The sequence below is a fragment of the Mycoplasma collis ATCC 35278 genome (assembly GCF_000701825.1).
Classification (GTDB): Bacteria; Bacillota_I; Bacilli_A; order Mycoplasmatales; family Metamycoplasmataceae; genus Mesomycoplasma_A; species Mesomycoplasma_A collis.
Window position 1 is genome coordinate 1 of the sequence record NZ_JNJY01000007.1, and the last position, 51,351, is coordinate 51,351.

The 51,351-nt window shown below is 22.4% G+C and carries 56 protein-coding genes, 1 tRNA gene and 1 other RNA gene; 19 read left to right on the forward strand and 39 right to left on the reverse strand.

Going from position 1 to position 51,351, the window contains the following annotated elements:
• Window positions 1-182 precede the first annotated feature (182 nt).
• The 5 genes from T403_RS0102205 to T403_RS0102225 all read right to left on the reverse strand — a co-directional run bounded on the left by T403_RS0102205 (window position 183) and on the right by T403_RS0102225 (window position 4,855).
• Complete coding sequence (locus T403_RS0102205; RefSeq protein WP_033161196.1) at window positions 183-608, reverse strand: hypothetical protein; 426 nt, start codon at window positions 606-608, stop codon at window positions 183-185.
• A gap of 251 nt (window positions 609-859) precedes the next feature.
• Window positions 860-1,066, reverse strand: a complete 207-nt coding sequence (locus tag T403_RS0102210) for a hypothetical protein (protein ID WP_033161197.1) — start codon at window positions 1,064-1,066, stop codon at window positions 860-862.
• Window positions 1,066-1,866 (reverse strand): hypothetical protein, encoded by an 801-nt coding sequence (locus T403_RS0102215; RefSeq protein WP_033161198.1) that lies wholly within the window; start codon window positions 1,864-1,866, stop codon window positions 1,066-1,068. Before T403_RS0102215 ends, T403_RS0102210 begins: the two co-directional genes overlap by 1 nt.
• 13 nt (window positions 1,867-1,879) lie before the next feature.
• The gene (locus tag T403_RS0102220) at window positions 1,880-2,998 is read right to left on the reverse strand and encodes a hypothetical protein (RefSeq protein WP_156933544.1); all 1,119 of its coding nucleotides are present in this window, start codon (window positions 2,996-2,998) and stop codon (window positions 1,880-1,882) included.
• Between the two features lie 480 nt (window positions 2,999-3,478).
• Window positions 3,479-4,855, reverse strand: a complete 1,377-nt coding sequence (locus T403_RS0102225; RefSeq protein ID WP_033161200.1) for an FAD-dependent oxidoreductase — start codon at window positions 4,853-4,855, stop codon at window positions 3,479-3,481.
• A 214-nt stretch (window positions 4,856-5,069) separates the two neighbouring features.
• On the opposite strand from T403_RS0102225, the gene T403_RS0102230 reads away from it, so the two are divergent.
• Window positions 5,070-5,576 carry an NfeD family protein gene (locus T403_RS0102230; RefSeq protein ID WP_033161201.1) on the forward strand — a complete coding sequence of 169 codons (507 nt, stop codon included), beginning with the start codon at window positions 5,070-5,072 and terminating at the stop codon, window positions 5,574-5,576.
• Between the two features lie 12 nt (window positions 5,577-5,588).
• A complete protein-coding gene (locus T403_RS0102235) occupies window positions 5,589-6,485 on the forward strand; it encodes an SPFH domain-containing protein (RefSeq protein WP_033161202.1) in 897 nt (298 codons plus the stop codon).
• Between the two features lie 105 nt (window positions 6,486-6,590).
• On the opposite strand, the gene T403_RS0102240 is transcribed toward T403_RS0102235, so the two are convergent.
• Window positions 6,591-7,556, reverse strand: coding sequence for a bifunctional oligoribonuclease/PAP phosphatase NrnA (locus T403_RS0102240; RefSeq protein WP_033161203.1), 966 nt, complete (start codon window positions 7,554-7,556; stop codon window positions 6,591-6,593).
• Entirely contained in the window at window positions 7,543-8,520 is a 978-nt protein-coding gene (locus tag T403_RS0102245) for a bifunctional oligoribonuclease/PAP phosphatase NrnA (protein WP_033161204.1), read from the reverse strand. The genes T403_RS0102240 and T403_RS0102245 overlap by 14 nt, the downstream gene beginning before the upstream one ends.
• 139 nt (window positions 8,521-8,659) lie before the next feature.
• On the opposite strand from T403_RS0102245, the gene T403_RS0102250 reads away from it, so the two are divergent.
• The 3 genes from T403_RS0102250 to T403_RS0102260 all read left to right on the forward strand — a co-directional run bounded on the left by T403_RS0102250 (window position 8,660) and on the right by T403_RS0102260 (window position 10,845).
• The gene (locus T403_RS0102250) at window positions 8,660-8,980 is read left to right on the forward strand and encodes a hypothetical protein (protein WP_033161205.1); all 321 of its coding nucleotides are present in this window, start codon (window positions 8,660-8,662) and stop codon (window positions 8,978-8,980) included.
• Between the two features lie 64 nt (window positions 8,981-9,044).
• Window positions 9,045-10,022 carry a lipoate--protein ligase gene (locus T403_RS0102255; RefSeq protein WP_033161206.1) on the forward strand — a complete coding sequence of 326 codons (978 nt, stop codon included), beginning with the start codon at window positions 9,045-9,047 and terminating at the stop codon, window positions 10,020-10,022.
• A gap of 4 nt (window positions 10,023-10,026) precedes the next feature.
• The gene (locus tag T403_RS0102260; protein ID WP_033161246.1) at window positions 10,027-10,845 is read left to right on the forward strand and encodes an alpha/beta fold hydrolase; all 819 of its coding nucleotides are present in this window, start codon (window positions 10,027-10,029) and stop codon (window positions 10,843-10,845) included.
• Between the two features lie 58 nt (window positions 10,846-10,903).
• On the opposite strand, the gene leuS is transcribed toward T403_RS0102260, so the two are convergent.
• Genes leuS through T403_RS0102275 form a run of 3 tightly spaced genes read right to left on the reverse strand, consistent with a single transcriptional unit; the run spans window position 10,904 to window position 16,098 of the window.
• Window positions 10,904-13,315, reverse strand: a complete 2,412-nt coding sequence (gene leuS / locus T403_RS0102265; protein WP_033161207.1) for a leucine--tRNA ligase — start codon at window positions 13,313-13,315, stop codon at window positions 10,904-10,906.
• 15 nt (window positions 13,316-13,330) lie between these two features.
• Window positions 13,331-14,470 carry a tRNA uracil 4-sulfurtransferase ThiI gene (gene thiI, locus T403_RS0102270; protein ID WP_033161208.1) on the reverse strand — a complete coding sequence of 380 codons (1,140 nt, stop codon included), beginning with the start codon at window positions 14,468-14,470 and terminating at the stop codon, window positions 13,331-13,333.
• On the reverse strand, window positions 14,470-16,098 hold the full coding sequence (locus tag T403_RS0102275; protein WP_033161209.1) for a ligand-binding sensor domain-containing protein: 1,629 nt from the start codon (window positions 16,096-16,098) through the stop codon (window positions 14,470-14,472). The genes thiI and T403_RS0102275 overlap by 1 nt, the downstream gene beginning before the upstream one ends.
• 232 nt (window positions 16,099-16,330) lie before the next feature.
• Between T403_RS0102275 and rpsD the strand changes: the two genes are divergently transcribed.
• Window positions 16,331-16,918 carry a 30S ribosomal protein S4 gene (gene rpsD / locus T403_RS0102280; protein ID WP_033161210.1) on the forward strand — a complete coding sequence of 196 codons (588 nt, stop codon included), beginning with the start codon at window positions 16,331-16,333 and terminating at the stop codon, window positions 16,916-16,918.
• Window positions 16,919-16,982: 64 nt separating this feature from the next.
• Here rpsD and T403_RS0102285 read toward each other — a convergent pair whose 3' ends face one another.
• From T403_RS0102285 to T403_RS0102295, 3 genes are all read right to left on the reverse strand, one after another.
• Window positions 16,983-17,321, reverse strand: coding sequence for a thioredoxin family protein (locus tag T403_RS0102285; protein WP_033161211.1), 339 nt, complete (start codon window positions 17,319-17,321; stop codon window positions 16,983-16,985).
• 3 nt (window positions 17,322-17,324) lie between these two features.
• A complete protein-coding gene (locus tag T403_RS04425; RefSeq protein WP_156933545.1) occupies window positions 17,325-17,843 on the reverse strand; it encodes a hypothetical protein in 519 nt (172 codons plus the stop codon).
• A gap of 301 nt (window positions 17,844-18,144) precedes the next feature.
• A complete protein-coding gene (locus tag T403_RS0102295; RefSeq protein WP_033161213.1) occupies window positions 18,145-19,812 on the reverse strand; it encodes a ribonuclease J in 1,668 nt (555 codons plus the stop codon).
• A 174-nt stretch (window positions 19,813-19,986) separates the two neighbouring features.
• On the opposite strand from T403_RS0102295, the gene T403_RS0102300 reads away from it, so the two are divergent.
• The 8 genes from T403_RS0102300 to T403_RS0102330 all read left to right on the forward strand — a co-directional run bounded on the left by T403_RS0102300 (window position 19,987) and on the right by T403_RS0102330 (window position 25,462).
• Entirely contained in the window at window positions 19,987-21,264 is a 1,278-nt protein-coding gene (locus T403_RS0102300) for a hypothetical protein (protein ID WP_033161214.1), read from the forward strand.
• A 77-nt stretch (window positions 21,265-21,341) separates the two neighbouring features.
• Window positions 21,342-21,836: a redoxin domain-containing protein gene (locus tag T403_RS0102305; protein ID WP_033161215.1), complete on the forward strand. Its 495-nt coding sequence runs from the start codon at window positions 21,342-21,344 to the stop codon at window positions 21,834-21,836.
• Between the two features lie 174 nt (window positions 21,837-22,010).
• Window positions 22,011-22,436, forward strand: a complete 426-nt coding sequence (locus T403_RS0102310) for a 30S ribosomal protein S6 (RefSeq protein ID WP_033161216.1) — start codon at window positions 22,011-22,013, stop codon at window positions 22,434-22,436.
• A 5-nt stretch (window positions 22,437-22,441) separates the two neighbouring features.
• Window positions 22,442-22,960: a single-stranded DNA-binding protein gene (locus T403_RS0102315; RefSeq protein ID WP_051619084.1), complete on the forward strand. Its 519-nt coding sequence runs from the start codon at window positions 22,442-22,444 to the stop codon at window positions 22,958-22,960.
• 20 nt (window positions 22,961-22,980) lie between these two features.
• On the forward strand, window positions 22,981-23,229 hold the full coding sequence (gene rpsR, locus T403_RS0102320) for a 30S ribosomal protein S18 (RefSeq protein ID WP_033161217.1): 249 nt from the start codon (window positions 22,981-22,983) through the stop codon (window positions 23,227-23,229).
• A gap of 59 nt (window positions 23,230-23,288) precedes the next feature.
• On the forward strand, window positions 23,289-24,392 hold the full coding sequence (gene ychF, locus T403_RS0102325) for a redox-regulated ATPase YchF (RefSeq protein WP_033161218.1): 1,104 nt from the start codon (window positions 23,289-23,291) through the stop codon (window positions 24,390-24,392).
• Between the two features lie 272 nt (window positions 24,393-24,664).
• On the forward strand, window positions 24,665-24,787 hold the full coding sequence (locus tag T403_RS04640; RefSeq protein WP_276211251.1) for a hypothetical protein: 123 nt from the start codon (window positions 24,665-24,667) through the stop codon (window positions 24,785-24,787).
• Window positions 24,788-24,796: 9 nt separating this feature from the next.
• Complete coding sequence (locus T403_RS0102330) at window positions 24,797-25,462, forward strand: hypothetical protein (RefSeq protein WP_033161219.1); 666 nt, start codon at window positions 24,797-24,799, stop codon at window positions 25,460-25,462.
• Between the two features lie 61 nt (window positions 25,463-25,523).
• On the opposite strand, the gene T403_RS0102335 is transcribed toward T403_RS0102330, so the two are convergent.
• Both T403_RS0102335 and T403_RS0102340 read right to left on the reverse strand, forming a co-directional pair.
• A complete protein-coding gene (locus T403_RS0102335; protein WP_033161220.1) occupies window positions 25,524-26,807 on the reverse strand; it encodes a glucose-6-phosphate isomerase in 1,284 nt (427 codons plus the stop codon).
• The gene (locus T403_RS0102340) at window positions 26,789-27,130 is read right to left on the reverse strand and encodes a S1 RNA-binding domain-containing protein (RefSeq protein WP_033161221.1); all 342 of its coding nucleotides are present in this window, start codon (window positions 27,128-27,130) and stop codon (window positions 26,789-26,791) included. The genes T403_RS0102335 and T403_RS0102340 overlap by 19 nt, the downstream gene beginning before the upstream one ends.
• 184 nt (window positions 27,131-27,314) lie before the next feature.
• Here T403_RS0102340 and T403_RS0102345 point away from each other — a divergent pair, with 184 nt between their 5' ends.
• The gene (locus T403_RS0102345) at window positions 27,315-29,132 is read left to right on the forward strand and encodes a ribonuclease J (RefSeq protein WP_033161222.1); all 1,818 of its coding nucleotides are present in this window, start codon (window positions 27,315-27,317) and stop codon (window positions 29,130-29,132) included.
• A 35-nt stretch (window positions 29,133-29,167) separates the two neighbouring features.
• Here the strand turns inward: T403_RS0102345 and T403_RS0102350 are convergent, their stop codons facing one another.
• Genes T403_RS0102350 through T403_RS0102370 form a run of 5 tightly spaced genes read right to left on the reverse strand, consistent with a single transcriptional unit; the run spans window position 29,168 to window position 31,989 of the window.
• Window positions 29,168-29,662: an NINE protein gene (locus T403_RS0102350; protein ID WP_033161223.1), complete on the reverse strand. Its 495-nt coding sequence runs from the start codon at window positions 29,660-29,662 to the stop codon at window positions 29,168-29,170.
• A 1-nt stretch (window position 29,663) separates the two neighbouring features.
• On the reverse strand, window positions 29,664-30,068 hold the full coding sequence (locus T403_RS0102355; protein WP_051619086.1) for a hypothetical protein: 405 nt from the start codon (window positions 30,066-30,068) through the stop codon (window positions 29,664-29,666).
• Window positions 30,043-30,543, reverse strand: coding sequence for a DUF4231 domain-containing protein (locus tag T403_RS0102360; protein WP_033161224.1), 501 nt, complete (start codon window positions 30,541-30,543; stop codon window positions 30,043-30,045). The genes T403_RS0102355 and T403_RS0102360 overlap by 26 nt, the downstream gene beginning before the upstream one ends.
• On the reverse strand, window positions 30,543-31,031 hold the full coding sequence (locus T403_RS0102365; RefSeq protein ID WP_033161225.1) for a hypothetical protein: 489 nt from the start codon (window positions 31,029-31,031) through the stop codon (window positions 30,543-30,545). The genes T403_RS0102360 and T403_RS0102365 overlap by 1 nt, the downstream gene beginning before the upstream one ends.
• A complete protein-coding gene (locus T403_RS0102370; RefSeq protein WP_033161226.1) occupies window positions 31,024-31,989 on the reverse strand; it encodes a TMEM164 family acyltransferase in 966 nt (321 codons plus the stop codon). Before T403_RS0102370 ends, T403_RS0102365 begins: the two co-directional genes overlap by 8 nt.
• Before the next feature lie 40 nt (window positions 31,990-32,029).
• Between T403_RS0102370 and ffs the strand changes: the two genes are divergently transcribed.
• Window positions 32,030-32,126, forward strand: an RNA gene (gene ffs, locus T403_RS04375) — signal recognition particle sRNA small type.
• 4 nt (window positions 32,127-32,130) lie between these two features.
• Here ffs and T403_RS0102380 read toward each other — a convergent pair.
• The 5 genes from T403_RS0102380 to dnaA form a co-directional block, all read right to left on the reverse strand.
• Window positions 32,131-32,565, reverse strand: a complete 435-nt coding sequence (locus T403_RS0102380; protein WP_033161228.1) for a 23S rRNA (pseudouridine(1915)-N(3))-methyltransferase RlmH — start codon at window positions 32,563-32,565, stop codon at window positions 32,131-32,133.
• Complete coding sequence (gene mnmG / locus T403_RS0102385) at window positions 32,565-34,388, reverse strand: tRNA uridine-5-carboxymethylaminomethyl(34) synthesis enzyme MnmG (RefSeq protein WP_033161229.1); 1,824 nt, start codon at window positions 34,386-34,388, stop codon at window positions 32,565-32,567. The genes T403_RS0102380 and mnmG overlap by 1 nt, the downstream gene beginning before the upstream one ends.
• 76 nt (window positions 34,389-34,464) lie before the next feature.
• Window positions 34,465-34,680 carry an RNA-binding S4 domain-containing protein gene (locus T403_RS0102390; RefSeq protein ID WP_033161230.1) on the reverse strand — a complete coding sequence of 72 codons (216 nt, stop codon included), beginning with the start codon at window positions 34,678-34,680 and terminating at the stop codon, window positions 34,465-34,467.
• Between the two features lies 1 nt (window position 34,681).
• Window positions 34,682-35,794, reverse strand: a complete 1,113-nt coding sequence (locus T403_RS0102395) for a DNA polymerase III subunit beta family protein (RefSeq protein WP_033161231.1) — start codon at window positions 35,792-35,794, stop codon at window positions 34,682-34,684.
• A 114-nt stretch (window positions 35,795-35,908) separates the two neighbouring features.
• Entirely contained in the window at window positions 35,909-37,273 is a 1,365-nt protein-coding gene (dnaA, locus tag T403_RS0102400) for a chromosomal replication initiator protein DnaA (RefSeq protein ID WP_051619088.1), read from the reverse strand.
• 350 nt (window positions 37,274-37,623) lie between these two features.
• Between dnaA and rpmH the strand changes: the two genes are divergently transcribed.
• Genes rpmH through yidC form a run of 3 tightly spaced genes read left to right on the forward strand, consistent with a single transcriptional unit; the run spans window position 37,624 to window position 39,960 of the window.
• Window positions 37,624-37,767 (forward strand): 50S ribosomal protein L34, encoded by a 144-nt coding sequence (gene rpmH / locus T403_RS0102405; RefSeq protein ID WP_033161232.1) that lies wholly within the window; start codon window positions 37,624-37,626, stop codon window positions 37,765-37,767.
• A gap of 8 nt (window positions 37,768-37,775) precedes the next feature.
• Window positions 37,776-38,105 carry a ribonuclease P protein component gene (rnpA, locus tag T403_RS0102410; RefSeq protein WP_033161233.1) on the forward strand — a complete coding sequence of 110 codons (330 nt, stop codon included), beginning with the start codon at window positions 37,776-37,778 and terminating at the stop codon, window positions 38,103-38,105.
• Complete coding sequence (gene yidC, locus T403_RS0102415) at window positions 38,092-39,960, forward strand: membrane protein insertase YidC (protein WP_051619091.1); 1,869 nt, start codon at window positions 38,092-38,094, stop codon at window positions 39,958-39,960. Before rnpA ends, yidC begins: the two co-directional genes overlap by 14 nt.
• A gap of 31 nt (window positions 39,961-39,991) precedes the next feature.
• Here yidC and T403_RS0102420 read toward each other — a convergent pair whose 3' ends face one another.
• From T403_RS0102420 to T403_RS0102485, 14 genes are all read right to left on the reverse strand, one after another.
• Window positions 39,992-40,291, reverse strand: coding sequence for a Smr/MutS family protein (locus T403_RS0102420; protein WP_033161234.1), 300 nt, complete (start codon window positions 40,289-40,291; stop codon window positions 39,992-39,994).
• A gap of 7 nt (window positions 40,292-40,298) precedes the next feature.
• Window positions 40,299-41,126, reverse strand: a complete 828-nt coding sequence (mutM, locus tag T403_RS0102425) for a DNA-formamidopyrimidine glycosylase (RefSeq protein ID WP_033161235.1) — start codon at window positions 41,124-41,126, stop codon at window positions 40,299-40,301.
• On the reverse strand, window positions 41,127-41,567 hold the full coding sequence (rpiB, locus tag T403_RS0102430) for a ribose 5-phosphate isomerase B (protein WP_033161236.1): 441 nt from the start codon (window positions 41,565-41,567) through the stop codon (window positions 41,127-41,129). It lies immediately after the preceding gene.
• On the reverse strand, window positions 41,557-42,036 hold the full coding sequence (locus T403_RS0102435) for a Sua5/YciO/YrdC/YwlC family protein (protein ID WP_033161237.1): 480 nt from the start codon (window positions 42,034-42,036) through the stop codon (window positions 41,557-41,559). Before T403_RS0102435 ends, rpiB begins: the two co-directional genes overlap by 11 nt.
• A 64-nt stretch (window positions 42,037-42,100) precedes the next feature.
• Window positions 42,101-42,174, reverse strand: a tRNA-Gly gene (locus T403_RS0102440).
• 48 nt (window positions 42,175-42,222) lie between these two features.
• A complete protein-coding gene (locus T403_RS0102445) occupies window positions 42,223-42,939 on the reverse strand; it encodes a peptide chain release factor N(5)-glutamine methyltransferase (protein WP_033161238.1) in 717 nt (238 codons plus the stop codon).
• Complete coding sequence (gene prfA / locus T403_RS0102450; RefSeq protein WP_033161239.1) at window positions 42,926-44,002, reverse strand: peptide chain release factor 1; 1,077 nt, start codon at window positions 44,000-44,002, stop codon at window positions 42,926-42,928. The genes T403_RS0102445 and prfA overlap by 14 nt, the downstream gene beginning before the upstream one ends.
• A 59-nt stretch (window positions 44,003-44,061) precedes the next feature.
• Entirely contained in the window at window positions 44,062-44,331 is a 270-nt protein-coding gene (locus T403_RS04430; protein WP_169734600.1) for a hypothetical protein, read from the reverse strand.
• Between the two features lie 683 nt (window positions 44,332-45,014).
• A complete protein-coding gene (gene rpoE / locus T403_RS0102460) occupies window positions 45,015-45,278 on the reverse strand; it encodes a DNA-directed RNA polymerase subunit delta (protein WP_033161241.1) in 264 nt (87 codons plus the stop codon).
• A 4-nt stretch (window positions 45,279-45,282) separates the two neighbouring features.
• A complete protein-coding gene (gene argS, locus T403_RS0102465) occupies window positions 45,283-46,896 on the reverse strand; it encodes an arginine--tRNA ligase (protein WP_033161242.1) in 1,614 nt (537 codons plus the stop codon).
• Window positions 46,896-47,660: a nucleotide exchange factor GrpE gene (grpE, locus tag T403_RS04240; protein ID WP_051619093.1), complete on the reverse strand. Its 765-nt coding sequence runs from the start codon at window positions 47,658-47,660 to the stop codon at window positions 46,896-46,898. Before grpE ends, argS begins: the two co-directional genes overlap by 1 nt.
• 11 nt (window positions 47,661-47,671) lie before the next feature.
• The gene (gene hrcA, locus T403_RS0102475; RefSeq protein WP_033161243.1) at window positions 47,672-48,670 is read right to left on the reverse strand and encodes a heat-inducible transcriptional repressor HrcA; all 999 of its coding nucleotides are present in this window, start codon (window positions 48,668-48,670) and stop codon (window positions 47,672-47,674) included.
• Window positions 48,671-48,731: 61 nt separating this feature from the next.
• The gene (locus tag T403_RS0102480) at window positions 48,732-49,301 is read right to left on the reverse strand and encodes a signal peptidase II (protein ID WP_051619095.1); all 570 of its coding nucleotides are present in this window, start codon (window positions 49,299-49,301) and stop codon (window positions 48,732-48,734) included.
• 1 nt (window position 49,302) lies between these two features.
• Window positions 49,303-51,351: class I tRNA ligase family protein (locus T403_RS0102485; protein WP_033161245.1), on the reverse strand; the 2,049-nt coding region annotated here is incomplete at its 5' end.

Below are 51,351 nucleotides of genomic sequence, written 5' to 3' on the forward strand. Positions count from 1 at the left end.
TTGAATGAATTAATTAAAAAACTTATTATTAAAAATAATTTATTTATTTAATAAAAATGTAAAAAAGTGCAAATACAAACGTATTGCACTTAAATTTTTATTTTAGCTGATATAAATTTCATAATTTAATATATATCAAAATGCTGCAAAAAAATATTATTGAAATAAATTAAAAATTAATGTTATTCTCTTTTTTTAAAAAAGACAATGTCTTTAGAAATATAAAACTTGTAAACTTCGTCTTCTAAAACGTTTAAATTTTTACTTACTCATAATAATCTTTTCAATAATCTTTTGGATATAAATTTTTTTGAAATATCCTCTAATGAAATAATACCTTTTTCTTTAATTATGTTTGAAAAATAACTAGTGTAAATAAAAAAATCGAAAAATTTTATAATTGTTACTAAGTATAAAGCAAAACAAAAAATTAAAATAGCGATATTAGCTTCATATATTGTTGATTTTATATTTTTTATAGAAAATATAAAACTTAAAGTCATTAAAATAGGAATGCTTAAAGAAAAAAAAGTTAATGTTAAAAAATAAAAAAATAGCTTTTTAATGTTTTGTTTAAATGTATTATATTTATAATTTTTTTCTTCCATAAAATCTGCATTAAATATTATATTTATTTAAGTAATTTAAAAATTTACTCAATAATTTTAATTTGTTATTGTAATAGCTATAAATTTCTTTATCTAAAATATCTATATCTTTATTTATTCTTAACAGAGAAAATAATCATAATTTTCTTATTATGTTTTTTTTTACATCATTTAAAGATATAAATCCTTTTTTTTGAATTAGATCATAATAATATTTAATGTTAAAATAATGTAAAGTAGCATAAATAAGATTAGGGGAAAAATATTATCATTGAAATAGTAAGAAAAATAATTTGTAAGATAATATATTTTGATCTAAATGCTAAAGTTGTAGCTAAAATAAAAACAAAACCAAAAAAATTCAATATTCAATAAATAAGATAAAAATTTTTTTTAGATAAGTTTAAAAAATCAATTGACTTTCTAATGTTATTTACTTCTAAATTTTCTAAATTCATTAATATCCAGAATAAGAACTAAAATATTCAATTTCTTTAGTTTCTTTTTTATTTTCTAATTCATCCAAATATTTTGTTTTTAATAAATTGTTATTATATTTATTAACATCAATAGCTATTTCTCTTAATTTATTTACATAGTATGTTTCATTTGATTTTTCATTTGTAATTAATACTTCTTGATATATATTTCTAAGCTTTGTTAAAATTTCATCATAGTAGTAGAATTTTGAGTTTGTTAAACGTTGTTCTGTTATCATTTGAAATATTGAGCCTGTCGTTATAGCCACACCTAAAAAAGGATTGACTGCAAATAATGCAAGTCCAATACCAAAAGGAAAAGAACCATATGCAACTGCATCGATATTATTATAATCTTCTCTTTTCTGTTTTATTATATCTATTCAAATCTCGATAAGTTTATGATGATCACTAGTTAATATAGCTCTTTTATTTCTACTTTTAGGTAAATCATTTATTATTTCATCATAAAATTTTTGATAAATTTTATCATTTTTAATATATAGATCTAAAAAATGTTTTTTAGAAACTTCATTATCAAAAAATTCTTTTTTTATTTTGAATAATTCTTTAAAAAGAGTATTTAAATCTTCATAGTTAAAATTTTTTAATTCATTAATTGTTTTTACATATTGAATTTTTATTTTTTTTTGTTCTTCAAAGTTAATGTTTTTCAAAAAATTTTGAATTATTTTTTCTTGGAATGAATGTGGATCAACTATGTTATTTGAAATTGTAGGAATACCTACATTGATTATAACATTTAGTAAATTTTTCATATTAACTCCTTAATTATAAATTAGTGTTTATTTTACTTTTATTGAATAAAAGTAAAGAAAATAAAATTTTAATGTAATTTTCTATTATAAAAATTTTATTTTTAAATAAAGGAAAAAGAATTTCATTATCATTTAATGTGTTATCAATTTTATAACTTATATAAGTTTTATCTAAAACGTTTTTGAAAATAAATTTTTTAGAAATAATTAAATTATTTTCATTTCAATAAGAGCTGCTTTTAAAAAGAATTTTAATTTTTTTAAAAAATAATAGATTTTCATTTTCAAAAAACTTTGTTAAAGAAAAAGTTAATGAATCTAAAATTAATTTATCATCACTTGTTTTTATAACATTTCCAAAAAATTTAAATTTTTTAAACTTTGGAAAAAATAATTTTTTTTTATTTGTTGATCATATTTGAATGTCATTTTTTAGAGTTTCATTTTCTGATAATATGTCTAGAATTCTATATTTGTTAATTAAAAAAATATTTATTATTTTTGAAAAGATATAATTCGTTTCATTATCGAATAAATTATAAAAATTCATCATGTTTTCAAAAAAATTTTTATAATTTAATTTTGAGGTAATTAATTCAATTAAATAAAAATTACCTTCGAAAAAATTACATATATTAAAATCATGTAAATAAAATCAAATATTAACATTGTTAAAAAATGCTTCTAAAATTATTTTATTAGATTTAAACTGTGATATATTTAATTTGTTTCAATTTACAAAAACTTCATTAATATCATTAATATTTTGATTTAATTTAATATAAAATTCATCTTTTGTCAAAATATTTGTTTTATAAATTTTGTAAATTTGAAATATTTTTCCTAAAAATACATATTCAGGAACAACTTCATAAATTTCATTTTTATAAATAGGTAAATAAAAATCTGAGCTTATCGTTTTAATTAATGAACATTCTAAAATAAATTTTTTATCATCAAATTGAATTTGTACTTTTTTAAAAATAGGATTATCAATTATAATTTTTAAAATGTTTAATTTAGATTTTAAATTTTCTCAATGTTTATTTAATGTATATGAATCAATTTTATTGCTAACTATAATAATATCTAAATCATTTGGTGTTCTTGATATCAAATGATTTTTTTTCAATATGTAGCTGCTATGTACTATAATTTTAAAGTTGAATTTTTCTAAATTTAAATGAGCTAAAAAATTTTGAAATGTTTTTTCCATCATGAAAATATAATTTTTTCAATTTGTGTGTGGGAAATTTAAAAAATAAACTAAATAAGCAACACAAGTTAATTATAGTACTATTTAAAAAATTAATTATTAAAGTTTTTAAAAAGAAATAAAAATAGGCTTTTTTAACTAAAATTAAAATTAAAAAAATATTTTTTTATTAATTTAATACAAAATTTTAATTTAAATATATGATACGCTGTTTTTGGATCATTATCTTAAGTAAAAAACTTGTTTTATTTATTTAATTTTATTAATTTAATGCTTTTTAATAATAAAAAAGAAGATTTAAATAATAAATATTTTTTTATTTTTTTGAGAAATAAAAAAAACAAATAAAAGCATTTTTTAAATCTTTTATTTGTTTAATTTATTGTTTTAGAAAAATTATTTTTCGTGATAATTTAATTTTAATGCGTTTAAAATTGTTTGAATTACAAAATTAAATGGTTTATTAAAGTGAGGTAAGAAGTAGAAATCCATTAATGCGATTTGTGGCAATGTTAAATTTTCTTGTATAGCTAATGAAAGAGCATACATAACTTCAGTGTGATTTGCCGCTTTTCCTTTTGAACCAATTTGCGCACCTAATAATCTTAATGTTCTTTTATCATAAGTTATTTTAAATCAAACTGGATAGTGATGTTTCATAAATTCAGGTCTATCATTATCTTCAAAATATTCCACAGCAAAATTATCTTTTATATCTTCAACTCTAGCCGCAGAAACTTCTGTTAATCCTGTTGATGAATAATTATAATCAAATACATTTATTGCATTTGTACCTGAGTATCCTGGAAATGGAATTTCTTGTCCTGATAAATGGAATGCCGCAATAATCCCTGTCTTAACAGCATTAGTAGCTAATGCTATATGTGCATATTCTTTAGTTGAATTATGGATCATTGAAGCTGAATCTCCGATAACATATACATTTTCATCATTTAATGATCTTTGGAATTTATCAACTTTAATAGCTCCATTTGGTAATTTTTCAACATTTTGAATTAACTCAGTATTTGGTCTAAATCCAATAGCTAAAATTACTAAATCAGCTTTATATGCATCTTTATCAGTTACCACACCTGAAACTTTTATTCCATCATGTGTTAAGAATTTTTCTACTTTTTCACCTAATCTAATTCTAATCCCATGACTTGCCATTGAATTTTCAACTTTTGATGTAAATTCTGGATCAAAATAATTTGGAATAATTCTATCTTGCATATCTACAAGTGTTACTCTTTTTCCATATTTATGGAAAGCTTCTACTAATTCAATTCCAATATAACCAGCTCCAATAACAACAACATCTTTGATTGTTGGATCTATAGCTTTCGCTTTAATTTCTTTTGCATGTGCAAAAATTTTGGAAATTAAAATGTTTTCTAAGTTTACATTTTCAAATGGAGGTACAATTGGTCATGTTCCACCAGCATAAACTAATTTATCATAGTAGTCTTTAAATGTTTGTTCAGTTTCTAAATTTTTAACTACAACATATTTTTCTTCTCTATTAACTTCAATAACTTCATGAGATGTTTTGATATTAATGCCTAAACTTTTTAATTCTTCAACGTTTGAATAAAAAAGTCCATCAGGATTTTCAAATTCTCCACCAACTCATAATGCAATACCACATCCTAAAAAAGAAATATCTGTATTTCTATCATAAGCAACTAATTCATGTTCAGGTGCTACTTTTTTTAATGTTCTTAAAAAAGATGTTCCAGCATGGTTTGCCCCAATGGATATAATTTTCATATTTTCTCCTTAAATTTTAATTTTTTTAATATGTATTTTATTAACAAACTATTTAATAATAGTATATTTATGTTAAATATTATATACTTTTTTACTTTTTATTTATCAAATAAAATATATTTGTGTTATTAATTGATAATAAAATATTAAAAAAATTATCTATTTTAATAATTAATTTTGTTTTTTACTTTTAAAAAAATAATATAATTAAATTATGAATTTATTTCAAAGTAATTTAATTTTAAAATATGTATTTTTAGCTATATTTATACTTATTATAATTAGTTTATTTTTAGCTGAAATTTTAAATCCTGGCTTTTGAATAGGAGTTTCAACAATTGGTTTTTTTGTTGCTTTAATTATTGTTTCAGCTACTGAAGGAGAAATTATTTATATAGTAATTTCTTGAGCAATTGCTATTTTGATTGATGCTTTATCATATTTAATTTTTTGGTTTTTTTTCAGAAAATATTTTGTATTCAAAAAGAAAAAAAATAAAGAAATTTCAAAAGACAATATAGGCTTTTTTAAAGAAACTACTTTATTAGAAGATTCTTACGAAGTAAATAATCAAGAGAATAAATATGGAAAAGTAGTGTATGATGATAAAACTTTTTTAACACTTTCTATAAAGGGTGAAGGAAAAATATCTAAAGGAGAAGTTGTTCAAATCGAATATATAGATGGAAATATTTTATTTGTTAAAAAAAGTAAAAAATAAAGGAGTTTACAAATGACAAACATTACATTAATTGTTATAATCGCCGTTTTTACATTTATTGTTATATCATTTATAATAACTATATTAATAAAAGGGATTAAGAAAATATCTCAAGCTGAATTCGCTGTGGTGGAGAGGCTAGGAAAATATAACAAAACATTAGATAAGGGTGTTAATTTTATTTTTCCTTTTATTGATAAAATTATTTTAAGAAATAATTTTAAAGAAAAAGTTTTAGATTTTTCAGAGCAAAGCGCTATTACCAAAGATAATTCAACAATTTCAGTAGATACTGTTATTTATTTACAAATTACAGATCCGCAAAAATATGCTTATGGAGCGGAAAAACCATTTTCAGCAATTGAAAATTTATGTTATACAACACTTAGAAACTTAATTGGTGAATTAGAATTAGATCAAACTTTAACATCCCGTGATACAATAAACGGAAAATTAACTATTATTCTTGACACAGCTGCTAATTCATGAGGAATAAAAATTCATAGAGTTGAATTAAAAAATATAATCCCGCCATTAGAAGTACAAAAATCAATGGAAAAACAATTAAGAGCTGAAAGAGAAAAAAGAGCAAGCGTTTTAGAGGCTGAAGGATTTAAAATTGCTTCAGTTTTAAAAGCTGAAGGTGAAAAAGAGGCAGCTATTTTAAAAGCTGAAGCTGAAAAAGAATCTAAAATATTAAAAGCTGAAGCTGAAAAAAAATCGCTTGAATTATTAAATAGCGTAAAAATTAGCGAAAGTGTTTTAACACTTAAAGCAATTGAAAAATTAACAGATTTAGCCAATGGTAAAGCGACTAAAATAATAATTCCACCAAACTTACAATCTGTAGCTTCTTTAATGGGAACAGCAAATGGAATTATTGAAAAAAATAAAAAAGAAAACGAATAAAAATAATTCTTTTTTATTAAATAACTAAAACCCTATAACCAAAATAGTTTTTAATAAAATTTGGTTATAGGGTTTTAATGTAAACTTTTTATTAATAATTTAAATTTAATTATTTTTTCAAATTTCTATTTGCTTTTGACAATCTTCTAAAATATTATCTATTTTACTAATTGAATCAATCATAGCTCCTGATGCATTTAAATGACCACCACCACCTCATTTAACAGCTATTTCTCTTACATTTGGGCCATTTGATCTTAATTCCACTCTTCAACTATTTTCTTTTTCTTGTGTAAAAGATAATCAAATATTGAATCCTTCAATATTAGCAATTAAATTTGGTCTAGTGGCTTGATTTGGTGTTTTATTAAATCTTTTTTGTTCTTCTAAATTAATAAGATAATATGAAACATTTTTATAAACTTTAAAATTCGAATGGATATACGCATTAAATTGAATATCATTTAATGATGTTTTAGTTAAATTTTGGTGTATTTTATTTACTTCCATTTTACTTTTTCATAATTTCGAAGTTAATAATAATGTTCGTCAACTTGTGTTATTAAATAAAAATCTACCTGAATCAGTGTAAATACCTAAATAAATATATTCAGCTGCTTTTGCAGAGATTTTTCACTTATTTCTAATAGCAAGATGTGCAACTTGTTCACATGCTGCTACATATGAAGAATCCACTCATAAAGCTGTTGAATTTAAATCATCATCATTTGGATGATGATCAATCCTAATAATAGCTGCAAATTTATTTTCATCCAACAAATATCTACATTCAATTCTATCTTTAAAATTAGCATCCACTATAATTGCTAAAGAATTTTTTAAAAATTCATCACTTGGTATAGTATCATGTTCTAAATTCATAAAGCTGAAAGAATTTTGAGCATCTCCAATTGCATAAACTTTTTTATTTGGAAAATTATCTTCAATTAATTTTTTAAGACCGAATTGCGCTCCCAAACAATCTCCATCTGGTCTTATATGGTGAAATATAACAATTTGGTCATATTTTAAAATTTGTTCACTAACTTGTTTAATACTACCTTTTTTCATCTGTATATTCCTCAGCTAATTGCACAGCCTTATCAACTATTTCTTCGATTAAATCAGGATTATTAATCATTGCGCCGGAAGCCTGATCATGACCACCGCCTTTATACTGTCTTCCAATAGTATTAACTTTAGGACCATTTGATCTTAATCTTACTCTAATTCAATTTTCTGGTTGATCAATAAAGAAAATTCAAATTCTAGAATTATCTAAATTAGCAAGTAAATTTACTTGAGCTGCTTCTTCGTATTTTAAATTATATTTTTCTTGAATTTCTTTAGTTACATAGTAATAATTAACTTTACCTTTATTTTTAAAATTTAATAAAACTTCTCCATTAAATTTTGCTAAATTCAATGATTTTTGTGATAAGTGAAAATGAATATTATCAATATTTAAATTATTTTTTAACAAATGCGAAACAACTAAAAAAGTTCTTGAAGATGTATTAGTATATAAAAATCTTCCAGAATCTGTATAAATACCTAAATAAATATATTCAGCTGCTTTGGTAGTTATTTTTCATTTTGCTTTCATAGCTAAATAACCAACCATTTCTGCAGCTGCTACATATGATGAATCAACTCAATTAAAATCGTATTTAATATCAGTTTTATTAGGGTGGTGGTCAATCCTTGCTAATTTTGTTATTTTTTTTGAATTAATAAGCTCAATACTTTCTAAACGATCAGAACTTGAAGCATCCACTATTATTCCTAACGAATTATTAAAATTTTTTTCATTTATTTTATTTATATCATCATGCTTAAAATCTAAAAAATTTAAAATGTTTTTTGAATCTCCGACTAAAAAAACGTTTTTTTCAGGGAAATTTTCTTTTATTAAATTTCCTAATCCAAATTGAGAACCTAAACAATCACCATCTGGTCTTATGTGATGAAAAATAAAAATATTATCAAATTGTTTTATTGCGTCAGTTATTTTTTTTCAACTTCCTGTTTTCATTATTCCTCCTTATTATTTATCTTAAAATTTGTTCAATAAATTAATTATTTAGTAATTTATTATTATTAAAATTTTACTATATTTAAAAAGTCTTATTATTTTTTATTTCAATTATTTTTATTTCTTTATAATATTAAATATGAAAAAACAAATACAGTCTATTTCAAGCTCAAAACTAAATCTCTCATTTAATTTTGTTATTGAAAATTATTATAGCAGAACTTTAGAAATAAAAATTGATGGTTTATTGAGAGATATAAAATATAATTCAAGCTTTTTTGATTGATTAATTGAGGATTTAATTTATTTATTAGATCAAAATAAATATCAAAGAAGATGAGATTATGGAATTATATATTTAAGTGGTTTTGAAAGTTTGAATTTAAATAATGAACAATTAGAAGAATTATTTTTTCTTTGTAAAAGTGTTACAAATTTTGATTTAGTGCCTAAAAAATAAATTTCATTTATGTTTTTAAGTGAAATTTATTTTTTAATAATACATTAAATAATAAGGAGATAAGATGAAAATTTTTGTTAGTAAAAAATATTCACCATTTTATAATTTAGTAATCGAAGAATTAATTGCTAAAGACGAGGAATTGAATGAAGATATAATATATTTTTATCAACACGAAAATGCTGTTATTATTGGACAGAATCAAAATGTTCATAAAGAAGTAAAAATCGATGTTTTAAAAAATGAAAATATTGAACTTTATAGAAGGTTATCTGGTGGAGGAGCGGTTTATCATGATTTGGGGAATTTAAATTTCTCATTCATTACAGCTAAAGGCACCGGGGAATATGAAAAATTTTTAAATCCTATTTTAGAATTTTTAAAATCAATAAACTTAGATGCTAAATTTAAAGGTAGAAATGATTTAGTTGTTAATGATGCAAAATTTTCAGGTAATGCTCAGTTTTTAACAAAAAATAAAATAGTTCACCACGGAACTATTTTATTCAATGCTGATTTAACTAAATTATCAAAAGTTTTAAACCCTAGTAAATTAAAAATGCAATCAAAAGGAATAGAAAGCGCGAGACAAAGAGTTACAAATCTTTTAAATGAAATGGAAGATAAAATAACTTTTGAACATTTTTTTGATAAATTATTAACTTTTTTTAAAAATAAATATAATGCAACTGTTAGTGATATTCCACAAAAATATTTAGAAAAAATTTTAGAAACTCAAAAATTAAGATCATCAGATGAATGAGTTTATGGGAAAAATCCTGAGTTTAGTTTTTTTAATGAGGCTAAAACAAATGGCGGAATATTACAAATAAACGCTAATGTAGTTAAAAACAAAATTACTGCTTTAACATTTGAAGGCGATTTTTTAAGTAAAACATCTTTAGATGAAATAACTAGTAAATTTATTGGTTTAGATTATGAAAAAGATAAAATAAAAGAAATTTTAAATAAAATTAAAAATTTAGATGACTATTTTGGAAATATTACTATTGATGAAATAATCAATGTTTTTTTTGGATAAAAATATGAAAAAAGACTTTATTGAAATTTTAAATGAAAACATTTATTATATTTTAGAAGACACAGGAAAAGATAAAGTATTATTTTTACATGGCTTTGGCTCATCAGTTACATTTGCTAATCAAGTTTATAGTTTAGAAAATAGAGATTATGATGTTATTGCTTTTGATTTTCCTGGTTGCGGACAAAGTAGCGAAAATCAAGAAATTACTATCGAAAGATATCAAGAAATTGCTTTAGAATTTGTTAAAAAAATTAATTTTAAAATAAAATTAGTAGTAGGTCATTCTTTAGGTGGTGCTAGCGCTTTATATTTACTAAACCATAATGTAGTAGATTATGCTCTTTTAGCTGCGCCTATAAATTATAATTTATTAACTTTATCTCATTTAAAAGAAGGTATTTTAAATATATCTAATAGAATAAAAAGATGACTTTTACCGAATAATATCGATGATGCATATGAAAGTCAAGATAATTTGGTTTATACTAATGTGAATAAATATAAAGATAATTTAAAAAGAATTTCTACAATATTTTTAAATTTTATGACAAATAAAAAAAATATTTATTCAAAAATGGTTAAAGAACAAATTACTAATAATAAATATTTAAAGAAAGAAATATTTGATCTATATGATCAAAACCAAAATTATGAATTTATAATTGGTATGAATGATATGTTCGTTCCAAACTTAACCGTTTATGAAATAGCTGATAAAAGAAATAAAAATTTAACAATTTTAGAAAATTGTGGGCATGCACTATTTTTTGAAAAACCAAAAGAAGTGAACAATAAAATTAATTTTTTAATTTCAAAATAAAAAACAAAACCTTAACGAACAAAGTTTCAAAAAGGTTTTGTTTTTTAAATCTTTTTTATTATGTATTAATTATAATAATTTTATCTTTTATATATTGCTTTCTTTTTATTTTTTGAGCGCTTATATGTTTTACAATATTAGGTAAATTTATCGCTTTTTCTAGCAAACTATTTTCATTATCATTTTCTTCTTTTTCAAGAAATGCCCTTACTTTTCCATTTATTTGTACAGGAACTATTATTTTTTTTAAAATAATTAATTTTTCATTAAATATAGGTCATTTTTGTTCTCTTATTTGCACAAATTTAAATTTTTCTAATAGCTCTTCTGCAATATGCGGAGCAAAAGTTGATAACATAATTAAAAAATCTTTTAAAGGTTCTAATGATTGTAATTTTTCTACTTTATATAAATGGTTGATAAAGACCATAAATTTACTAATAACTATATTAAATTTTAATGTTTCAATAGATGTTGTTACTTCTTTTATTGTTTCATGTCATATTGAAATGAATTCATCATTTTTATAATTTGGATCAATTAAATTTGGATTATCGGCAAATTTATTAATAATCACTCAAACTCTATCTAATCATTTTCTAATACTTTGAATAGTGCTAACGCTTCATTCTTTTGTATCTACTAAGGGACCCATAAACATTTCATAAATTCTTAAAGTATCAGCACCTAATTCATTCACTATGTCATCAGGGTTTATAACATTTCCTTTACTTTTAGACATTTTTTGACCATCTGTACCTAAAATCATTCCTTGATTAACAATCTTAATAAAAGGTTCTTTATGAGGCACTATTTTTAAATCATATAAAAATTTTTGTCAAAATCTTGAATAAAGTAAATGACCAACAGCGTGTTCTTGACCTCCGATATATAAATCAACGGGCATTCACTTTTTAAATCTTTCATATGCTTCTTTAGAATTTAGATCTAAATATGTTCCATCATCATTTTTTAATATGTAAGCTAAAAAATATCAAGAACTTCCAGCTGATTGAGGCATTGTGTTAGTTTCTCTACGATATTTTTTACCATTTTTTTCAAACACGACTCATTCTTTTAAATTAACTAGCGGGGATTCTCCTGTTTTAGAAGGTTTTATATTTTTGCTATAAGGCAATTCAACCAATTTTTCTTCTAAATATATATTATTTTTTTCGTCAAAATAAATCGGGAATGGTTCTCCTCAATATCTTTGTCTTGAAAAAATTCAATCTCTTAGTTTAAATGATGTACTTTTTTTAGCTAATTTATTTTTAGCTAAAAATTCATAAACTTTTTCTGTTGCTTGTTTAAGTTCTAACCCATCCATCACATTAGTATTGAAAAGAATTTTTTTGTTATCAACTTCTTTATAAATTTCTAATATTTCTAAATTTAATGAAAGTGCAAATTCTTTATCTCTTTCATCTTCTGATGGAACCCCCATTATAGCACCTGCACCATAAGAGGATAAAACATAATCGCTAATATAAATTGGTATGAGGTTTTTATTTATTGGATTTATAACATATTTATTGGTAAAAAAGCCTTTTTTGGTTTTTTTAGTTATATTATATGGGTTATCCAGAACACTATTTTTTATATCTTCAACTGCATTTTGTATTTCTAAATTATTTTTTTTAAGTTCATTAATAAAAGGATGATCATAAGCTAAAGCTAAAAAAGTTACTCCAAAAATTGTATCTAATCTAGTTGTAAATACTTCTATATTTTCATTTGAATCAGATAATTTAAATTTAACTAAATGGCCCTCTGATTTTCCAATTCATTTTTTTTGTAAATTTTTAAGCGATTCTGGATAATCCACTTCATCCAAATCATTTATTAACCTTTCTGCAAAATCTGTTATTTTCAAAACTCATTGTGACATTGGTTTTTTAACAACAGAAAAATTACCTCTTTCACTTACTTTATTTCCTTTTTCATCTGTTATAACTTCTTCATTAGCTAAAACTGTTCCTAATTCTTCACATCAATTAACATCTACTTTTTTTATTTCAGCTAAATCATGTTTATATAATTCTTTAAAAATTCATTGAGTTCATTTATAAAATTTTGGATCAGTAGTATTTATTTCTTTTGATCAATCATAAGAAAATCCCAATGATTTAAGTTGTGTTTTAAAAAGTTCAATATTTTTATTAGTAAACTCTTTGGGGTGGTTCTTTGTTTTAAGAGCATATTGTTCAGCAGGAAGACCGAAAGCATCTCACCCCATTGGATGGAGAACATCAAAATTGTTTAACCTTTTATATCTAGCAATAATATCAGTAGCTGTATAACCTTCAGGGTGTCCTACATGAAGTCCTGAAGCTGATGGATAAGGAAACATATCTAAAACATAATATTTTTTTGTTTTATTATTTGTAGTTTTAAATGCATTGGTTTTTTCTCAAATGTCTTGTCATTTTTTTTCTATCAAATTATGATTAAATTGTTTTGTATACATAGAAAATCCTTTTTATTATTTAATTTCTTTCTTTTTTAATAAATTTTCAAAAATAATTTTGTTTTCTAATTCAAAAATTTGATCTAATTCATCTTCTAGTTTTTGAGCTTTTTCAATAGTGGGTTTGATAACTGGATTTTTAGGAGCGAATAATTCACAAGTTTCATTTGCTTTTTCAATTGAAATGTTGTACGTATTAATTTTTCTTGCTATTTCAATAATTTCATTTTTATCATAAGTTAATAAAGGTCTAAAAATAGGTATATCTACAACGGAAGAAATTACATTAATCGATTCTATAGTTTGTGAAGCCACTTGAGCTAAATTTTCTCCATTTGATAAACAATTATATTTAAATTTTTTAGCCAAAATATTAGCTATACGATAAAAACTTCTTCTCATAAGCGTTATTTTATACGATTGATCAGAAATTAAAGAAATATAGTTCATAACATCAGTAAAATTAATTTGATATAGTTTGGTTGAAAACTGATAATTATCTAAAATTTTTTGAATTTTTTGAATTTTTAAAACTGTTTTTTCATCTGTTGTAGGAGGGGTTATAAATGATAATAAATCAACTTTTACACCCCTTTTCATTAATTGAAATGCTGCAACCGGTGAATCTATCCCGCCTGAAATTAGATGTAATGTTTTTCCTGAAATTCCAACAGGTAAACCACCTAAACCTGGAATAGATTTAGTAAAAATATAACTATTTTTTTCTCTTATTTCTACATTTATATTTAAATCATATTTTTTTAATGAAACTTTTAAATGTGGGAATTTTTTAAAAATATTTTGAGCTAAAATATTTGTTATTTGTTCAGAATTGTATTCAAATTTTTTTCAGTTTCTTTTTACTGACAATCTAAATGTTTTAACATCGCTACCTATTTGAGTTAAAACTTTTTCTAAAATATCATCAATATTTGTATTTGCTACTAGCACTGGGGAATAAGAACTAATCCCAAAAATATAATTTAATTTTTCTATGTTTTCATTTGTATATGATAAAAACATTCTATCAAACTTAACATTTGGTTTTTCATTAGTAATTCTTAAAACATTTTGTTTTAAAGAATTAATGAATAATTTACGGTTATTTTTTTTTAAAACTAATTCACCATATCTTATAAGTATTTGTTCATACATTATTTAACTCCGTTTTTAAAATGCTTATTTTTATTTAAATTAGAAAAAATATTGTTTAAAGCTTTTGAATAATTACCAGAATTAGAGTAATTTTCAGCTAAATTCATTGTAGAATTTAATTTATTTTGATTATTTCTAAAATTATTCAATTTATGAAATAATTTTTCTAAAATTATTTTATCTAAATATTTATTAAATATATTTGAATAATTGGAAATATCATTAATTAATTTTTCTATTTTTATATTTTTTTCATTTTCATTAGCAGAGTTGAAAATTTTAATTATTTTTGATTTTAATTCATTAATTTGTTTTTTTTCTTCTTGAGTCAATACAACTTGTTTTTCATTTAATTTAAAAATAAAATTGTTAATTATTTCTTTTAAATATGAAAAAAGTTGTAAATTAATTTTTTTAATATTTAAATCGGTATAAATATTTTCCTGTTTTTCCAACTCTTCTATTTTTTGTTTACTTTTTTCAAAACGAACAATGTTTTTCTTGAAATAAATTAATTTCTTAGAATAAGCAATATCGTTATCTGTTTCATAATATAAAATTAATTTTTCAAAATATTCAATCATTTCTTCAAAAAGATTTCTATATTCTTTTTTAGCCAAAACTCTTTTTTGTTTTAGATTATCAATAAATTTCTTTATAGAATCTTTAAATTCTAAAATAGCTAAGCTTAAAAAATCTCTAATTTTTTCTTGTTTTAATATATTTTGTTTAGTATCTTCTAAAGTTGATAGAGTTAATATAACTTCTTCATGAACTAGTTCAAAATTAAATTTATTATATGATGCTAAAATTTCTTTTTCTTTGTTTTTATATCAATTTTCGATTTTCGCAAAATCAAAAAGAGTATTTAATTTCAATTCTTTTTCTTTTTCAAAATAAATATTTTTTAAATTCTTTATACAAAGAGGTAATGTTTTTTTTATATATGTTCAAAAAATTGGTGAATAATTTAAAATAGAAATTGTTTTCAATATCATTTCTTTATGTTTATTTAAAAGTATTAATATTTCATTTTGTTTATCTAAATTTGGCAATAAAACTCTTATTTTTCTAATATTTATATTAATTTTATTAAATAAATCATTTATTTTTTCTTTATCTTCAGAATATAGACTTATATTTTGTTCAAAACGATTTTTTAATAAAGCTAAATTTTTATTTAATGAATATAAGTTATCTAAAAATTCATTATTAGCTAATATTGCAGAATAATCTTTTTTTATACTTTCAATAAATTCATTTGATTGTTTTTCAGAATTAATTAACTTTTCTTGTAAATTTTTTATTAATGTTTTTTTAAGCGGTACTTTTTCAATTTCTTTAAACAAAGTTTCTTCTTTTCTTTGAATTATTCTTAATTTGTTTTCAATTTTAAAAACCATTTCATTTTTAGTGTTGTTTATTTTGTTGTAATGCTCTTTAATTTTTTGAATTAATTCTATTAATTTTTGATTTGTAGATAATAAAGAATGATTTTTTAAATTTTGCTTGCTTTTAATTAAATTGTTTTTCATTTGTAGTTTTAATGTTTTATAAATCAAAAATATTAAAATAATTAAAACTAAAAAACAAATAAATAATAAGATACCTAAAATTATTTTAAACATATTACCACCTTTTTTATAAATAATTTTAACACTTAATTATGAAAAAAACTTTATATATTTAAAAAATATTGTAAAATTTAAAAGCATTTAAACAGCAAAATAATATGTTTTAAAAAAAATTAAATTTGTTTAGATTTGAAAGTAAACTTGCTGGATGTTGAAATCATTAAATTTAATTTTTTTATTACAGGATTATTTCTCATTTTTGTTTAATGCAGAAAAGAGGTAAAAAATGGCAAGATATACTGGTCCTATTTTTAAAAAATCTAAAAAATTAAATTTTTCACTTTTAGAAAATGGGAAAGAATTTGCAAAAAATAATAAATCTTCTGATAATAATAAAAGAAGACCAAAAATTTCAGATTATGGACAACATTTGCAAGAAAAACAAAAAGTTCGTTTCATGTATGGTATTAATGAAAGACAATTTAAAAATACATTTTTTAAAGCTTCTAAGAAGAAAGGTGTTGTTGGTACAAACTTTTTACAAATGTTAGAAACTAGATTAGATAATTTAGTTTATAGAGCTGGTTTTGCTTTAACAAGAAGACAAGCAAGACAATTAGTTAACCACAATCATTTCTTAGTAAATGGCAAAAAAGCTAATATACCATCTATGCAAATAAAAGTTGGAAGTGTTATTGAATTAAAAGAAAAATCTAGAAAAAATGTTCAAATAGTTGATGCTTTAGAAAAAAGAGTTAAAGCTGAATGAATGGAAACTAATGGTTTTTCATCAACTTTAAAAAGATTACCAGAAAGATCTGAATTAAATCAAGAGATAAATGAAACATTTATAGTTGAGTATTACAACAAATAATTTATTTCTTTATTTAAAAAACCCTAAATATTCTTTAAAAAGTTTATTTAGGGTTTTTATTTATTTAATTTTTTAAAGCTTTATTGATTTCATTAATCAATATGCTGTCATGTATATATTCAAAATGTTTAAAAACAATTTCGCCATTTTTTAAAATTATGTGTGTCGGAACTTTTAAAACTTCAAATTTTGTATTTGGTTTTCTAAATAATCCAGATTCCTCCGCATTTACCTTAATCATTTTAAGTTCATTATTATCTTTAAAATGATCAGCTACTTTCTCAACTATTGGCTTCATCATAATACAATCACCACATCAATCTACAGCAAATTCTAAATATACAACACCATTATCAATTATTTTTTGAGCATCAGCTCATTTCATTTCTACTAATTTTGACATTTTTTAAAACGGATCATCAAAAGGTTGGGTTCAACTTGTTGTTTCATTAGATAAGTTAATTTTTTCATCTATTTCAAAATCATTTGTTGAATGATTTTCCACTGTTTCTGTGTTAAATATGACATCACTCTCTAACGTGTTATTTAAGATTGTATCATTAATTTTTGTATCAATTTCATTTACTGTTCCACCCAAGTTTTGATTATCATTTTCCTCCTTTTTATTTATTTTAAATTTTACATTTTTTTTGAATTTAATTTTACTTATTTTTTTTGTTTTTACTAAAACAAAAAATAAAATTTGATTTTTTCATTTAGTTGTTAATAAAATTGACGATAATAAAAATATCAAAGGCAACAAAAAGATTCCTATTTGACTAAAACATGATGCAATTAATGAATATATTAATTGATTGATAAAACCGAAATGTTCATTCCCTGGAAAAAGAATTGATTTATTTACTGCATATGAATTTCATCATTTTCCAAAATCATCATTTCACAAATTAAAACCTATTTTCAAAAAAGCTCAATCTTTTTGCAAAAAAAACATTGCTATTAAGACAATTAATAAATTTACAAAAAATAAATTTAAATAAGTAAATTTTATATTTTTAATTTTAAATATGTTAATTTTTGTTATTTTTTTAAAAATAAAAATTAGAAAAAAAATAAAATAATTTCAAGAAAAATATCCAAAAAACATTCCAATTGAATAAAGATATATTGTTGTAAAAACAGGGATTTGTATAAATGAAAAAAGAAATAAAAATATGTGAATAGATAAAATAAAAAATCAAAATATTTTTGAATCAAAATTAATTTTAAATTTCATAAAACACAGCTACAACCATTGGTTCTTTTTCATACAATTTATACATTTTTTTTCTAATTATTTTTTTTATTTTCATTTGTATTTCTTTAAGATTTATCTTTTTATTTTCAATAAATAATTGATAAATTAAATTTTTTATAATATCGTATGTTTCTTCTTTCATTTCTTTCGAAATAATTCCAGAACTGGTTATATTTATTTCGCTTTTTAATTCTTTAGTTTTGTAATCCGTAAGTGCAGTTATCGCTATAACACCTTCTCTTGCAAGAGTTTCTCTTTCGTTAATAACTTCGGTAGAAATATCTCCCATACCAAATCCGTCAATAATAATTTCCCCGCAATCTTTAATATTTTTTTTAGTGGAGCTAAGTTTCCCATTTATAAATGATGCTACTTTACCATTTTGTAAAACAATTAAATTACTTCTATTCATTCCAGCTGTTGCCGCTATTTGGGATGCTACTACTAAATATCTATAAAGTCCTTGAATTGGAATAAAATATTTGGGTTTTAAAAATTTAACTAAAGTATAAATATCTTTTCTTGCAGGCCTTATTTTATAATGTTCATTTTCTGTTATATCTGTTATTAATGGAGTTATTCTAGCTATTTCATCTAAAATCAAAGCATATAAAACTTCTAAACCATTTATAGGTGGAGCGATCATAATTACATTATCTGTTTTTTTCAATTTTAAATAAATGTCATTATTTTCAGTAATTCTTAAAAATCTTTTATAAAGCCTTTCGTTTGTTGATGTTACTAAAATTACTGCATTATCAACTTTTTCAATTTCTTTATAATCAATAAATTCGGGCATTTCAACTAATTCTGAGTTTATTTTTATTTTTTTTACTAAATCAATAAGTTTTGAATAAGTTCTACCATAAATAGCTACTGGTCTTTTATATTTAATTGCTAAATTTAAAATTTCATGTAAACTGGTCATTTCTTCATCAAGTCCACCTACAATAATTCTTGAATTTTCTTTAGCATTATAAAAGACACTTTCAATTATTGGCGTTATATATATTTTATCAATAGCATTTCCTACAGCTGTTCCTGTAGCGTTTCCTGAATCGATTAATAATGAAAGAATTTCTTTATTTGGTGAAATAGAATTTTTAATTTGTTTAATATCGGTTTTTCCATAAACACCTAGTGAGCCTAAAACAAAATTTAACATAACTAAAATATGTCCATCTTCAGTTTCGAAATTTCATCCATAAGTTCCAGGCATAGAACCAGCTAAAGGAATAGCGCTTATAGTCACATCTCCTAACGGAATTTTATTTGCTCCAACTGATATAACTTCAAAATTTAAGTCATCTATTTTATATTTAGAAATACGATCTAAAATTAGAAATTTTGTAAAATACGAACAATAAATTTTTATTTTTTTTATCTTCATTAACAATCAAGGTAATGCTGAAAAAGATTCGTTTTTAGCGTCTGTTATAAAAACACCTTTTATTTTACTTTTGTTTTTTTCTAAATAAGTAAAATCAGGAATAAGGGTATCAACACCATTTGTAGAATTTATCGGAATTTTATAACCCGAATTAATTATAAAAATATCATCATTTACTTCAATTACATATAAATTTTTACCATTTTCATCTAAACCACCAAGTGAAAAAATATTTATTTTTGCCATTTTATCCTTTCTTAATAAATTAATATAAATAATACAGAGGGAAATAAAAATATATTTTTTTTATTTTTAAAAAAAATTTTACCAAAAAATAGTCATTATATGCTTTTTAATTTTTAATAAATTAAAATTATTTTAAAAAATAAAATTTTAAAATAAAATATTTTTGGTGATAAAATGTGGTTTGAATTTAAATTTGATGAAAAATTTTTTTTCTTTTATATAGAACAAAAAAAAACGGAAGAAAAAATAAATAAAAAAAATTTTGAAGATATTTTAAATAAAATTAAAAATTTTTTTGAAATAAAAAATAAAAATATTTTGTTTGTTCTTGATGAAAAAATAGAATGTTTAAATTTAAATAAAAATATAAGAAATGTTTTTGAAAATGAAAGTGGTAAATTTTTAGTTTACAAATTGGATAAAAATCTATTTAAACAAAGAGCATTTTATATTTTTAAAAAAATTAATTTTAATTATTTAGTTTTAATTTACTTAAGAAATGAAAAAATTATAGTAAAAATTTTTAATGAGAATTTAGGATATTTAGAAAAAAATAATACCTCAGAAAATAATGAATTAAAGAATTTAATTGATAAAAAAAATGAATTTTACGAATTGGAAAAATATTTAGATTTTGATGTTGAAAACATAATAGAAATATATGATAAATTTTACTTCGAAAAAAGCGCTGAAAAGGTTTTAAATCTGCAGTTTACAAGCCAAAATAAAAGCATAGAAAATTGAGTAAATAATTTTTCTTTTTTATCTGGATTTAATTTTAGTAAAAATAAAAATGCGGATTTGAAAGTTGAGATAAATAGCGAAAGTTATTTACCTATTTTTTACTATAAAATTAAAAAAAGATTTTTTAAAGTCAGTTTTAGCCAAATTTTATTTCTAATTTATTATATATTTAACAATTATTATAAAAATAAATTTTTGCAAATAACTGATAATTTTACAAAACATGTTTTTAATTATTCTTTCAAAAATCAAAAAAATGACTTTTATTTTTTAAAAATAAATAAATACGGGGAAATGGAATTTCAATTAAATCAAAAAAATATTGTTTTTAATCCTTTTGTTTTAATTTCGTTTATTATTTCTTTTTTAAATTATCAAAAAACTCAAAACATTAATATTGTAGAAACGTTATCTCTAGTTAATAAAACTTATAATTTTAAAAATTTAGAGGTTTTAGATTATGATAAAAAAATTAACATTAACAAATTTATTTTTTTATCAGAAAATAGAGGTTTTAAGATAAAAGTCAGAAAGGAAAGAGATTTAAAATATTGAAATTTTTTACTTAAATTAAAAAACAATAAAAATAATTTTATAATTTTAATAAGCAATCCAATTTTAAATAAAAATAAAATAATTTTTGAAAATGATGAAAAACACAAAAATTATAAATATGTCTTAAAATTATTAAAAAAATCAAGTTTTTAATTTCTTTTTTAAACTTAGTTATTTTTTTATATTATAATTTATATTATTAATAAAAATGTATTTCGTGAGGAGGATGTATGCGAATTAAATTTAAAAATGAATTATATAATTTATACGGAAAACCAGTAGAAAAAAAACAAAAAATTAGTTTCAAAGTTACAAATACTTTTTTTGATGATGTGGAAATTAATGAATTTAAAAAATTAACAGTTATATCTGTATTTCCTGCGTTAAATACTTCGGTATGTGATGAACAAACTGTAGGAATTTCAAATTTAGTGAAAAAATATCCAAATGTTGATTTTATTTCAATTTCATTAAATTTACCACCTACAATAGCTGAGTGAAAAACAAAACACCAAGTTCACAATACTGAAATTTATTCTGATTATAAAAATAGAGAATTTGGTAAAAAATTTGGATTTTTAATTGAAGATGTTTATTTATTGGCTAGAGGTTATTTATTAGTTAATACAAAAGGCGAAGTTGAAGAGTTTTCATATATGGCTGATATTCATGATCAAATTGATTTTGAAAAATTAGAGAAACAAATAATTGAAAATTTAAAATAAGAAATAAGAGTTTTTTAACTCTTGTTTTTTATTTGTTTAAAAACAAAATAATGTATAATACAAAGGAGTATTTTATTTCAATGATAATGTTTTTTTAACATTATTTTTTTATTAAATTTATTTTTTATACTCCTTGGCTTATTAAATTAAGCCCTGATGACCGAAAGGAGCCAAATGGCAAAATCAAAATATGAAATTATGATTTTATTATCACCAAACGAAGATATTTCAGTTGCTAAAAAATTAGTTAATGAGGTATTTGGTGAAAAAAGTGTTACACTTTTTGAAAAAATGGAAGATAATAAATTAAAATATGAAATCAACAATTCAAAAATTGCTACTCGTGTTTTAGTTCAACTTGAAACAGATAGAGAAAACATTTCTGAATTTACAAGAAAAGCTAATATTTTTAAAACAATTTGAAGAACTTTAGTAATTAATTTAGATACTGAAAAAGGTTTGCATAAAAAAGCTAAACCTTTTGTTGAAAAAAGAAAAGCTAAAAATTTTGAAAATAAATTTGCTAAATCTAATAATTTTTCTTTTAAACCTAAAGACAAAATTGTTACAAAAAAAACTGAAGAAACTAATAAGGATTAATTTTTATGAATAAAGTTATTCTAATCGGAAGAATTTCAAACGATTTAAAATTGTTAACAACAAAAACAAATATTTCATACTTAAGATTTACATTAGCTATAACTAGAAAAAAATATAAAAATTCTCAAGGCGGGGATATTGTAGATTATGTACCTGTAGTCGCTTGAAGAAATAATGCAATATTTTTGGAAAAAAATGCTGATAAAGGTGTGAGGATTTTAGTAGAAGGACTTTTTGTTTCTAATTCATTTACAAATTCACAAGGACAAAGAATTACAACTAATGAAGTTAGTGCTGAAAATGTATCTATTCTTGAAACTGTAAAAGAAATTGAAAATAGAAAAAAAAATAGACACATCAATACAGAAGAAATTAATATAGAAGAATATGTCAACGATGTGGATAAAAAACCTTCTTTTTATACAGAAGAAGTTGTTTCCGATTCAGATCAAAAGAATTCTAATTCAAACGATGAATGATTAGAAGATGATTTTTCATGAGATGAAGTCGATAACATTTTTTAATAAATAAAGGAGAATAATATATGAAAAAACGTTTTAAACCTTTAAAAAAATACAAAAAAAGAATTTGTAACTTTTGTGCTGAAGGAATTTTTTACATTGATTATAAAAATATAAGCTTAATTGAAAAATATGTTTCACAATTCGGAAAAATACAACCTTCAAGATTGACTGGAACTTGTTCAAAACATCAAAGATCTTTAACTAATGCAATAAAAAGAGCTAGACACGTTGCTTTATTACCATTTGTTTTAGATAGAATCAGAAAATAATTTATATAAAAATCTTAGATGCTTCTAAGATTTTTTTAAATTTTTATTAAAGGAGAAATATGTCATTAAAAGCTGGGATAGTGGGTTTACCTAATGTTGGGAAATCTACTTTGTTTTCTGCGCTTACTTTGAATGAAGCTGAAAGTGCTAATTATGCTTTTACAACTATAGAACCAAATATTGCAATTGTTGATTTAAAAGATAATAGATTAAATGAAATTTATAAATATGTTAAAGCTGAAAAGATTATTCCAACAACTTTTACTTTTGTTGATATAGCTGGTCTAGTTAAAGGAGCGTCGAATGGTGAAGGTTTGGGGAATAAATTTCTTTCTAACATAAGGGAAGTGGATGCTATCATTCATGTTGTTAGATGTTTTGAGAATAACGATATTTTTCATGTTTCTAATAAAATAGATCCGGTAGAGGATGCTCAATTAATTAATTTAGAACTACTTTTTGCTGATATGCAAGTTATTGAAAATGTAATTAAAAAAATAGAAAAAAGAGCTTCAAATTCTAGTGATCAAGAACTTAAAAAAGAATATAATTTGGTTAAAAAAATTCATAATGGTTTTTTAAATAATATTTTTGCTCGCGATATGAATTTAAATGAAGAGGAATTAAAAATAATTAAAAATTATCAATTATTGACTCTAAAACCAATGATTTATGTTGCTAATGTTGATCAAAATGATATTCAAAATATTAAAAATAACAAACATTATATAGCTATGAAAGAATTTTCAAAAAAGCAAAACGCAATTCTTTTACCAATTTCAGTTTCATTAGAATATGAAATTAGCAGACTAAGTTCAGAAGAAAAAGAGTTTTTCTTAAAAGAATATAATTTAGAATATTCTGGTTTAGAAATATTAACTAGAAAAGCTTTTAACATTTTAGAATTAAGAACTTATTTCACAGCTGGTTTAAAAGAAATAAGAGCATGAACATACAAAAACGGTATGAATGCTGCAGAATGCGCTGGAATTATACATAGTGATTTTGAGAAAAAATTTATTAAAGCCGAAGTTATCTCATATGAAGATTTTATTGAAAATCAAGGTGAAAAAAAAGCTAAAGAAAACGGGAAAATAAGATTAGAAGGAAAAAATTATTTAATGAAAGATGGAGATATTTGTCTTTTTAGAGTCGGAAAATAAAACTCATAACTTTAATTTAAATAACTTATTTATAAAATAACATTGTAAAAACTATTAAATTTTATATATTTTTAGCAATGTTATTTTTTTATTTAAAAATATTAGCACTTTTTTAGTTTTTAAAAATAAAATATTTTATTAAGAATGAAAAAGACAATAAATATTAATGTTTTATCAGCTATTAAAAGTTAAAATCTATAAAATGAAATTTTTATTTTATATAATCAAAAAAATATTAATTAAAATTCTGTTTTTTTAAAAAAGAGGTATATATGTGGTTAAAAATTTTAAATTTTTTATTAGATTTATCACTAATTATAAAATCTATAATACATAATAAACAAATTGAAATCGGCAAAAAATTTAATTTAGAGTTAATTTCTCTAGTTCAATAAAATTAAATTATGAAAAAAATAAAAAAAATTTTTTTACCGTTGATTTTGACAACTACTTTATTTAGTTTTATTTCTTGCGTTTATAAAAATGGTGATCAATATGATTTTAAAACTAATTTAGAAATTAAAGACTCATTACGAGAGGACGAAACCTATTCAGTTATTTCTACAAACGAAACTAGAATGAATCGAAATTTTGTAAAATATTTTTTAAAAAAAGAAAATATACAATACAACGAAAACAACATTTTGCAAGCTATTAAAGACAACAAAAATTTATTAGCTAAATACGATAATTCAGTAATTAAAAATTTTGAAGAATATAAAAATTTATTCAACAACGGAGTAACTTGACCTAAAATTAATGAAGTTCGCAATTTAACTATTAATGAAAAATTTTTTAGTGATTATTTTCTTGTTTTTATAAGAGGATATGAAGTTACTAGAAATACAACTCCTTCTGAAAATAATTATAAAATTCCAGCTTTTTTAAGATTGAATTTAATTGAACAAAAAATCAAAATTAAAATTCAAAAGGAAAAAATTATTTCTAATTCAACTGAGAGAAAAGCTCTTTTTTATAAAAGCTATGGTTGATTTTTTGTTGTTAAAAAACCAAATGATTCAAACTTAGATAACATTCAAACTAATTTAGAAATTAAATATATAGATTAAAAAAATAAAAAAACTCTATAAAAAATAATTTGCCTTTTATAGAGTTTTTTTAATTTAATTGTTATTTATTAAGGATTTTTTTCATATTAGCTTTGTAAACTTCAACACCTGGTTGATCAAAAGGGTTGAGATCTAATAAATAAGCTGACATAGCACACGCTCTTTCAAAAAAGATAATCAACTCCCCAAAAGCAGCTTCTTTATTATCTTCTAATTCTAAATGGATGTTTGGAACTTTACCATTATTAACATGCGCATCAAGCGTCGCTTTAAATGCAACGTTATTTATTTCATGAACTTTTTTACCTGATAAATAGTTTAAATTATCAAGATTTTCTTCATCATAATCAATTACTAAATCCATTAATGGATTTTGAATTGTCATAATTGTTTCAAAAAATATTTTATTTCCTTCTTGAATGTATTGTCCTAGTGAGTGTAAATCTGTCGAAAAAATAGCCGAAGCTGGAAATAGACCTTTATGATTTTTTCCTTCACTTTCTCCAAATAATTGTTTTCATCATTCATTAAAGAAACTAAAATTAGATTCATAAGATACTAGAATTTCAACTTTATATCTTTGAGATAAAATATATCTTGCGACTGCATATTTATAAGCATCATTTTCTTTTAATGAACTAGAAGAATATATTTCATTTGCTCTTGTTGCTCCATCAATAATTTTATTTATATTTATTCCAGCGCAAATTAAAGGAAAAAAGCCTACAGGAGATAGAACACTAAATCTGCCACCGATATTATCTAATATTACAAATTTTTCATATTGTTTTGTTCTAGCCATTTCAAATAAAGTACCTTTATTTGCATCTGTGGTTACAAAAATATATTCCTTAGCTTTTTCTTCTCCAATTTTATGTTCTAAAAGTGATTTGAAAAATCTGAAAGCAATTGCTGGTTCTATCGTTGTACCTGATTTAGATATAACGTTGATTGCAAATGTTTTATTTTGCACATATTTTAATAATTGAGCTAATTCTAGTGAACTTAATGAAGTTCCTGCAAAAATTATTTCCATTTTTCTTTCTTGTTCTGGATATTTACCTTGTATAAAATCCAGTCCTGCTTTAGCTCCTAGATAAGAACCCCCAATACCTATAACTACTAAAACATCTATTTTCTCTTTATGAAGTTTTTTTGCTATTTGCTCCATTTTTTTTAGTTCTGTTTTGTTTAAGTTATTAGGAAAATCTTTTCATCCCAAAAAATCAGAACCTAACGATGAAAAATTGTTCATTTCATTATTTATTTCTTTAACTTTTTTTTCAAAAGTTAAAACTTCATTAATATCTATTGCTTTAGATAAGTTTAATTTAATTTTTCCCATTTATCAATTTCCTCCTGCGTAAATTTTATTAAATTTTTAAATTTTTCTTTAGTTTCAATCATTTTGTTTTTAAAAGGAACTTTTAAAAATTCAGGTCTTATTCTTTTAAAAGATAAAAGAAATTTTTTCTTTTTTTCATTATAATCAAGAACAACTAAAGAAATTGTTTGGTTTATTGAAAATAAATTATTTATATCGTTTATAAAATAATCGCTAATTTCTTTGATTGAGACCAAACCTTCAGCTTTATTATCTAAAATTACTCTTAAATAATTTTTGTTAATCTCTATTATTTTTCCTTTTACAATTTTAGAAGTTTCCATGATACTTAAAATTGTAACACTTAATTTTATTTAAAAACTCATTTTGTTTAATATAGCTAAAAAATTTTTTTAAAAAAATATTTTTTAAAAATCTTTTTTTTTGTAAAATTTAAAATAATAAAATTAAATATTTAATTTTTTGTTGCTTGTTAATTATAAAAAAATATTAAAAATTAGGAGTTATATGAAAAACACACACCCTATTCCTACTAAATTTTTTGCATTAGGTGGAATGCAAGAGATAGGTAAATCTACACTTGTTATAGAATATAAAAATGATATAGTTATTATTGATGCAGGGATTAAATTTGCGGATTTTTTCGCTTCAGGAATTAAAGGAATTATTCCTGATTATTCTTATTTAAAAGAAAATCAAAACAAAATAAAAGGTTTATTTATAACTCACGGACATGAAGATCATATAGGAGGAGTTGTTTATTTAGCTGAACAAGTAGATATCAAAAGAATTTATGCGCCTAAAATCGCTATTCAATATTTAAAAGTTAAATTTAGCGAAAGAAATATCAAGGTTAAAATTGAATTTATTGAAATTAATAAAAATGATGTTCATAAATTTGAGAATTTAAAAGTTGATTTTTGAACTGCACAACATTCTATCCCTGATGCTTTTGGAATAAGAGTTTCTAGCCCTAACGGCTCTATAATGTGTACTGGAGATTTTAGATTTGATTATACACCTATTGGAAATTTCACTGATTTTTCAAGATTAGAAAAAATTGGTGAAGAAGGTTTAGATGTTCTTTTATCAGATTCAACAAATGCAATGCGTCCATTTCACTCTCCTAGCGAAAAAGATATTTTAAAAGATATTGAAAAGTATATGTTAGAAGCTAAAAGAAAAATTATTGTTACAACTTTCGCCTCTAACTTAACCAGAGTTAAAGTTATTATTGAGCTTGCAGCTAAATTAGGTAAAAAAGTTATTCCTTTTGGTAGATCGATGGTTAATGGTATTCAAATAGGTAGAAAAATGGGGTATATTGATGCGCCAGATAATTTATTTATTAATAAAAAAAATATTAATAAATATGATGAAAATGAATTAGTAATTTTGACAACTGGTTCTCAAGGAGAACAAATGTCCGCTCTTTCAAGAATGGCGATTGGTAAACATCCACAAGTTGTAATTAAAAATAATGATCTTATTATTTTTTCTTCATCTCCTATTCCTGGAAATAGAATAAAAATTGAACTATTAGTTAATAAATTGTATAAACTAGGAGCAACCATTAAAGAAAATGGTGTTGATGGTTATTTACATACTTCGGGGCATGCTTATAAAGAAGAGCATGAAAAAATATTTAAATTAACAAAACCTAAGTATTTTGTACCTTATCACGGAGAGTTTAGAATGTCGGTTGTTCACGGACAAACGGCAGTTGAAAATGGGGTAAATCCTAATAACATTATTATTCCTAAATTAGGAGAAGTTTTATATTTAGTTAAACATAAATTATTTAGTTCTAACAAAAGTGTTAAAGCAGGTGTTGTATTTGTTGATGGCACCAACATTTCTAAAGTTAATTCTGAATTGATAAAAAACCGTGTTGTTTTAGGTGAAAATGGCTTTGTATATGTTGTTGTAGCTATTAACAAAAAGAAAAATATTATCGTTGGAAAGCCAAGAGTAATATCAAGAGGTTGTTTTTTTGTTAAAAATTCAACTGAGCTAGTTGAAAAAATTAAAAAATTAGTCCATGGTGCTATCTTGTTTACTATAAAAAATAAAACTGATTGAACTATCCCTGAATTAAAACAATTAATTAAAGATCGATTAGATCCTTTCTTTTATAAAGAAAAAAGGAGAAATCCTGTAATTTTATCAACATTTTTATTTGTAGATGAAGAAAAAAATTTCTTAAAAGATTTAACTATTGAAAAATTAAAAAATTTAAATAATTCATTTGAACTTATAAGCGATTTAGACGAAATTGAAAATGATGAAGACGAAGAAAAAAACAATGAAGATTTACATATTTAAAAAAAACATCAAACCAAAAAAAGTTTGATGTTTTTTTAACATTCATTATTAACATATCTAAAGAATCTTTTGCTTTTAAATAATGAAGAAATTATTTCTATTATTCAAGAAATTAATATTGTTAATAGAATAAAAATGTTTATAACAGCAAGTATAATTATTGTTTTAAAATAGTATAAAAAACTAACTAATTTTAATATTTTTTTACCTTGATCTATTTTATCTTGACCTATAACTTTTATTAGAAAATTTTTAACGTCTAAAATGTTTTCGATTTCTTTAGGAAGTGTTTTTTCAGATATATCATCGATAATATTATCGATAATTTGTGATTTTTCTTCAGCGTATTCAATAGCTTTTGATTTATTTGATAAAAATTGAGTAATAATATAAATTAATAAACATATAAAAGTTAAAAAAAGAAGTAATTTTATCGTTCCTCAAACATATTGCTTTATATAAAACTTACCCGCACCTATTCAACCGAATAATGCTGAAAATAAAATTAAAAAAAACTTTTTTCTTTTCATTTTATTCCTCCTTGTTTAAAGATGATAAACTAATAACTAAATCATCTAAATCAACTTTTTGTGGGTTATTTGTCAAATTATTAATTTTTTCTTCTAAAAATTCGATTCTTTCCTTATTTTCGTCTCTTTTTTTAGAAAAAGTAAATAATGTTGCAATAGCAGATAAAAAAGTCATTAAAGAGGTTATAAACGCTATCGCAACAAACAGTCAAACAGTTTGAATATTTGGATTTTTTGCTATAGCGTAAGCTGATAAAAGACCGTTAAATGCGGTCATTAAAATTAAAGATATACTTACAATTAAAAATGTTCATTTAGAGACAAAATATTTTTTCTTTATTTTGAAGATGTCAGATTCTAATTTTTTTATATCTTGTTCTTTAATTATTTTGTTTTGTTGGTTCATGTTTATTTCCTAATATTTCTGATATTCTTTCAAAAAAAACTATATCTTTATTTTCATTATTTTTATATTTGCCTTTTTCATTTTCATAAAGAATTTTTTCTAATTGAATAAGTGTGTTAATTTTTTCGTTTCTAATTCATTTTTTCTTAACTACAAATAAAGAAAGTAAACCATTAATAATCGATAAGGCAATTCCTATTCATAATGTAAAAATTGGTCATTGATCAACAGATGTTGTTTTACCATCTTTAATTATTTTTTCAGTAAATAATTCTGCAAATGGTTTAAATTCATCAAGTCTTGATGAAGCTAATTTTGCAGTTCCCATAAATGAAGAAAAAGTTAAAAAAATTAATGAAAAAATACTTGTAGTTCAAAAAATAATTTGATAAATTTTCGCTTTAAACAAAGTTTTTTTTGTTATAAAATCAATAAATTGTTTTGTAGAATCAAATAATTTATTTTTAAAATACATTATTTGTCTCCTTTAGAAATTAAAAACTTTTTAATTAATTTTGTTTTAGATTTATTTTTTTTAGCCAAATATTTATTTATTATTTCATCATATTGCTGATCAAATAATTCTTTAGTAAATGTTTTATCTTCTTTATATTTATAACCAATATATTGAAGTTTTCTAACAGCTTTTTTATAGTCTTTATATTTCATTATTTCTTTATAAACTGAAAGAAACATATTAAAAAAGAAAGTTAAAACTATAAATGTTGCTAAAACTATTGTTAGTCCAAAACTTTGAGAGCTATTATTTGAATTTGAAGTTGAATAATATCTACGGCTTTCAATTACTATAACAACTATAGCTATTGCTATAATCGCTAAGTTTAAAAAAATTAATAATAATCTAATAGAATCATCAAATCATCTATATAACTTAGAATTTTTCTTTAATTTATTTTTTTCTTTTGTCATGTATTCGATTATTTGATTATTAAAATTATCCATGTGCCTCCTTTTTGTTTTTAATTTTTAATAATTTTCTATTATAAACAAAATAAATTTTTTTGTTTGTAAAATCAAATTTTATAGCTTCTAAAATAGTATATAACAAGTATAAAATGTAACTTAAAATAAAAAATATGATCGGTAGACTAAAAACTGAATATGGTCATTGCGTTAAAACACCAAGCGCATTTACTCCTGTTTGACCTAAATATAATCAATTTGAATTTAATGAAATTAAAATTCTAGGATTATTAAGGTTTTTGGATATTGCAAAAAAGATTCAATTTAAAAAGAAAATAAATATTGAATATATAAATAAAAATAAGCAACCTAATAAAAATTCTCTAAGTTTTAATTTTACTTTTTTACCAGAAATAACACTAAGAAATATTGGCATAATTATTGCATAAGCATGACCAAGTGCAAAATCTCAAAATAAATAAGAATCTAACCCTACATTTAAACCAGCTCTTTTGTAACTTTCTGTATTTTGAATTAAATTATTATATACAATATCATCTTGTATATATGATTTTACCTCTCCTAAATCCGCGAAAATAAAAGCAGCAATAGCGCCTATAAAACAACTTATAACAAAATATTTTACTAAATGCGTTTTGTTAAAAATTAATAAAAAACCTATTAAAATAATGTAAAAACGACATAAATGAAGCGGAATTAATTCTCATTTTCATGGATAATCTTTTGTTATTAAAATAGTTAATCTTAGCACATTAAATAAAATAGTTATTAAACCGATTATCGTAAATAATGTTTTTTTATTTCATAAATTAAAAAAATATTTTTTTTGTTCATTCGAATTAAAATAAACAGAAATAGATTTTCTAAAAATTCAAATAATCAAGCAAAAAAGTAAAGCTAAAGCAAAAATTAAATAAAACAATCAAGTAGATTGATTAAACGAATAAAAATTTCTTTTTCAATGAAAAAATTCCATATTTTCCTTTTTAACATTTTATTAATATTTTGTGTTATAATTATTAAGCTACTAAAACAGCAACCTTGTAACTTGGTCAGAGCAGAAATGAAGCAGCCACATCAAGAAGTGTTGTGTTTGGTAGTTTTTTTTTTAATTAGTTTATTTATGATATTTAATATTTTTAATAATAGTTAAAGAACGATAAATTTGCTCAACAGCCATTATTCTGAATAATTGATGTGGAAAAGTTAATTTAGAAAAACAAATTTTTTTATCAAATTTTGCTTCATCAACACCGTTTGAACCTCCAATTATGAAAGTTAAATTGCTGTTTGTTTCAAAAAATGTCGATAATTCTTTAGATGAAAACATTTTTCCTTTTAGTGAAAAAAGAAAAACATTTGAACTTTTAGGGATTTTTTCTAAAATTAATTTTGTTTCTTTTTTTATTTTCAAATCAATATTATCTATAGCAATTTCTTTAATTTCTACAATATTAAGTTTAGCTATAAGATTGATTTTTTTGTTATAAATATCAAAAATTTCTTTAAATTTTTGTTCTAATTTGCCTACTGCAATTATTGTTATAAGCATTATTTAACTCTTGAATTTAAATAAAACATTAACATTTGAATATCAGAAGGATTTATCCCGCTAATTCTTGATGCTTGCCCAATTGATGTAGGTTTAATTTGTTTTAATTTAATTCTTGCTTCTGTAGCTAAGTTTATTACTTCATCATAATTAATATCTGAAGGTATTTTTAAATTTTCTAATCTAAGCATTTTTTGAGCTTCATTAACTTGTTTACGGATATAACCATCTAATCTTGCGTTAACAGATAATTCAAAACCAAATTCAAAATCTTTAACTATATCTTTATAATCAACTTCAGGTCTTGATAGTAATTGGTATAATGATTGTCCATTTTGTGCATTGTATTTGATAGCTATTTTATCTTTAGAAGAAATATATTCTTTTTTTAATTGTTTAATTTTTAGTGCTATTTGATTATATTTATCTTTAGTTTTAACATAATCTTCACTATTAATCATATTAGCTTTAAATGCATATTCAACCATTCTTATATCTGCGTTATCATTTCTAAGTAAAAGTCTATATTCAGCTCTTGATGTAAGCATTCTGTAAGGCTCTTTTGTACCTTTGGTGACTAAATCATCAATCAAAACACCAATATAGCCATCGTTTCTTGAAATTTCTATAGCTTCTTGTTTTTTTATCATTTGTGCTGCATTTATTCCTGCGATTAATCCTTGTGCCGCTGCTTCTTCATAACCACTAGTTCCGTTTATTTGTCCAGCTAAAAATAAACCTTTTATCTTTTTAGTTTCTAAAGATTTTTTTAATTCTAAAGGATTTATAGCATCATATTCTATTGCATAGCCATATTTAGCGATTTTAGCGTTTTTTAGCCCAGGAATAGTTTCAACCATCTTTTTTTGCACATCTTGCGGCATCGAAGTTGATAATCCATTTACATAAATTAAATCACCTTCGCTTGTTTCGGGTTCAAAAAAGATTTGATGTCTAGGTTTATCTTGAAATCTAACAATTTTATCTTCTACTGAAGGACAATATCTTGGACCTACTCCATCAATCAAACCTGAATACATACTTGATCTATTTAAATTTTCTAGAATAATTTCGTGAGTTTCCGGAGTTGTATATGTTAAATAACAGTGAACTTGTTCTTCTATTTTTCTTTTAGTTTTAAAACTAAAATTTAATTCATTAGGACTTAAAACTTCTTTTTCTACTTCATCAAAATTTATAGAATTAGCTCATATTCTTGGTGGAGTACCAGTTTTTAATCTTAATAATTCAAAACCACATTTTTTTAAATAATTAGAAAGCTTATTAGATGTAATTTGACCATCAGGTCCAGAAATAGTTATCTCTTCTCCTCTTAAAACTCTTGAGTCCATATATGTACCAGTTGTTAAAATAACTGCATCGGCATATATTTTTTCATCATTATTTGTTATAACACCTTTAACTTGATTTTCTTCTTGTATTAAAGATTCTACTATCGCTTCATGCAGAGTTATATTAGGATTGTTTTCAATGTCTTTTAAAATTATTTCTGAGTATTTTAATTTATCAATCTGTGCTCTGATAGCTCTAACAGCATGACCTTTTGATTCGTTTAACATTTTAATTTGAATCATAGCTTGATCTGCGAAAATAGCTTGAACACCACCTAGTGCATCTATTTCTCTAGTCATTATTCCTTTAGCAGGTCCACCTATAGAAGGGTTACAAGGCATTGAAGCTAATTTGGTTTTATCAAGTGTAATGAGTAAAACTTTAAAGTTTTGTTTTGCTAAAGCATAAACAGCTTCAATCCCAGCGTGACCACCCCCAACTACTATTGCATCAAAACGTTTATTTTGCATATTTCTCCATTATTTTAAATTGATTTAATTATATAAAAAAGATCTTAATTTATAAATTAATATAGATTAAAATCTTTTATTCAGTTTCTTTTATTATTTTGTAAACTTCATCATTAATTCAAACTACACTACCAACATAAATTTTAGAATTTCTTCCTTCAGGTTTTTTATTATTGATTAAAATTTCTTGATTATCTATAAAACTCTTTGCTTCTGCGCCTGAGTCAATTATTTTCATTTTTTTTAAAAATTGACCTAATTTAATAAATTCACCAAAAATTTTTACAGTCATTTTAAGTTGTCCCTATTAACTGTTTGTTGTTTTTATATGAGCTAGATAAAATTAAAACTCTTTTTATTGCAGAATCGACAAAAATATGAAGTCTATCTTCAAACACTGAAATTGCTTCTTTTAAAAATTTGTAGTTTAAATTAAATTGAAGTTCAGTATCTTCTTTATTTTCACTTAAAAAACTAAAGTTTTTTGTTCTAACTAAAATACTTCCCATTTCATCTTTATAACTACTAATTATAAATTCTTCATTATTAACTTTAAATTCAAGTTTATAACTATTTTCTGATGAAATTGCGGTTGCTTTATTAATTAAATTACTTAATTCTTTTTTATCAATTTCAATTTTATATTTTATGTCTTCTTGTTTAGGGAATGCTTTAGATATATCTTTGTAAGGGAATTCTGCAATTTTAGATTGAATTAAAACATCTTCGATTTTAGTTTCTATTTTGTATTCATTAATTTTAATTTCGACATCGTCATCATAATCATGTGGGAAAAAATCCTTTAATTTTTTAGCGTAAATCGAAATATCGAATTCGCTGTTTGTATCGATATTAATTGTTTCTCTCGCGATTCTATATTTATCAGTAGCAGAAATTGTTAATTTAGAATTTTTAGCAACTAAATTTAAACAACTCAAAACAAATTCAATACTTTCTGAATTGGTCGCGAAAATTGTGTTTCTTATAGCTTTTTTTATTTCTTTGGCATTTACTTTAAATTTAATCCCGTTAACAGGAGTAAAATCAAGAGCTGGATAATCACTATAATCCATCACATTTAACTTAAATTTATCGTCATTATTATAAATAACTAAAAAATTACCTTCTAGTTTAATTGTTAATTCGCCCTGTAATTTTTTAACAATATTTTTTAAAAGTAAAAAATTAATTAAAACTTTACCATTTTTATTTAATTCAAGTAATTTATTTTTATCAATGAATGTTTTAATGGTTAGTTCGCTATCGCTACCATAAAAATAAACACCTTCATTAATGACCTCTAAAAATATCCCTCTCAACAATATTGAAAAATTTGTGCTATTTATAGCATAACCAACATTATCAAGATTCTTTTCAAAATCTTTTTTGTAAATTTTAAATTCCATATTCCCTCGTTTATTTTAATTTTATTATTTTATATTAATTTTAAATATATATTTATATTATACTTTGTTAAAACTGTGGATAAGTCAAAAAAATACCTTTATTTCTATATTTTTTTATGTTATTTTATTTATCTTTTCTTCTATTACTAAAGCAGCATTTTTTATATCTCTACTTTTTTGAATTTCACTTTCTATCTTTTTGTAAGAAGCGATTATTGTTGAATGATTTTTCCCACCAAGATACTTACCTATCTTTTCATAAGCAAATTCTAAACATTTTCTCATTAATCAAACAACCATATTTCTTGCAACAACCAAATCTTTTCTCCTGCTTTTAGATGCGATTTCATTAGGTTTTATTCTATAATAATTAGCCACACACTGAATTATTCTTTCGGGAGTGATGTTTTTCTTCGATAAAGTAATATCGTTAAAAATATTGTTCAAAACTATTTCGGTATATTTGATATTGTTTGTGTCTTTGGAGAAAAATTTAATTCTATTAACAGCACCTTCGAGTTCCCTTATAGATTTATAAAAATTTCTTGCTAAAAAAACTAAAGAACTTTCGTCCCAATTTTCGAATTTTAACTTCTGTTTTTCAATTTTGAATTTTAAAATCTTCATTAAATCCTTTTCATTGGGTTGTTTTATATTTAATGTTAGCCCATTTTGAAATCTAGTTATAAATCTATCTTCAAATCCACCTAAAAATTCAGGTTTTTTATCAGCACAAATTAAAATTTGCGCTTTTTTCTTATTGAGTTCATTTATAACATTAAATAAAATTTCTAAACTTTTTGTTTTGTTCCCTAAAGTTTGAACATCATCAATTAATAAAACATCAACACTAATCAACATATCGGCATATTTGTTTAATCTGACTGAATCTTTTTCTTGTAAACTTGTTGCAACTATATTTACAAATGTATTTGGATTTAAATAAAAAACTTTTTTATTTTGTTTTTTCAATTCATTTCCTATAGCGTTTAAAAAATGCGTTTTACCTAAACCAGATGCAGAATAAATGAAAATAGGATTATAAACAGGTTCGTTTTCGTTTAAAATTATATCTGAAATCTTAAACAATTCAGAGTTAAAGCTTGATTTAACCAAATTATCAAACGTTAAATTTTTTATTAAAAAATCATCGAAGTTTGAATTGTCAATAACATTTTCTACAATGTTTTTATCGTGGCTTACATTAATGTCGCTTTTAAAATTTTCAATTTTTTCTAAGCTAACAAATTTAATATTTAATTCTTTGTTTAACAACTTTTTTACACACATTGCAATAAAAGATAAAAAATTTTCTTTTACGTAATTTTCGACAAATTTATCTTCTATATAAAAAAAGATATTATCGTTGTTTAAATCATTAATTAAAATTTGTGTCAAAAAAGAATCGAAAATAACTTGATCTTTAATATTATCCTCGAAAATATCAATAAGTTTTTTGTTCAAATCAGCCAAATACATTTTTTTATCATTCTCATTTACAAACATATTGTTAATATGATAATAAACTAAATGAACATAAAAAAATATTTTTTTTTAAAAAAACAATTTATTAACAATTTATCAACATAAAAAAACCCTATAAATAGGAATATTTATCAATCGATACATAATTTTAAACAAATATTAACAAATGTTGGCAAATTGTTTATAATTAACTTTTTAATATAAAAAATTCCTTTTTTTGGTATACTTTATAATATTTAATAATAATTAAATTTTTAAATCGATATTTAATTTTTATAAATAATTAATAAAATTTTTAAATTTTCTAAATTTATGTTTAAAAATTCAAAAGAAAGGAAAACAATATGAAAAGAACATACCAACCAAACAAAAGAAAACATATTAAAACTCACGGTTTTAGAGCTAGAATGAAAACTTTAAACGGCAGAAAAGTTTTATCAGCTAGAAGAGCTAAAGGAAGAAAAAGATTAACAGTTTTAAATAAATAAAATTTATTATGAAAAAAGAATATATTCTTAAAAAAAAATGAGATTTTCAAAAAATAATAAATTTAAAAAAACAAATAATTTCTAAAAAATTAATTTTATATTACAAAAAAAGCGATGAATTCAAACTAGGGATTTCTGTCCCTAAAAAATTTTCTAACGCTGTTAAAAGAAATTATTATAAAAGGCAAGTAAAATCAATAATGCAAAAAATTGATTATAAAAATTTAAACTTCCATTTTGTTTTAATTTTAAGAAAAGAATTTTTAAATCTATCTTTTATTAAAAAAACAAATGAAGTAAAAAAAATTTATGAAAGGTTAATCAATGAAAAAAACTAAACCTAAAAAAAATTCATATGGTTTTTTTCGTGGAAATTTCGAAGAAAATGATAATAAAAGTTTGCTAAAAACTATTTGAAAAGCCATAAAAATTATCATTTATACTATGATTTTCGGTATTTCTTTAACAGGATGTATTCAATCTTTTGTAATTAAATCGTCAAATCAAACTGGCTCTGGTGTAGAGTTTTATTCCTCTAAAACTTCTGTTTCTCCTAATGTTTTGGCATTTTATGAAGAAAATAATGAAATTAAAGTAAGAAAAAACAATGATAATTATCACCTTGATGATAATACAGAAGATAAAGGGCAGATTATTAAAAAATTAATTGCACAATCTGGTAAATCTTTTGAAAATAAAGAAGCTGATGCATATGGTTATTGAGGGAATAAAAACTCATTAATTATGTGATATGATTTTGCTAAGAAAGAATATAAACCAGTTTCATATGAAAATAAAAATGGTGATCTGTTATTTTTAACTTCTTATAGCACTAGTTATGAAATAAAGGAAGATTGAAAAAATAAAGAAATTAAAATTTTAAGAAATATTTTTAATATTGACGTTCCTAAAAATGAAAAAGAGTTATCAAATAATAATGAAATATTAGAAAAACCTGAAACTTTAAATTTTGATGAACTTTTTTTAACACTAAATAATCCAAGTCAAGAAAATTCTGATAGCAACAGTAAAAAAGAAGAATATTTTTCAAGAGATGTAATTCAATTTTTAAATAATAAAATATTATCTTTAGAAAAATATAATGATTCTAAATATGAAAAAGCACTTAAAAACGTTATAGAAAAAAAAGATAAATCTTCAATAGAAGATAGAACATTAGTAAATGATTATTCAAAAAATTTAACTAAAATAATCAAAACATATACACCTTATACTATTGTTAATGAAAATAAAATTCTCTATAATTATTCAAACCCTGTTTATCCTTTTGGTTCATCTGTTGAACAAAAAGCTATTATAACTTGAGGCGAATCTTGAAGATTAGGGCCATTTTATTCAATATTTGTATGACCAATGTCAAGATTAATGATTGCAATTAACAATACAGGTTCAATTGATGTTTCATACGGATGAATAAGTATAATAACAATCTTAATAGCAACACTAATTACTAAAATAATTTCATTATCATTTAGATTTAGAACTTTATTTACTCAAAACAAACAACAAGAAATTCAGCTTAAAAAAGCTAAAATTGATGCCAAATATGTTAAACATAAGGGCAACAAACAAATGGAAAATAAACAAAGACAAGAAGTTGCTGAATTATATAAGAAAAACAATGTTAGTCCTGCAGGACCTATAAAACAACTTTTGGTAACAATGCCAATATTCTTAGCGATGTGGAGAATTTTACAAGGTATTCCAAGTATAAAAGCAACAACATGATTAGGTATAAACTTAGCTTCAACTTCTTACCAAGAACTTCTTTATCAAAAAGAATGAATTTATTTACCAATTTTAATTATTGTTTTAATTGTTCAACTAGTTCAACAAATTTTACCGAAACTATTAAATCGTAAAAAAAATAAAAGAATGATGAATCAAGTTGAAAACGCAACTTACAAAAAACAACAAAAAATGACTTATATTTTAACCGTTGTATTTATCTTTTTTGGGTTGGCTTTCCAAGCGTCTGTTCAAATTTATTGAATTTTTGGTGGTATATGAGAAATAGCTCAAATTCTTTTCTTCCATTTCTTCCAAAAATCTAAAACATTTAAAAATAAATTTGAACCTTGATTAATTAGAAATCAAAAAAACAGTATGTTAGTAATATTCTATAAATTTTTAAAAAGAAAAATTTATAAACCGAAAAAAGCAAAAATATAAGACAAAAACCCGTTTACTTCAAACGGGTTTTTTAATTTTTTAATTTTTCAAAATATTCTTGAAATTCTTCATCAATATCTATATCAACATAATTGAAATTTTTATTTTTTTGAACAATAAAAGTAGCTCTATATTCGTCGTAATAATATGTAAATTCTTTTTCTTGTTCTAGATGACTAGAAACAATTTGTTTAAGTCTACCACTACCTTTTCCTACTATAATCAAAATTTCAAAAATAGACTTACTTTCTTTAAATTCTTTTAAAATGTGTAATAACTGTATACTAACAACATCGCCGTATTTACCGTGAAAATCATAAATATTTGTCATTTTGAATTTATAATACTACTTTTTGACATAAAGGACAAAAATAAGTTCCCCTTCCATTAATTTTAGTTTTTAAAATTATACTTTTACAAACTTTGCAAGGATGTCCTTTTTTAGTATGAACTTTTAAAAAATTTTGATATTGCCCTTCTTGCTTATTTAATGAAGTATATGAATCTATACTACTACCGCCTAATTCAATAGATTTTTTCAAAATAAGAGTAGAATTAGCAATAATTTCTTTAACCTTTTTTAATGATAATTCATTAGTTTTAGTTTCAGGATTTAGATTGCTTGCGAATAAAACTTCATCAACATAAATATTGCCCAAACCTAAAATAAGTGTTTGATCCAAAAGCGCTGTTTTAATCTTCTGTTTTCTTTTTTGTAATTTCATATACAAATCATTAGCATTTAATTCTCAAGGAACTTTAGATAATTTAGCTAAAGGGTTGGTTGTATTATAATTTTTATCAGTTCTAATATGGAAAGTCCCAAACATCCTAGTGTCGTTGTAGTGTAAATAACTTTTATCACTAAATTCAAAAATAACGTAATCATGTTTCTGTTTATTTAATTTATTTTTATAATAAAAATACTTACCTTCCATTCTTAGATGACTTAATAAAACTTTATTATTTGATAAATAAAAAACAATAAATTTACCATAATTAGTGACTTTTAAAATTTTTTCACCCATTAAAAAAGAAATAAATTCTTTTGAGTTAACTTCTTTAATCAAATTATTGTTGTAAATAAAAACATTATTAATAGTTTTATTCACTATGTTTTTATTAAGTTGAGAAGAAACAACAACAACTTCTGGTAATTCAGGCATTTAATTATCTAACTCCTCAATTCTTTTTTGGTGTCTCCCACCTTCATAATCAGTAGTTAAAAACGTATCTAAAATTTCCTTAGATTTTTCAAAAGAAACAAATCTTCCTGATAAAGCAATAACATTGGCGTTATTGTGTAATCTAGCTAGTTTTGCATCATTTATTTCTGTAACTCTAGCAGCTCTTATTTTTTTAAATCTATTAAGAGCATATGAGATACCTAATCCTGTACCACAAATACCAACCCCAACATAATTATCGTTTTTTAGTAACTCTTTAGCTAATTTTTTACCATAATAAGCATATGAAACAGATTCATTATTATTAAAAGGCCCCAAATCTACAACTTCTATATTTTGTTTTTTTAAATGATTTATAAGCTCTTTTTTTAAATCAAAGCCAGCATGATCACTAGCGAAAATAACTTTTTTATTTTCCATCACGTAAAACCTCCATGTTTTCAACATTTATAATTTTAGAAGCTACATTACTTCCTTTTTCGAAATTATACACTTGTTTAATCATATCAAATTTTTTAATCGCTTGTTCAAAAGTTAAGTTATCTTCTCCCGAAATATTAGCACTAGTTACATAACATGGCCCTTTTTTTTCAAGTAAATTTAGTAATTTTTTTGAATTAGGCATTCTAAAACCTTGATTCTTGCTTATTAATGTCACTGCACCTGGCCAATATTTATTTGCTAAAAGTTCAGCTTTTATTGTTCATTCTTTAAATTTTCTAGCTTGTTCAATAGATGCCACTAAAATTATAATTTTTTTATTTAAACCACGTTTTTTTATTTCATAAAGCAAATGTAATTCGTTATTTTTAATAGGTACACCAATGCCAACAACGGTATCTGTTGTTGTAATAAAAAGGTTTTTATATTTATCTTTTATTTTTCTCATAATTTTTTAAATTCTATTTTTTTATAAAAAAAACAGCGGGAAGCTGTTTTGGTCAGAAATGATATGGAGCGAGTGAAGGGAATCGAACCCTCATAATCAGCTTGGAAGGCTGAAGTTCTACCATTAAACTACACTCGCAATCTTTTTATATTATATATCATTTTTAAAAAAAGATAAATAAAAAAATTAAAATTTTATTAAAGCTATTCTTTCTTTCTTGTTTATATCTTTAAAAAAAGAAACATTTATACCCTTATAACTTTTTAAAAAACTAACATTATTAGGAGAAATTTCAAATAATAAAACTCCATTTTTTTTTAAAAAATAAGGTGCAAATTTTATTATTTTTTCATAAAATAAATTACCATCTAAATCAGCGAATAATGCATTTTTAGGTTCGTGTTTTAAAACTGAATTATCTAAAATTTCTCACTTATTTAAATAAGGCGGATTAGAAACTATAATATCAAATTTTTTAGTTCCTAAGTTATTAAAAAGATCGGATTGAATAATTTCTATATTATCAATTTTATTGTAGTTTTTATTTATAATAATTTGAGAAATAGCTTCATAGCTAATATCGGATAAAGTGACTTTGCATTTTTTATTTTTAGCTATAGCCAACCCTATAAATCCAGTTCCAGAGCATAAATCCAAAACTTCTGAATTAGAATCTATAAATTCATAAGATTTTAAAATTAACTCTTCAGTTTCGTATCTTGGGATCAGAACATATCTATCAACAAAAAGCTTAAGATTTTGCATTTCTACAAAACCTATAATTTTTTGAATTGGAATATCTGTTTTTAAAAGTTGATCTTCATAATCAGTGATTAAAAGTTCAAGATTATATCTTAATTTTTCATGCAATAATTGATCTTTTCTTTTTTTATAATCCGGCATTTTTAATTTTTTCAGCCTTTTCTTCGCTTAATAAGTTTTCAATTATGGAATTGATTTGTCCAGTCATAACTATCTTTAATGAAGTTGAATAAGAAATTCTATGATCTGTAACTCTGTCTTGCGGATAATTATAAGTTCTTATTTTTTCACTTCTAGCACCTGACCCAGCTAATTTTCTAAATTGTCCTTCTTGTTGTTGAAGTTTTTGAATCTCTAAATCATAAAGTCTTGATTTTAATATTTTAAAAGCTTGTTCTTTGTTAGCGATTTGACTTCTTCCATCTTGTGAACTAGCAACAACACCTGTTGGAATGTGTGTTATTCTAACAGCTGAATCTGTAGTGTTAACTGATTGCCCTCCAGCTCCAGAAGATCTATATGTATCGATTCTAACATCGCTAGGATTAATTTCAATTTCTACATTTTCATCAACTTCTGGCATAACAGTAACAGTAGCGGTAGAGGTATGAATCCTTCCTTGTGTTTCTGTCTCAGGAATTCTTTGCACCCTATGAACACCTGATTCAAATTTTAGTTTAGAATAAGCATTTTCGCCCTCGATTAAAAATACAATTTGAGTAAAGCCACCTGAATTAGCAAAAGAAGAATCTAAAACTTTTACTTTCATTTTATTCATATCAGCTCATTTGGAATACATTCTAAATAAATCACCAGCAAAAATATTTGCCTCATCACCACCAGCAGCACCTCTTATTTCCATTATGACATTTTTATCATCGTTTTCATCTTTCGGTAGTAATAAAACAACCAATTCTTTTTCTAATATTGGTAAATTTTCTTCAGCATTAGCAATTTCTTCTTTTGCAAAATTAATTATTTCTTGATCTTTTTCGCTTAATAATAATTTTGCTTCAGCAATAGTTTTTTCATATGCTAAATATTTGTCAAAAGTATCAACAATGTTTTTAATAGAATAAATTTCCTTATTTATTTGATTGTATTTTTTTATATCATTTAAAACTTCTTGATTAAGTAAAAGTGCATTTAACTCATTAAATTTTTCTTTTATAGCGAGTAGAGAATTATACATTGACATTTCCATAATGTTTTATTATATATTAAAAAACACTAAAAATAAACATATTTTTTATCTAAAGAATATTATTCTTTTCCTTTTTGAATACTTATTAAAAAATAATATTTTCTAAAAATTTTTATTTCATATTTTATTAAAAATAAATAAAAAATATTGCTTAAATGTTTATATTTTTTTCTAATTAATTTATATATTTTTTTATTTTTTCGTTCGTTTATAATTAATTCATTAAGATTTTCAAAATAATGAAAAAATAAAATTGGTTGAACTTCTTCATCATTTAAAACACTATTTTTAGTTTGTGCATATGTTCATTTTGTATTAATTTTTTTCAAACTCATAAAAACAAAAAATATTATTAGCGAAATTATTAAAGGAAAACCTAAAAAAATACTCAGAAAAATTATAATCATTAAAAAATTATTATAGTTTTTTCCAAAACTCTGGATTATTTTATTTAAAAGAATAATAACTATAAAAATAAAAATGCAATTTATGAAAATTTTCGACAAGTGGAGTACCTTTTTTTCAAAAAATAACAAATTATATCTATTTTTTTTAATTAAGTTTTTCTTTTTTGCAATTAAAAAGAAATAATACAATAGAAATAAACAAATATAAAAAAATTTTATAATCAATAAATAAAATAACCAATTTATGATTTGCATAACAAAATTTTCATCATTTTTAATTAATTCAAAATTATAATCTTTTGTTAATAAAATATATTTTTCTTTTGTAAAATCAATAAAAAATTCAATTAATTTAATTTTAAAAATTAATTCTAATAAAATTAAAAAAATTGAAAATAAAAAAACAATAGCTTTTAAATCGCTATTTATATTTAAAAAATAAATTTTTATTTTTTTAAATAAACTTGAATAAATAAATTTTTCGTTTTTAAAATATTTATCTTGTTTAAAAATATTTTTATTTTTAAATCTATAAAAAAATTTTATTAAAAAAATCAATAAAAAATTTAAAACACTATATCAAAAATAAAATGAAATCATAATTATTATTTTGAAGCATGTTTATTTAAACTTCAAGACTCATCGCTGTTTTTTATAAAAAATCTATCAACAGTTAAAATCTTGTATAATTCACCCATTTTTTTTTCGATTAAAATTTGTTTATCTACTGCATTTAAAGATTTATTTTTTTCTATTCATGAGGAAAATAAAGCATTTTTTACATATTCAAAAACTTCATAAAAAGTTAATGTGTCATTTTGACTTAAAACTTCAATTGCTAAATCTTTTATTTTGTGATTTTTTTTCATTATATTACATCCTTTCAGGAGAATTAACTCCAATTAAATCTAAACCAATTTTTAAAACTATTTGAGTTGCTTTAGCTAATGCTAATAAACTCATTTCATTTTTATTTCCTATAAATTTTATATTTTCGTATAATGAATTAAAATTCCTTGCTAATGTTATTAAATATTCAGGCAATAAATTAACTTTATAATTTTTTGATATTTTATCTATTAACTCCGGGAATTCTTTTAAGATATTAATTAATTTTATTTCTAATTCATGCTCATAATTTAAATTATCAAAAACATTAATATTATTCTTTTTGAAAAGTTGACAAATTCTAGCATATGAATATTGAATTAAATAAACAGGATTTTTATTGTTTTGTTCAACCGCTAAATCAATATTAAAATCTAAAGTTGAATTTTCTGAACGGTTAATCATAAAAAATCTCAACATATCTTCATTAACGATTTTTAAAATATCTTTAACAGTGAAAGAAGTTCCTTTTCTTTTTGACATTTTAAAAATTTGTCCATCTTTAAAAAATCTTACAATTTGACAAATTAAAACATTAAAATTTTTAACATCAAACCCTAAAATTTCTAAGGCGATTTCCAATCTTTTTACATAACCTATATGATCGGCGCCTCAAATATTAATGATTTTATCTACGCCATTAAAACTATTAATCTTTTTTTGATGATAAGCAATATCAGGAGTAAAGTAAGTAAATGTTTTGTCTTTTTTAATTAAAACTCTATCTTTATCATCGCCAAATTTTGTTGTTTCTAACCAAAGAGCGCCTTCTTTCTCAAATTTGTGATCAAGTTTTTCTAATGTTTGTTCAATAATTTTGTTTTTATATAATTCTCTTTCGCTATAAAAAATATCAAACTCAACATTAAATTTTTGTAAATCTTTTTTTATTTCATTTAGTAAAATTTCAACCGTTCTATCTTTTAAAATTTGTAATTTATTTTTTTCATCTTTTGTAATTTTTAAAAATAAATCTCCAAATTCATCTTTGATTTTTTGAGCGACGAAAATTATATCCTCGCCATGATAACTATCAGTTTCTAATTCAACATTCATACCAAAAAGTTGTTTATATCTTACTAAAACAGAATTAGCTAAAATATCGATTTGATTTCCAGCATCATTAACATAATATTCTTTTATAACTTTATTTCCAGTAAATAATAAAATATTTGCTAATGTTGAACCAATAACAGCGCCTCTAGCGTGCCCCACGTGTAAAAAACCAGTTGGATTAACTGAAACAAATTCAATATTAATTTTTTGATTTTGTTTTTGTGAACCATATTTTTCTTTTTCATCTAAAATTTTTTTAACAACACTTGAAAAAATTTCGTTTTCAACAAAAAAGTTTAAAAAACCAGGCTCTACAATTTCTATTTTTTTAATTAAATATTCTTTAAAATTAACAGCATTCTTTATTTCATAAGCTATATCCATAGCTTTTTTATTTAATTGTTTTTGTAAAACTAAAGCAATATTAGTGGAAAAATCACCAAAATTTTTTGCTTTTGTTAATCTTAGTTGATCATTAGGATAATCAAGCTTATTTAAAGCGCTATTTAAAAACGAAATTATTAAATTTAAATTATCGTTCATTATTCACCGATTACAACGTCGGCGGCCTTTATAACTCTATCGTGTAGTTTATATCCAAAACCTTTAACTTCAATAACCATTTCTTTAAAATTAGAGTTTTTTCTTTTTTCAATAACTTGATGCATTTCAGGATTGAATTTTTCACCAATGTAAGGTTCGATTTTGGTTAATCCATAATTAGAAAATAAGTTTTCTATTTGTTTATAAAGCATTGAAAAACCTTGAACATATTTATTTACTTCATGATTATTTTGTTTTTCACCACTTTTAATTGCCATTTCAAAATGTTTTAAAATCATTATAAAATCTTCAAAAAACTTTTGATTACCGTATTTTTTCAATTCAGTAGATTTTAATTCAAATTTAGAAAAATTTTCGTCTTTTTGTCTTTGAATTTCTTCTTTAGCTTTTTTTTCTACTTCAGAAACTTTAGTTTTAAATTGATTTATATTTCTTTCAATTTCCAATTCTAAAGTTTGGATTTTTATATTAGATAAATCTAATTCAGTTTTCAATTTTTGAATAACAGAATTTTTTTTATCAATTTTTTTATCAATTTTTTTGTCTTTTGTTTCGCTATTTGAATCTTTTTTAGAATTTTCTATGTTTTCTTTATTTTCTTTATTTTCGTAATTTTTTTTGTTGTTTAATTTTTCATCTTTATTATTATTTTTTCTCTTTTGAAAAAAAGATTTTTTATTTGTGCTTTTTTCATTTAGGTTATGTTCTTTTTTTTCTATATCATCTTTTTTAAAATTTTCCATTTTTCTCCTTGTTATTTTTTATTATTTTTTTTTAAAAAATTTTCCAAAATTTTTAATGTAGTCAAAACCATAGAATAATCTATTTTTTTAGGAGTTCCAATAAAAGTTATTTCTTTAGATGAACCATCTAAATCTTTAAGTTTTTTCGAAATAAAAGCAGTTTCTTTTGAATCTATTTTTATTTTTAAATTATCATTTTCATTATATTTTGCATTAATAGATTCTCAAATGGATTTACTTTCTACTAGTTCTAAAATTTGAGCTAATTTTTCTCTTGAAATTTCTTTTGAAAGAATTAAATCATTTTTATTAAAAACTTCCGATTTATAATGTTTTTTAAAATTAAAAATATTTTGAATAAAAGTCTGAATAATAAAATCAAAATTTTTAATTTCTTTTGCTAAAATAGGAGCTAACAAATTAGTAATTTTTTCTATTTCATTTATTAAAACGTTATAAAGTCTTTCATTAAAAATTCTAACAGCGACTTTTACATCTTTTTCTTGAACTTTATTAGTAAAATTAATTACTTTATTTTCAACTCTCCCACTGGAAGTTACCAAAATTATTACACCATTTTTTTCATCAATTGGCGTTAATGAAATTGATCTTATTCTTTCTGTGTTATTAGTAGAGCCAGTAATTATTGTTAAATTTGTAATTTGACTAATTGCATTAACCGCTTCTTCTATAGTCAAATCAATGTTTTTTCTTCTTTTGCTAAATATATCAATAATTTTAGCTTCCCATTGTTCATTATAATCATCTACTAATTCATTAGCATAAAATTCATAAGCAATAAGAGTTGGAATTCTACCACTTGAAATATGGGATTTTTCTAAAAAACCTTTTTTTTCCAAACTAAGCATTAAACTTCTAATAGTTGAAGAAGAAACATTTAAATCATAAGCTTCTTTTAAAGATTTAGAAGCTACAGCCTCTCCTGTTTTAATATAGTTTTCTACAATTTTTTTTAAATAAAATTTTTCTTTTTCACTTGCAGAATACATGCATGCATTATACCAAAAAAACAACATATTTTAAGGTTTTTTTTATAAAAAAAGAGCAAAACTACATTTGCTCTTTTTTGTTTTTTCTTTTTTTTATTCATTCATTTATTGATTCTAAAATAATCAAAATAAAAAATAAAATTATAGAAGATAAAATAAACACATCAGCAAGATTAAAAGTACCACGATCGTATCAAGGAAGAAAAATAAAATCTTTTACAGAATTATCGGCATATAAAAACCGATCAATTGTGTTACCTAAAATACCTGCCAAAGATATAGCTAAAATAACCATATAAGTAATCTTTTTAGTTCAAAATACAAAAAATAATATAACTATTGAAAAACTAAAACTTAATATATGGATTCCAAGAAATCCTATTTTTATATGCAATCCAGAAGTAACTCCCGGATGTAAAATAGGTCTAAATCCAATAATTTTATAATTATAATCTATTGGTTTGAAAAAGGCCTTTGAATACTGTTCATCATTAAAAATTTGTGTTTTAGTTAATTGATCAAACATTATAAATATAAAAAACAAGCCTAAAAATAAAAGATATCTTTTTATTCTTTTTTCTAAAGGAAAAGAAAGTCATTCATTTTTTAAATTTAAAAATTTATTTTTCAATTTAATTTAATTCCTTTAAGACTTTTTGACATTTTTGGCAAAGATCTTCATTCATCAAATTAAGTTCTTCATGATTTCAACATCTTTGACACTTTCCTGAATTTTCAAAAACATCTACCTTAAATTCTTTGCCAAATGTCACTTTCCCTACTATTAATAATGCTTTTAAATCTAAAGATCTTAAAAATTCACTTTCTGTATTTAAAATAACATGCACTTCATTAGATCTCTTTACTTCTCCATTTTTAATTTTTTCTTCAATTTGTTTATAAACTTTATTTTTTAAATTAAAAAACTCTTTTCAAATATTTTCATAGTCAGTGTTAATTTCGCAATAGTCGAAAAACGACTCAAGATGAACACTAAGTTTTTTATCTTCTTTATTTATAAATTCATAAACTTCTTCTGAAGTTGTTGGTAATATAGGAGCTAAAGCAATGTTTAACACTTCTAAAATATGGTAAAAATTTTGTTGAAACATTTTTCTTTCAAGTGAATTTAACGAATCTGTATATAAACAATCTTTCGCTATTGATAAGTAAAAATTAGATAAATCAATAATAAAATTATTTATTTCTTTTATAACAATAATAAATCTATAAGTGTCATAACTTTTAATAATTGTATTTTTTAATTTTTTAATTTTTTCATCAATTAATAAATGAACACCTTCAAGTTCTATTTTGTGTTTATGGTCATAATCATTTAAATTACCTAATAAAAATCTAAATGTATTTCTTATTTTTCTATAAACTTCAATGTTTTGTTCAAAAATTTTATTTGAGAAAGAAACGTCATTTGTATATTCACTGTTAGCTACTCAAATTCTTAAGATATCAGCCCCATATTTTTCCACAATATCTAATGGACTAACAACATTACCAATAGATTTAGACATTTTTCTATTTTTTTCATCAACAATAAACCCATGACTTAATAATTCTTTATAAGGACTTTTCCCTCTATAAACAACACTGTTGATAAGCGATGAATTAAATCACCCTCTATATTGATCACTTCCTTCTAAATATAGTTCAAAAGGTTTTGTTATATTCTCGATATCGACAGCTATAGAACTAGAACCCGAATCAAATCAAACATCCATAATATCTTTTTCTCTGGTTCACCCTAAATTGCGATATTTTTCTGGTAATAATTGTTCAGTATCTCAACTGAATCAAATATCAGTTCCATGTTTTCTTACTAAATTTATAACATAGTCAAAAATATCTTCTTTTATAACAATATTTTTATCTTTATCATAAAAAATAGTTATTGGAACTCCTCAAACTCTTTGTCTTGAAATAGTTCAAGAATCTCTATTTTCAATCATATTTATTAATCAAGTTTTAGCTCATTCATAAGGGAATTTAACGTTTTCAATCTCATTTAAAATTTGTTCTTTAAATTTATTTATAGATACAAATCATTGTGGAGTTCCTCTATAAATTATAGGTTTTTTAGTTCTTCAATCGTGAGGATATGAATGTTTTATAAAAGCAAGTTTCAATAATGTTTTTTCTTTTTCTAAAAACAATGTTATTTGTTTGTTGGCATCTTCATAAAATAAACCTTCAAACTCTTTTGCATGTTCATTTAAAGTTCCATCATCATTAACATGCATAATAAAATCTAAATTATTCTTTTTCCCAATAACAAAGTCATCTTCACCAAAAAGCGGCGCCATATGAACAAGACCTGTTCCAACATTTACATCAATATGGTGGCCTAAAACAACTTTACCAAATTTTTCTTTTTTAATTGGTCTTCTATATTCGACTTTATCTAAGTTTATTCCTTTGATTTGTTCAATAACTTTAAATTCATTTCAGCCAATGTCTTTTGCAACAGATTCTACTAACTCATCAGCAACAATGTAAACTTTATTTTCAACCTTAATTTTAGAATAAATTAATTTTTCATCAATAGCAACCCCTGAGTTTGCTATTAATGTTCAAGGAGTAGTTGTTCAAATAATTAAATTTTCGCCAGGAAAAACAAAATCATTTCCTTTTGTTATTTCGAAACTAACTAAAATTGATGGTGATCT